Raw genomic sequence first — 57,020 nt, forward strand, 5'->3', positions numbered from 1 at the left:
TCGAAATATCGCACCTTGTTCGTGAATTCGGCGAAAAGTTAGGGCTGGGTAAGAGCCGGTGTCAAGAGTCGTACGTACAGGAGACGCGCCAATGCGTCGCGCATAACGGAAAACACCACGGAAACACGGATTGGTCGAAGGCCGTGGGGCGGCACCTGAGAAGCCGCCCAGGCAGATCCTCCGGGTTCGCTCCTGACACACTGTCGCCCGCGGACATCGGCAAGGCGACGGGACAGGTGGGGCGGGGTGCGCTCGCAGGACACACAGGAACGGCCGGACATCACCGTCGTCATGGCGGCGCGGGCCGGGGACCGGCAGGCTTCGGAACAACTGGTACGGGACTGTCTGCCGTTGGTCTACAACATCGTCGGACGGGCCCTGGACGGGCACAGCGATGTCGACGACGTGGTCCAGGAGACGATGATGCGGGTCCTGGACGGGTTGCCGGGACTGGAGCAACCGGACCGGTTCCGGTCCTGGCTCGTCGCCATCACCGTGCGGCAGATCCGTGACCGGTGGCGCAGAGGGCGCACTGGGCTCACCGTGGAATCCCTGGAGGAGAACGCCTCGGAACCGGTCCCACAGGCCGACTTCTCCGACCTGGCGATTCTCCGGCTCGCGCTGTCGGGCCAGCGGCGCGAAGCGGTGGAGGCGACCCGCTGGCTGGAGGACGAGGAACGCGAGGTGCTCTCGCTGTGGTGGATGGAGAGCGCCGGTGAACTGACCCGCGGCGAGCTCTCGGTGGCCTGCGGCCTCACCCCCCAGCATGCCGCCGTCCGGGTCCAGCGGGTCAAGGAACGGCTGGAGACGGCACGCACCGTCGTACGAGCCGTGACGGCCTCGCCGCGCTGCCCGGACCTGGCCGCCGTACTCACCTCGTGGGACGGACGGCCGTCCGCGCTGTGGCGCAAGCGACTGGCACGCCATGTCCGCGACTGTCCGCAGTGCCTGTTGAGCTCGTCCGATCTGATACCGGCGGAGGGGCTGCTGGCCGGCCTCGCGCTGGTGCCGGCGCCGGTCGGCCTGGCCGGCCTGGTCCTTGCCAGGGCGCTGAGGGCGGACTCGGCCGGGGCGGGCGTCGATGCGGGCACGCGCACGGGCACGGCGAGCGGTGCGAGCCGTACGGCGCGGACGATCGGGAGGCTGGCCGCCAAGCCCGCGGCGGCGGCAGCCGCAGGAGCCGTCACGCTCGCGGCTGCCGGAGTGGCCTGGTACACCGCCGCGGGGCCCCACGAGCCGGCCGCGCGACCCGCCGTCACGGCCCCGCGGTCGCCCGCCGCCTCGTCCGTGGCGCCATCCCCGAGGGCATCCGCCTCACGGACACCGGCACCCACATCGACGCCCACAGCGGCCCCGGCGACGACGGCTGCGGTGCGGTTCCCGGGGCGGCATGTCCTGCGGTCGGTCGACAATCCCGGCTACTACGTGAGCCAGTCCGGCCGACTCGGCGTCCTGGGCCCGGTCGGCACCACCAGCTCCGCGACCACCCGTCAAGCGGCCACCTTCACCTTCGTTCCCGGCCTGGCCGACGCCCGCTGCTACTCGCTCAGGGACGCCACGGGCAGGTATCTGCGCCACTACGCCTTCCGCATTCGGCTGGACACCGACGACCGATCCGCCATCTTCCGGAAGGACGCCACTTTCTGCCCCCGCCCCGGCTCCACGGTCGGTTCGGTCTCCCTCGAGTCGTACAACTACCCCGGTCGCTACCTCCGTCACCGCGACAACCTCCAGATGTGGCTCGACCCTTCCGAGACCACGGCCGCCTACCGGGCCAGCCGCTCCTTCGTCCTTGTGACGCCCTGGACCTGACAGTGTCAACCCCGTCGCGGCACCGGCCCAGACGGGGGCAGCAACGGTTTAAGGCCTGCGAATGTTTCTGATCGCGCATCATGCGCGAAGTATTGACGCCGTTCGCAGGTTCTCCCATCATCCACTTTGCTCGACACTCCGACCTCTGTTCGGAATAGCGAACACGAAAGAACTGCACCGACATCGCCAGTCCGTAAACCCGCTCAAGGATGACGAGGTCCCCATGCACTTGGCAAAGTTCAGCCGCAGACGTCCGTCCGTGGTGCTCGCCGCCGCGGTTGCGGCCCTGGTCTCGTTGGCGGCGCTGCTCGTCGCCGGCCCGGCTCAGGCGGCCGGCAGCGGCGCCTTACGCGGTGTCGGTTCCGGCCGGTGTCTCGATGTGGCGAACGCCGGCCAGGCCGACGGCACGAACGTGCAGATCTGGGACTGCCACGGCGGGACCAACCAGCAGTGGACGCTGACGGACAGCAACCAGCTGACGGTGTACGGCAACAAGTGCCTCGACGTGCCCGGCCACGCCAACACGGCCGGTACCCGGCCGGTGATCTGGTCCTGCAACGGCGGTTCGAACCAGCAGTGGCGGGTGAACTCGGACGGCACGGTCGTCGCCGTGGAGTCCGGGCTGTGCCTGGACGTCTCGGGTGGCGCCACCGCCAACGGCACGGCGGTGCAGCTGTGGAACTGCGTCGGCGGGAGCAACCAGAAGTGGACCGGCCTGTCCGGAGGGGGCGGCACGTGTGCACTTCCGTCGACCTACCGGTGGACGTCGACGGGGGCGCTGGCGCAGCCCGCGAACGGGTGGAACTCGGTGAAGGACTTCACCAACGTGGTGTACAACGGCAAGCACTTGGTCTACGCCTCGAACGTGTCCGGAGGAACGTCGTACGGCTCGATGGCGTTCAGTCCCTTCACGAACTGGTCGGACATGGCGTCGGCCGGCCAGACCGGTATGAGCCAGTCCGCGGTGGCGCCCACGCTGTTCTACTTCGCGCCCAAGAACATCTGGGTGCTGGCCTCCCAGTGGGGTGCCTCGCCCTTCATCTACCGCACGTCGAGCGACCCCACCAACCCCAACGGCTGGTCCGCACCGCAGCCCCTGTTCACCGGCAGCATCCCGGGCGGCGGCCCGCTCGACCAGACCCTGATCGCTGACGACACGACCATGTACATGTTCTTCGCCGGCGACAACGGCAACATCTACCGGGCGAGCATGCCGATCGGGAACTTCCCGGGCAACTTCGGCTCCTCGTATACGACGGTCATGAGCGACACGACGAACAACCTGTTCGAAGCTCCGGAGGTCTACAAGGTCCAGGGCCAGAACCAGTACCTCATGATCGTTGAGGCGATCGGCGCGAGCGGACGCTACTTCCGCTCGTTCACCGCCTCCAGCCTGAACGGTTCGTGGACCCCGCAGGCCGCCACCGAGTCCAACCCCTTCGCGGGCAAGGCCAACAGCGGTGCCACCTGGACCAACGACATCAGCCACGGTGACCTGGTCCGCAACAACCCCGACCAGACCAAGACCATCGACCCCTGCAACCTGCAGCTCCTCTACCAGGGCCTGTCCCCCGCCTCCGTCACCCCGGGCATGCCCTACAACGAGCTGCCCTGGCGACCGGGCGTGCTCACCCTGCAGCGTTGACCAGCGCGATCCAAGCTGATCGTGACGGGGTCCGGTCCGCCGACGCCTAGCCGAGCGGTTAACGGCGTGGGCGGCTCCACCCGCTGACCGATACTCGCCACCTTGAGGAACCCCAGTCGCACGTCGGCCGGGGTTCCTCTCCTTACCGGTGTGCCGTGAATCCGGAGACCGCGAGCAGATCACGCTGCAGGACGGCGGGGTCAGGTCGTCCGGCGGGTGTCGGTGTGCGAGTAGGGCCCCGGCGTCTGCCTCGCAGGAGCGTGTGCGGCCTTCCGCGACGGCCGTAACCGCCAGGGCGGCGACAGTCAGGAGGAACAGCAGGGCCCAGGCCGGGGTGAAGCTGCTGGTGAGGTCGACCAGCAGGCCGAGCGCGGGCGGCACCGTGACTATGGCGATCTGGTTGACGGACATGGCCAGCCCCAGGGCGAAGCCGGTCCTGCCCGGTGGGGCGCTTCGGTGACGTAGGCGACCCACGGGCCGTACCAGCCGAATCCGAAGAAGCCGAGCCAGACGAAGACGCCGGAAGCGACGACCGGTGCCCGTCCTGCCGGTGTCATCAGCACGGCGAGCCCGGCGGTCACGGCGACCATGCAGACCAGCACGATGGCATAGCGCCCCGAACTGCTCCGGTCGCTCCAGGCCGCCAGGCATATCCGCCCCGCGACACCCGCGCCCTGGGATGCCACCAGGACGAGAGCCGCCTGCCCGGCGCCGACCGATGACACCGTGTGGAGGTGGAGCACTGTCAGGATGCCCACGCCGCACTGCACCGAGATCAGGCTGGTCCCCGACAGCATGATCTTCACCGCGGACGGTTCACGGAGCATGCACAGCCGGCCGCGGAGCTGTGCCGCGGGCGAGGCTGACGGTTCCTTGTCCTGCGGGACTGGCAGCGCGGGCGGCCGACGATAGCAGCCCATGAAGAGGCCGGCCCCGAGCAGCGCGACGAAGCCGCCGGTCAGCAGTGTCGCCCGCCAGCCGAACTCCTCGGCGACGAGTGGGAGTACGGCCGAGGCGAGCGCTGCCCCCAGCGGCAGCCCGGCCTGTCGGATACCCATCGCGAAGCCGCGCTGTGACGCGTCGAACCAGGAAGCCACCGATTTGCTCCCACCCGGCTGGACGGTGCTGTATCCCGTGCCGACCACCAGCAGTGCGAGCAGCAGGGCGGTGTATCCCGGCGCCAGGCTCCCCGCGCCCAGAGCCAGCGCGACCACCCCGGCCCCGATCCCGACCACCCAGCGCTCGCTGTGGCGGTCCAGCAGCTCGCCGGCCACCAGCAGCCCGGCCAGCGGCACGAGTTGGGCCGCCGAGACCAGCAGACCCAGCTGCGCCGTGCTCAGGTCCAGGGCACTCTGAAGGTGGACGCCGAGCGCTCCTATGCCGCCGACGAAGAACCCGGCCGCGGCCTGGGTGAAGGTGGCGATGCCCAGCACGATCCAGCGATAGCGCCACGGGTCGCGGTCCGGGGATCCGGCGCGTTCGGCGGTTTGTCGTGTCATGCCGACCACACTGTTGTAAGGGTCTTGTGCGGCTCAACCCTTACGGCGGGGATGCACTGCCGCGCCCGCAGATCTCATGCTGGAGCGCCCGGTGTCAGCGGACGATCCCGGCCGCGCCCAGACCGCACTGAACCCCTGGGAGGGGATCGTCTACGCCGCCGGGGAGCAGGATCGTGCCGATCTGCTGACCTGCATTACCGGGACGCGGAACAGCCGCTCGGTTCCAGGAAGTAGCTGTCGTGTCGGGTCTTGGCTCCAGAGGACCGTGCACCCAGCTCCACCTTGTACAGGCCGAATTCCCCGCCGGTCGACTCGTTGGTGGCGAGGTAGTGGGTAGAGCCGCCGGGAGAGGAGATGTCCGGTGGGCTGTCGGCCGGGCGGAAGGCCGCGTTCACTTCGCCCTTGTTGCCGTGGTAGCGGGCTTCCGGGTACTCGAAGTATTCCGGGTACGACACGGTGCGCTGGACTCAGTGTCCGCGAAATTGTTGGGCGGACACGGCTGTTGATCAGGTCATGACTCAAGGACCAGCACCTGTCCCACTGTCCGACGAAGCCCTCTCCCCATCCCCACCTGACCACCATGCTGTACAGCCGGGACCCTGAGGCCCGCATCGTGCGGTTCTCGACGACGGTCGACCGTGTCAAGGTCGGACACCTGCGGCGCGATCCGCGTGCCTCGCTGCATGTACAGGGCGGCGACGTGTGGTCGTTCGCCGTGGCCGATGGCGAGGCCGAGGTCTCCGAGATCACGAGGGTTCCTGGGGATGCGGTTGGTCGAGAACTGCTCGGAATGATCCCGCAGTACGGAACAGCACTCGACGTCAACGGCTAGGACGAATCGGTCCGTGCTGGTCATAGCCACTCGCTGACGGCTGCGACCGGCACGGTCGCGCGACAGCGGACGGCGAGGTTGTCGTACCCTTGCCGCACCGCGACCACGACGGAAACCGCACCGCGCCGCCGACGCTGTCTGCATCGTTGACCTACGCGCGCCGGGCAGTCAGGCGGCGAGTGAGACGGCGTCGGAAGTACAAGGTGCGCGAGACGACCGGGACGACCGTCGGCGCGATCACCGGCCCCCTGGCCGCTCCCGGCAGTCTGCTGATCGGCGGGTTAGGTTCGACTACGACGGCCGACTTCAGTGGGCCACCAGCGAGTGCGGACCCCACACGGGCTGTTTTGAACCAACGCCAGATCATGGACCAACCGGCACGCGCTGTGATGTCCCTGCCGAGTGGTGGGTGCTCCCCCGCCGTGTGGCTGGAGCTGCCGCTCGCCAGGCCGTCGGGACCGATCGGGGCCTTAAGGTCGAGTCGGCATGGCCGTACGGCATGAACGAAGGTGAGGCTGAAAGCGTGATCCGGGTAGTGGTGGTGGACGACGAGGCACTGGTCCGCTCGGGCTTCGAACTCATTCTGGGCGCGTCCGAGGACATCGAGGTCGTCGCGACCGCGAGCGGCTGCGAGGCCGTGGAGACCGTCCGCCGGGAGCAGCCCGACGTGGTGCTGCTGGACATCCGGATGCCCGATGTCGACGGACTCACCGTCCTGCGCGAACTGCGCACGATGCCGGACGCTCCGGTGGTGGCGATGCTGACGACGTTCGACGCCGACGAGTACATCCTGACCGCGCTGCACTCCGGAGCGGCCGGTTTCCTGCTCAAGGACACCGAGCCCGAGCAACTCGCCCACCTCGTACGGACCCTGGCCGCGGGCGGTGTGGTGCTCTCCCCCAAGGCGTCGCGGACCCTGCTGCACAGCCACCCCGGCAGCGGGGCGGCCGTCGACGAGGATGCGGCACGGGTCCAGCTGTTGACCGCCCGCGAGCGTGACGTCCTCGTCCTGGTGGCGGAAGGGCTGTCGAACACCGACATCGGGGCCCGCATCCACCTGAGTGCCGGCACGGTCAAGGACCACGTCAGCGCGATCCTCACCAAGCTGCGGGTGACCAGCCGGGTGCAGGCCGCGCTGCTGGCGCAGCGGGCGGGACTGCTCGACGAGCGCTCCCGGTCGGGGAGCGGGCACTGAGCCGCGTCCGCGCGCTGTGGGAGCGTGTGCCCGCGCCGGCCGTCGACCTCGTCCTGGTCGTCGCGGCGGCCGTGGACGTGTGGCTGAACCTGTTGGACGACACGCGCCTCGCCGTCGCGCTGGCCGCTCTCGGTTGCGCAGCGTTGGCCTTCCGGCGCCGGTTCCCGCTCGGCGTCTTCCTGCTCACCCTGCCCATCTCGCTGACGCAGCCCGTCGCCGTCGCTCCGCTCGCGGCCCTGTTCACGCTGGCCGAGCGTTCCCGCAACCGCCCTCTCCTCGCGGTGTGTGTCGCAGTGACCGCCGTCGCGAACAGCACTCCGTGGCCCTTGGCCGGCCTCACCGAGGTCGGCCGGACCATGACGCTGCTCACCTTCGTTTACGGCCTTGCCACCGCTTCCGCCCCGGTCCTCATCGGACAGCTTCTCCAGGCGCACCGGGACCTGGCGCGGCGGCTGGTGGAGATCGAGGACGCCAGGGAGCACGAGCGGGCACTGCACGCGCAGGCCGTGCTCGCGCGCGAGCGCGCCCAGTTGGCCCGTGAGATGCACGACGTGGTCTCCCACCAGGTCAGTCTGATCGCCGTACGGGCCGGAGCGTTGCAGGTCGCCGCCAAGGACGCGGATGCCAAGGAGGCTGCCCGCACGATCCGTTCGCTGAGCGTCACGACGCTCGACGAACTGCGCACCATGGTCACGCTGTTGCGCGCCTCCGGCGGCCACGCCACCGAGCTGACTCCTCAGCCCACCCTGGCCGACCTGCGCAAACTGGTCGAATCAAGCGGCACCCACGCTGAGTTGTCGGGTGAGCTGCCGCCCACCGTGGGCTCGCCCGCCCAACGGGCCCTCTACCGCACGGTCCAAGAGGCACTGACCAATGTCCGCAAGCACGCCCCCGGCGCCACGGCCCGCGTCGAGCTGTGGCAGGACGGCGACCACGTCGGAGTGACCGTCACCAACACCCCGCCCACGCGTCCCTCCCTTTCCCTCCCGGGTTCGCAGCAGGGCCTGGTCGGTCTGCGGGAACGGGCCGAGATCCTGCACGGCACACTGGAGGCGGGCCCGACCGCGGAGTGCGGCTACCGGGTGCGGCTGCGGATTCCCCTCTGCGCGGACTGACCGACCCCTCAAGTAGGCAACGGAGGCCGACGCCTTGGCCACCTCTCCGCCCGGCTTGCGACGTTCGTCCAGCTCCCTGTCCTCACCGTGTCCGATTCCGCGCCAGCACAGTGAGAATGCCGGCGCCAGGGTGACAGCCGTGGTTTCCGCCTCGCCCACGTGCTGACCAGGCGAGCACGCCCCAGCCAAGCAGCAGGACGGTGTCGATGCCGAAGGCGAGGTACTCGATGCCTGCGGAGCGCCACCGCCCAAGGCCCGCCCCCAGCATGGTTGTCCGGCCGGGAGTGGGGCGGTGGCCGACCGGACAACCCGGCGTGGGCTGGGTCATCGCGCGGGCGCCAGGAGCTGGGTTGCCGCCAGTCGCGCGTACAGCCCGTCCTCGGCCACGAGTTGCTCGTGCGTGCCGACGGCCCGGACCCGTCCGGCGTCCATGACGACGATCCGGTCGGCGCCGGTCACCGTCGACAGGCGATGGGCCACCACGAGGACGGTGGTCTCGAGGGCCACCTCCACGATGACGTCCCTCAGTGCCAGTTCGTTGACGGCGTCGAGCTGCGAGGTCGCCTCGTCCAAGAGCAGCAGCCGGGGCCTGCGCAGCAGGGTGCGGGCGATGGCGATGCGCTGCCGCTCACCGCCCGACAGCTTCGAACCGCGGTGTCCGACCGGGGTGTCCAGACCGTGCGGCAGGCGCTCGACGAGGGTGTCGAGCCTCGTGCGGGCCAGGACGTCGCGGATGTCGTCGTCCGTAGCGCCGGGCGCGGCGAAGACCAGGTTCTCCCGCAGTGTGCCGGCCAGCACCGGGGCGTCCTGCTCCACGTATCCGATGGCAGACCGAAGCTCGGAAAGGGACCAGTCCCGTACGTCCCTGCCGTCGACGAGGACCCGGCCCTCGCCGGCCTCGTAGAACCGCTCGATGAGGGCGAAGACCGTCGACTTGCCGGCGCCGGAGGGGCCGACGAAGGCCGTCATCCCGGCGCCCGGTACCTCGAAGCTCACCTGCCGTTGGACGTACGGCCGGCCCGGGCGGTAGCGGAAGGACACCTCCTCGAATCGGACCGACGCCGGACCCGGCACCGCTGCACCCTGCCTGGGCAGGGCGTCCTCCGGGCCGGCAGTCGGCTCCACCGCCAGGCGTTCCACCTGCGCGATCCGGGAGATCGCGGCCGCCCCCTCCTGGTACTGGGAGACGGCGTCGACCAGCCTGGACACCGGCTCGATCAGGTAGAAGAGGTAGAGCAGGAAGGCGATGAGGGTGGACACGGGGATCTCCCCCGACGCCACTCGTGCGCCACCGACACCGAGCACCGCGAGGAAGGCCAGTTGTACGGCGAGTTCGTCCGCCGAGCCCGCCACGGCCTCCCACTTCGCGCTCTGCACGCCGTGCCGCCACGCCCGCCGCGCCGCCGCCTCCACGCGGACGGTCTCCCGCTCCTCGGCGCCGGACGCCTTCACCGTACGGAACGCTCCAAGAGCCCGCTCCAGCGCGACGGAGATCTCCCCGACCGCATCCTGCGCCCGCTCGGTGGCCCGCGCGATCTTCGGCATCACCAGCATGACTGCCCCGCCGACCAGCACGACCACACCGAGCGTCACACCCAGCAGCACGACATCCAGGAACGCCATCACACCGACCGCCGCGACGAAGGCGACCGCCCCGGTGGCGGCGGAGACGACCGCCTGGGTGCTGACCGACCGCAGCAACGTGGTGTCCGAGGTGACCCGGGACATCAGATCACCCGGCGGGATCCGCTCCCACTCCGCGATCCGCAGCCGCAGCAAGCGCCCCACGAGGGTGCGCCGCGCGGCCAGGACCACCGACTCGGCCGTCCGTTCCAGCACATACGCGCCGAACGCCTCGACCGCCGTGCCCAGCACCACCAGCACAGTGAGCGCGATCAGGATCCCGGCGATGGTGTCACCCGAGGCCAGCCGGTCCACCAGCGCCTTCGTGGCCAGGGGCTGCAGCAGTCCCCCGGCGGCCCCGAACAGGGCGCACAGCAGGCCGAGCGCGACGGCCCGCCGGTGCGGGTGGACGTACGCGTACAGCGCCTTGAGCGTCTCTCGGGCGGACAGGGAAGTCTCATCCGTCGTCGGGGCGGATGCGGTGTTCACGAAGTTCCTTTCGTCTGCCAGGTCACGGCGTCACAACCCGGTACGCAGGCCGAATTGCGGAGGCAGTCCTCGCGCTCCTTGAGCCGACGCCGTGCGTCATGCCTCCAGCCTGGAAGCCCGTCCGCCTCGCGCCCATCCGGCAACTGTCGGGTCCGCCCCCGCCGAGTGGCTGCACATGACCGCCGTCCGGTCGCACCGGAGTCCGGCCAGGCACAGGAATCCGCCGGTCGGCAGGACGGCACCCGCCGACCGGCGGGGGAACTCCCGAAGCCTGCCGGATGGTCCGCCCCCGGACGTCCACGCGAGGTTCTCCGTATGACACAGACACAGCCGCCGCAGGAGACGTCAGGTCTCCCGGAGAGCTCCCCTCCGCAGCCCCGAACCTCATCCGAGGGCGCCGTGCCGGCCACACCAGGTCCCTCGATGGGACGCCTCGTCGGGGTGGATCTGGCCCGCGCGCTGGCGGTGTTCGGCATGTACGTCGTGCACATCGGTCCCCCGCTGTCCGCCACGACCGGCGTCGCCAGCTGGATCCGGTACCTGGCGGACGGCCACTCGTCGGTCCTGTTCGCCACTCTCGCCGGGTTCTCCCTGATGCTGCTCGCCGGGCGCCGCGAACCGAAGACGGGCCTGGCCGGCCGGCAGGCGAGGGCCCGCATCGCGATCCGCGCCGTGGTCCTGCTGGCACTCGGCACCGCGATGGCCATGGAGTACGGGGGCGTGATCATCCTCGGCTTCTACGGGGTCTACTTCCTCCTGGCCCTGCCGCTGGTGAAACTGCGCGCCAGGACCCTCGCGATCATCGCGGCCGCGGTCGCCGTCGTGACACCGCAGTTGGCGTTCGTCCTGACCAACCTGCTGACCGAGTCGGTCCAGCAGAGCATCAACGCCTACGACCCGCTCCGCCGCCTCAGCGAGGTGGGAGTGCTCGATCTGCTGCTCACCGGCTTCTACCCGGCGCTCACGTGGGTGTCGTTCGTGATCGCGGGTATGGCCCTGGGACGCCTCGACCTGTCCTCCAGCGCTGTCCAGAAGCGTCTGGCCGCGCTCGGCGCCTCGCTCACCGTGGCCGCGTACGGCATGTCTTTGCTGCTCGCCGGCAAGAGCGCGCTGCGGAGCCTCGCGGAAGACGGGCCGTCGTCCGGCGGCTCCGGGTCGATGCCCCCCGATGCAGGGTCGTTGCCCGACATGTCCGCGTCGTTTCTCCTGAAGGCCGGGCCGCACAGCGGTACCACGTTCGACATCATCGGCAGCGTGGGAGTCGCGATCCTCGTGATCGTGGGCGCGACGGTGGCGATGGACCGCCTCCCGCGACTGCGCCGCCTGGCCAAACCGGTCATCGCCGTGGGCACCATGTCCCTGACGGCCTACGTCGGCCACTTCCTCGCACAGTCCGTGCTGTCACTGCCGGCCGGGACCGACACCCAGCAGTCCTGGCTGCCCCTGCTCGGGTTCGTCCTCGGGGCGATCGTGTTCGCCGGGGTCTGGTCCCGCTTCTTCCGCCGCGGACCACTGGAATACCTGCTCAACGCGGCCACCAAGCCCGCCAAGTACATCCGGTGAGGTTCGGGTCGGGGTGGCTCGGATGCATGCGCCATCCCGGCCCGGACGGCCTGCACCGGCCTGGCGCTGACGCACCCGGTCCCTGCTGCACTCGCGCCTTGTCGTTGATGCCCGGCTGGGAGGTGAGTCGGGTGGCCCGGCGCTCAGGCAGGAACGCGATGAGCGTGGACACGGGCATCGCCCCGGACGCGACGCAGGCTCCGCCGACGGCGAGCACCGCGAGGAACGCCGACTCCACGATGAGGTTGTCCGCGGCAAGCACGGCCTCCCCCTTCGCGCTGCGCACGCCATGGCGCCACGCCCTGCGGGACCGCCTCGAAGCGAGCGGTCTCCCGCGCTCGGCGGTCTGCCGATCTTCGGCATCACCAGGGCGACGCCCACGCCGACGACCGCGACCACACCGAGCGTGACGCCCAGCTGGACGGCATTGAGGGACGCCAGTACCAGCGCACGCAACAGGCCAAGCCTCGGGCTCCCTCTCGCCTCGTCCAAGAAGGCCATGGTGCCGGTGACCGCCAAGATCCCACACCGCCGGGGGGGCTCCGACGGCCGGCTCACTGGACCAGTGAGGCCGCCCACGTGGCGAAGAGGTGCACCCCTGCTGCGTAGTACTCAGGACGCACGACGAACAGGACACCGGCGCCCGCCACCAGCGTCAGGCCGAGAGGTTCCAGCAACCTGCCTCTGCCAGGCGTGATGTCACGGCCCGGTACCTCGATATCGGCCGATGCTCCAGGGGCGGTCTCGGGCTCCTTGTCGCGAACACGATGTGTCATGTCTCCAGCCTGGTCGCCGGGCCGCTCTCCGCACATCCGACGACTGTCCGGCCCACCCCCGCCGAGTGGCTGGAGGAGTTCAGCCTGAGGTGACAGCCGTCGGGGCTGTGGGGCTGACGCACCGTAAGTACGGCAGCCCCACGAGTCACGCAGCCCAGCCGGGCACCATCAACTCCGCATGGCGACGACCGGTGCGTCCGGCTCGTCGGCCTCCGGGGAGCCGGGCCCGCCGGCAGCTCGGCCGTGTAGTAGACGTGGTTGCCGTTGGAGACGCTGAACACCATGGCATACACGGCAAGCACGGCGAGCGGCAGGAACCAGGCGATCTGCGGGCCGACGGTGGGGTTGACGAGCATCCCCCGTCCCGTGTTTCCGGAGATACGGCTGGCGGCGGTGGCCGCCACGGCGCCGAACGCGGTGCCGTCGTCGGTGAAGCGGCTGATGCCGTTGTAGCCGAAGACCAGGCTGAAGGGGTTGTTGTTCGACGTAGCGTCGACATATGGGCGGTTGCCCGCGGGAGTCACCCACGCGATCAGCGCCCACGAGCAGGAGACGGCCAGCGTGACCGCACCACTCACAAGGAGGCGCCAAGCCCTCCGCAACGGCGAGCCGCTCGCGGCGAGTTGATGGACCACGGCGAAGACCGGCAGAACGAGCCAGGCCTGCAGCATCTTCGTCTGGAAAGCCAGCCCGACCCAGACGCCACACGTGATCAGCGGGAGCAGCCGCCCGGTTCGGACCGCCTTCTGCAGGGCTCCGGCGGCCGCCACCAGCAGCAGAGTGAGTGCCGTGTCCGGGATGGTGGCCCTGTTCAGCGCCACGGTGATCGGAGTGAAGGTGAGCGTCAGCGCGGCAATCAGTGCGGCGAACGGCCCGGCCCATGCCCGTACGATCCCCGCCAACTGGTGGCCATCGACCGTATCGCCGCGCCGTAGTAGGGGTGAATCGCGGCATGCCCCATGCCCGATGCATACAGCAGTGCGGCGACGCCCAACACCGCGGCCAGCGCCGGGCGTTCCCAGCGTGCCGGACCGCCCGGCCGGTCGGCGCGGCGGTGCGATTCTCGGAGGAGGTCACGGGAGTCGGTGCTCTGGGCGGTGGGTATGGCAGCCATGGTGAAGGTCCCTGGATCAGTGTTCGGGCGGAACGGCAGGTGCGAGGCGGAAGGCTGCGCGGGGCCGCGATCAGCGCACGTGCGCCTGCCGTCCGGCAGTACGCCGCCCGGGAGACCGGCGATACGCGTCGAGAGGGGTTACGGCTTTCTTCTCGTACGGGCGTCCAAGGGTGCCCACCCGCTGCTCAGCGGACGGAACTGGCCAGTTTTGTGGCACCGTTGAGCAGGTACTCCAGCGGTCCGCGGCGGAAGAAGCGGGACCAGACCGCCGCGAACACGGTGGCTCCGACAATGAAGCAGAACAGCAGCACGGCGGAGGCGGACTGCGGCGGGGTGGCCGCTTCGCCGGGCAGGGCGAGGATGACCAGGATGTGGCCCACGTAGAGAGTCAGGGACATGGTGCCGACGGCGATGATCGGCGTTGCCGGTCGACGCAGCCACGACAGTCGGTCCAGGGCCACCGTCAGGCACAGGAGCACCGTGATCGCGATCCCCAGGCTGCCGATGAGGTCGAACGTGGAACCGCTGTGCGGCTCGGCTGCCAGGAGCCCCCATGCGTCGGGGCCACCCAGCCCGCCACCGACCGACGAGTCGAAGGATGCTGATGCCAGGCCGGGATCCTTCATGGCACCTGCCTCCTTCATGGCGGACATCCCGTCCATGATCTTCTGAGCTCCGCCGGTCAACCGCAGCGCCAGCCACGAGACGCCGTACCCGAACGCGATCATCGCGGGACCGACGACGGCCAGCCGCCGCTGGACCGTGCCGGAGGACAGGTCCAGCCGGCCCAGCGCCATGCCGGTGACCACGAACGTCATCCAGGTGATCGCCGGGTAGAGGCCGGTGAGCAGGAGATCGAGCACACCCACACCGCAGAGTCGCGCGATGGGGTCGTACGAGTCGACGCTGTGCACGATCGACTCGGTGAGCAGCGCCCGGATCACGTACGCCAGCTGCGGCGTGACGACCGCGAGCGTGACCGCCGTGATCGCGAGCGTCCTGGTCCGCAGCCGCAGCAGGGGCAGGGCCAACAGGAAGTACACCGCGTAGAAGTTGAGGATCCCGGCGCCGCCGAAATTGGTCATCGCCAACGCGCTGCCCAGCACCAGCAGGGTCACGGCCCGGATCACTATCCGGGCCCTCGCCTGTCGGCCGGCCAGTCCGGTCTTCGGCTCGAATCGGCCCGCGATCAGCATCAACGAGAACCCGGCGAGGGTGGCGAACAACGCCGACGCGCGGCCGCTCGCCAGCTCCAGCAACCAGTCGCCGACACCGCCCCCGGGGGTTGCCATGGGGCCGACGTGCACGGCGAACATCCCGAACACGGCCAGTGCACGGGCGAGGTCCACCGCGACCAGCCGCGCCATCGGCGCAGGGCGCTCGGTCGCCGTGGCGGACTCGGGTGAGGGGGACGGCCGGCGAGGCGTCTTCTGGGCGCTTTCGATCTCGGTCACCGGGACAACCTTGCCGAGGCGGGGGGCGGCCGACCATCCGCCGGGCTTCGGGAGGTGTCCCTCCGGTCGGCCGAGAGCGACCCCGCCGACCGGAGGGGGTCGGTGTCGGCCGTACCCGAACGACTGCCGTCGCCGACCTGGTCGTCATGATGCCGTCGGTGGGCTCACCGCGACCGTGAGCGTTGGGCGCGGTTGTCGGATCCGCCATTCCAACGACCACCTGGGGATCAGGCCGGCAGGCGATGCCCGCTGGACCAGTACTCCCTGCCTCGACCTGGCAGGGCGCCGACACCGGCGGGGCAACCACAGCCGACGCCTCATCAACGCGACGCAGAACGAAGGCGGCGGCCGGCCCGGCCCCTGAGCCGCTTCCACCTGTATAACCGCGTCATCGATACGGTGGAGGTGAAATGAGCAAGGTCGGACGCGGCAACGGACGCGTCCCGGTGCAGTACCACCAGTTCGATGTCAGCGACGAGGACGGGCCGACCGGCCCCGACCTGGACCGCGGCCACAACGGACTGGTCCGGGTCGCCGACGGCGTCATCACGGTCCCAACCGGCATCCACACCGGCGAGGTCGACGTCACCGTGACCCTCCATGAAACCGAACCCGCACCCGACCGCGGCAACTGGCGGGACGTCCTGGAGGTCTCGGCACACTCCGCGTCCGGCGACCTCATGGTCCGCGGCATGATGGACGACCTGGACGAGGAACTCCCCGTCCTGTCCTGCCGGCCCCGGGGGCCGGGGCCGTTTCCGGCAAGTGCTGCGGCCAACCGACGGACTTCGCCGACCGGCTGGAGGTCTCCACTCGCCGAGGTTCCCCTTCCGGGAGACCGCCTTGTCAGCGGTCACCAGCACACCATCATGCGGATCTCCCGCTCACCTCCCCGCGTTTCGGGCCCGTTCCTCCCGCGGGAAGCGGACTCCTGCCCGCGCGCCACCAGCGGCGTGAGGCCAGTGCGGCGAGACCCGCGCCGGCGGTGTTGAGGAGTACGTCGTCCACGGACGAAACCCGGTCCAGCTGCAGGACGTACTGCGCTGTCTCGACGAGGATCGAGCAGCCCGCTCCGAGCGCGAGAACCCGCCGTACCGATGCCGGCGCCGCGAACCGGAGCGGGCCGAGGAAGCCCAACGCCGCGAACACCAGCAGGTTGCCGACGATCTGGCCCGCGTCCATCGTGAGCAGGTCCCGCAGCGGAACCAGGTTCACGATCGCCCCGTCCTCGTCTCCCGGCAGCAGGATCAACCAGACCGGCGGCACTGTCGCGTAGACGATGCCGACCTCGGCGAGCGCCATGCGCCACGCCTCCGGCGCCCTGGCACCGGCTCGCCTCCGCCGGTGGGCCAGAGCCCACGCCGCCGACGCTGCCAACGGCAACGCGGCCGCCGTGAGGAGCACCACCCCGGTGAAGGTGCCGACCCAGCCGTGCCACCCTTCGAGTCGCACCCTGTCACCTCTGCTTCCATCCGGTTGTCATCGGCAGTATCGCCGTCGGCACGTATCGGCGGCGTATCGATCGGCGTTTGACGCCGTACGGCCCGAAGGCGCGGCGGCCGGTGGCCCGCTGCCCCTCTCCGCCCGTTCCGTCAGCGGCAAGCGGGGTGAGCTCGACCGCTTGCGCGTGGTCGCGTCACGTACAGGTGCAGACGGACCTGGCTCGACCGCGCGGCGGCCTGCCGGAGTTCGTCCCAGTGTGGAAGCCACGCAATAGTGATGCCGATGCAGGCGGTCAGAACCGCGAGGACGGATACAGGCCGTAGCCGTGGGCAGGGCCTGGCAAGCCTGCCCTGGGCCCCGTGCCCCTGCCACCACAGTCGGCATGCGGGGTCACACCGGATGACCGCCCGGTCGCAGCCCCACCTCCCGTGTCGGCAGACCGCGCGGCGGGCAGGCATGCGCAGTGGATGCGTGGGTAGGCGGCTTCTCGTCGGCCTGTATCTCCAACGGACAGGCGATCAGACGTCTCGGGAGGGAAGCATCATGGCGGCAGCGAGCACGGCAAGGACAGAGACCCACACGAGGGAGCTGCCGGAGCTCACCGATCCCTCCAAGGTCGCCCCCAAGGACGCCCGCGCTCTGACCAAGCTGTTCTTCGACCAGCTGGCGGTACTGGAGGAGGGCACGCCTGAGTACCAGTACGCCCGGAACACGCTGATCGAGATGAACATGTCCCTGGTGCGTTTCGCCGCGGGGCGGTTCCGCAGCCGTGGGCCGGAGGAGATGGAGGACATCGTCCAGGTCGGCATGATCGGCCTGATCAAGGCGATCGACCGGTTCGAACTCACCCGTGAGGTGGAGTTCACCTCCTTCGCCATCCCCTACATCGTGGGCGAGATCAAGCGGTTCTTCCGCGACACCACCTGGGCCGTCCACGTGCCCCGCCGGCTGCAGGAAGCCCGGGTCCAGCTGGCCCGCGCCACCGAGGAACTCCGCAGCCGCCTGGGCCGGACCCCCACGGTCAAGGAACTGTCCGAACTGATGTGCCTGCCCGACGAAGAGGTCATCGAGGCCCGGCTGGCCGCGAACGCCTACAACTCCACCTCCCTGGACGCCACCATCAACGGCGCGGAGGACGGCGAAAGCGCGCTCGCGGACTTCATCGGCACCGACGACGCGGCACTGGAACTGGTGGAGGACTTCCACGCCCTCGCCCCCATGATCGCCCAACTCGGCGAAAGGGACCGCCAGATCCTCCACATGCGGTTCGTCGAAGAACTCACCCAGGCACAGATCGGCGAACACCTCGGCGTCTCCCAGATGCACGTCTCCCGACTGCTCTCCCGCACCCTCGCCCGACTGCGGGAGGGCATGCTCGCCACCCACTGACACCCACCTGCCGGACACCGCGGCGGTACGGGGGGGTGCTCCATGTCACCTCTCCCCCGTCCGTCGCGCCGATGGCACCCGGAAACGCGAACGTGGGCGGGTCCTCACGGCCTTGCGGCTACTCGCTCTCTCGGGTCGGTGTGGTTTCGTGCTAGCCGGTGATCTCGCCCGGTCGCGTTCGGCGAGTGCGGCGAGTGCGGCGAGTGCGGCGATCACAGGTCCCGGGACGGAGCATGGCCACCGTCTGCCGGCGGTCTGCACGGCCGTCGTCGCCAAGCCGCGCCCGTCCCGAGCGATCGGCTTCGTCCCGGTCGGTTCACTCACCGACGTCCGCCCACAAGTCCGCCCCCACAGGCCGCCGCGGTGTGCAGACTCGGTCGTTCGGGACTTCGCGGCCGCCTCAAAGGGTGCTGTCGTCTCCGTGGCTGCGCACGACCTCCTTGACCTTGGCCACTGCGAACCCCCAGCCCTGTTCGACGGTCGGCTTGGCCGGCACCGCGATCTCGTCCGGGTTGGTGAGCACGTCGAGCAGCACCGGGCCGGGGGTGTCGAAGGCGCGGCGTACGGCCTTCTCCAGCTCGGCCGGGTCGGTCACGCGGATCCCGGGGATGCCCATGGCCGTGGCGACGGCGGCGAAGTCGGGGTTGTCCAGGACGGTGCCGAACTCCGGCAGCCCGGCCTGTTCCTGTTCGAGTTTGACCATGCCCAGACGGCGGTTGTCGAAGACGACGAGCTTCACGGGGAGGCGGTACGTCTTCAGTGTCATGAGGTCACCGAGGAGCATGCTCAGCCCGCCGTCTCCGCAGAAGGCCACGACCTGCCGTTCGCGGTCCAGGCACTGGGCGCCCAGTGCCTGCGGCATCGCGTTGGCCATGGAGCCGAGGTTGTAGGAGCCGATGAGTTGCCGCTCGCCCCGCATTTCGACGGATCGTGAGAGCCACACCGTCGCCATGCCCGTGTCGGAGGTGAAGACGGCGTCGTCGTCGGCCAGCCGGTCCACCACGGCTGCCAGCGCCTCCGGCCGGATGTCGTGGGTCCGGTTGTCGAGCGAGGAACGTACACGGCCCAGCAGGCCCTTGTCGTGCGCCGGATCGGCCAGCCGTGCCTGGCCCTCGCGCCACTGCTCGAAACGCTCACGCGCCTTCTGCAGGTGCGAGCGGTCACGCGCACCGTCCGTCCCGGCGGGAGCGGCGGCGAGGTGGGTGAGGAGGTCGCGCACGGTCGCGCCCGTGTCGCCGACGAGACCTACGTCGACCGGCACGCGCCGCCCGATGTGGGCGGCCTCGGTGTCCACCTGGATGACGGTCTTGCCCTCCGGATACCAGTCGCGGTAGGGGAAGTCGGTCCCGAGGAGCAGCAGGGTGTCCGCGTCCTGCAGCGCCGACGCGGCGGCCGGGTTGCCGATCAGCCCGGTCTGGCCGACCTGGAACGGATTGTTGTCGCCTTCGAAGCCCTCCTTGGCCTTGAGCGTGAGCACCATGGGGGTGGCCAGCCGGTCCGCGAGGGCCAGTACGTCCTCGCGTGCGGCGCGTGCGCCCCGTCCGACGAGCAGGGTGACGCGCTCGGAGCGGTCCAGGAGTCCGGCGGCCCGACGTACGGCGGACTCCTCCGGCCGGCTGAGCGGAGCGTTCAGGGAGAACCGGGCCGGGCGGTCCGACGTCAGTTCGCGTTCGCCCAGGTCGCCGGGCACGGTCAGGACGGCGACGCCCTTGCGGCCCAGGGCGTGGCGCACCGCCGTCTCCAGCATCTGCGGCAGTTGGTCGGGAGAGGTGATGGTCGCGCGGAAGACGGCGACATCGCTGAACAGGGCGTCGTTGTCGACCTCCTGAAAGTAGTCGGTGCCGAGTTCCGCGAGCGGCACCTGCCCGGCGATCGCCAGGACGGGGGTGTGGCTCTTGGCCGCGTCGTACAGCCCGTTGAGCAGGTGCACGGAGCCTGGTCCGACTGTTCCCATGCAGACACCGAGGGTGCCCGAGAGCTGTGACTGGGCGCTCGCGGCGAACGCTGCCGCCTCCTCATGCCGGCAGCCCACCCACTCCAGGTTCTCGGTGGTGCGAATGGCGTCCGTGAGGGGATTGAGCGCGTCTCCCACCACGCCGAACACCTGGTGCACGCCGAGTTCGCTCAGTGCGTCCACGATGACGCGGGCGACGGTACGGGCCACGAGAGTCCTCCAGTCAGACGGTGAATCGGTCGGGATCGGCGGCGTGCCAGTCGGCTGCCCAGGCGGAAGGCGGCTCAGCGAGCAACTGTCCTGGTTCGAGCCATTCGTACAACTCCTCGTAGGAGCGCTCCGTGTAGGGATCGATGCGTCGGCGCAGCATGTGCGGGCGCAGGTCGGCGGGATCGGTGACGCCCATGGACGCCATGAGCTGCAGAGCGCTGGCCACGGTCGCTTCCTGGAAACGCTTCACGCGCGGCGCCTTGTCACGGACGTCGAGGGCGCGGGCGCGTCGGGGGTCCTGGGTCGTCACTCCGGTGGGGCAGGTGTTGGTGTGGCAGCGCTGGGCCTGGATGCAGCCGACCGCGAACATCATCGCCCGCGCGGCGTTGCCGTAGTCGGCGCCCTGTACCAGGCGTTTGACGAGATCGGTGCCGGTCGCGATCTTGCCGCTGGCCCCGATCCGGACACGGTCGCGCAGGCCCGCTCCGACGAGGGCGTAGTGCACGGTGAGCAGGCCCTCGGTGAGCGGGGCTCCCACGTGGTCGGCGAACTCCAGGGGCGCGGCTCCGGTGCCGCCTTCGCCTCCGTCCACGATGATGAAGTCGGGGGCGGTGCCCTCCGCCAGCATGGCCTTGCACACGGCGAGGAACTGTTGGCGCGAGCCCACGCACAGTTTGAATCCGGTCGGCTTGCCGCCGGACAGCTCGCGCATCCGGGCGATGAAGCGCACCAGTTCGCGCGGGGTGGAGAACACCCTGTGGTACGGCGGCGAGATCACCGTCTGCCCCTCGGGCACGTCCCGGACCTTCGCGATCTCGGCATTGACCTTCGCACCGGGCAGGACTCCGCCGATGCCCGGTTTGGCTCCCTGGGAGAGCTTCAGGGACACACACTTGACGTGCTCGTGCGCGGCCTTGTCCGCGAACTCGGCGGGGTCGAAGTCGCCTTCCGGGGTACGGCAGCCGAAGTAGCCGGTGCCGATCTCCCAGACCAGGTCTCCACCCGGCTTCAGGTGGTACTCCGACAGACCGCCTTCGCCGGTGTCGTGGGCGAAACCACCGGCCGCAGCGCCGCCGTTGAGGGCGAGTATCGCGTTGGCCGACAGTGAGCCGAAGCTCATCGCCGACACGTTCAGCAACGCCATGTCGTAAGGACGGCCGCAGTCGGGGCCGCCGATGCGCACCCGCGGCGGTGCCTTCGGCACCGGGCACGGAGCCATCGACGGAACCAGGAACTCGTAACCGGGCTGGTAGACGTCGCGTTCGGTGCCGTACGGCTGCTCGGCGTCGGTGCCCTTGGCCCGCTCGTAGACGATGGTGCGGACATCCCGGTCGAAGGGGCGCCCATCGAAGTTCCGCTCGATGAAGTACTGCTGCAGCTCCGGGCGGATCCGCTCCAGAAAAAAGCGGGCATGCCCCAGAACGGGATAGTTGCGCAGCACCGAATGCCGACGCTGCAACAGGTCCGCCGCACCCAGCAGACCCAGCGGGACGAGCAGTACGGCGGCCGCCCACCACCAGGGTGAGAGACCGACCGCGGCGACAGCCGTCACCATGCCGACGGCCAGAGTGAGGACGACGATCGCAATGCGTTTCACCCCTCGCTCCTTGCCCTGGGTCCGCCGTCCAGTCCTGCGGTTTCGTCAAGAAATCTGCAAGGGATTGCCTGCCGGCACGACGACGGCCCCCGCCCATCGCCAGATGCCCATGAGACTCCGAGTCAGGGCACTGGCGCCCCCACGCGACAGCAGCGGCAGCTGCCGACCTACCGAACCGAGATGCTGTCCGCCCACAGGCCAAGATCGAGAGGTGCGGCTGGTACTAGGTTCACCATGGGATCGGGTACAGGCTTCATGGCACCGTCCTCCTGCGGTGCCCTAGCGTCGTGCCATGACGATTCCAGCCGGACTGAGGCGCACGGTCCTCCGGGCGCGGCGGGACACCGGCTTTCTTGCCGCTGGTGTGCTGCCGCACCTGGCGCTGGTGCCCGTGTGGGCCTGGGCGGCGGCGAGTACCGCCAGGACGGGGAACTGGCTCCTTACGGTTTCCGTGTCGGCCGCCCTGGTCCTGTTCGGCAACAACATCTTCGCCAAGCCTCACCTGCCCGTGGTCGACGCGGACCACCGCCGCGTCCTGGCCGTGCTGCGGTTCCTCGGAGCGTCCCGGGCCTGGCCTTCCCCTCCGTGCTCACGATCTACGGCTGGGAGTACTAGGACACAGTGGTGGCGGGCGGGGTCCACCGTTGGGTGCGTCGCAGGGTGCCGCCGACCCCGAAGTCCTTCTTCAGTTGTTCGGGGACGGCGTAGTGCATGACGCGTCCGCGGGTGAGGGAGGACAGCTCGAAGACGCTGGTGAGGTGGCCGAGGCGGTCCAGCGCCCAGGCTCCGAGGGGAGAGCGGTCCTCGATGGTCTCCAGCACGCCCAGCAGGTGGGGCACGGTCTTGACGACGGTGTCCCATGGGGTACGGGGGACCTGCAGCCAGTCGGCGCACGTGTCGCCGATCAGGTAGCGGATCAGGGCGGAGACGATGGGGTCGAAGAGGGTGCCGGGCACGACCTCCTCGTAGAGGTCGATGAGTTGCCGGGTCAGGTGGGCGCCTTCTTCGGAGGGGCCCATGTGTCGGACCATGTACAGGTCGAGGAACCGCCGGGCCTCTTCCAGGGTCTTGGGGGCGGCGTCCTGGTCGATGCCGAGGATCGCGCCGACCACGCGCCAGGCGTAGAAGTACGCTTCGGCTCCCTCGACGCTCATGTGGATGCCGAGCCGGTGCAGGCTGTCCAGGACCAGGAGGGAGAAGAACATCTGCCCGCCGATCATGTCCTCCTGACAGATCGGCGTCCCCATCGCGGCGGTGTCCCAGCGGTCCTCCCGTTTGAGGTGGTGGCGGATGGAGGCGTGCAGCAGGCGCACTTTCTGGGCGGCGGGGATGAACCGGCTTCCCGCCTCGAAGGCGTCGGGCTGCATGAGGTAGACGGTGAACTGGCCGGTCTCCGCCATCCGCTTGGACGGGTAGCTCAGCCCGTGGGTGGCCGACAGCAGCTTCGCGACGTGCGGGACGACATAGCAGGCGGGCATGGAGGCGAAGGACAGCGCGGTGGAGATGTGCACGTTGTTGTCGATGAAGAACAGGCGGGCCTTCTCCATCTCGCCCCAGTCCACCCAGGCCGGTGGCACGCTGGTGGCCTGGAGGTACTCGCGTGCGACGTCGGGAAGTCCGTCCGGCAGGGGGGCGCCGGCGGTGGAGACGTAGCGCATCAGGGTGTTGAACCTGCCCACTTCCCCGCGCTCGAACAGTTCGGCGACGACGGCGTCGGCGAGGTCGTCACCGGCCTGCCGCAGGGCGTCCATCGAAGCCTCGGTGCCGGTCATGGCGGAACTCCTTGTATAGGCGGGATTCTTGCGAGGCGGGACTCTTGCGAGACGGGAGCGTCCGCCGGGGAGCACGGACTGCGGCGCCCCGATGCGAGGGGTCAGGACCGGCGGACCGCCGCGGTGTGTGCCAGCGCGGTCAGGGCAGCGACAGCGTGCGCGCTAACGTCGAGCTCGTGCAGTGCGCCTAGAGCCGTCTCGACCCGCGCGGTGATCATGTCCTCGATGCGGTCGGGCGTCTTCAGTCGGCGCATCAGCTCCCGGACCGCGTCCAGACCGTCGGTGTCCAGGTCACGTCGGCCGAGCAGGGCGCGCAACTGCTCCCGCTCGCCCTCACCGGCAAGACGCCAGGTCTCCGACAACAGGGCGGTGGGTCGATGGCCTGACACGTCGTCGGCGTTGGCCTTGCCGGTCTGTTCCGGATCGCCGAACAGGCCGAGCAGGTCGTCCCGCAGCTGGAACGCCTCGCCCAGCGGCAGCCCGTAGGCGGAGTAGCCCTCACGTAGCCGCTCTCCGGCCCCGGCCAGCGTGCCGCCGATCAACAGGGGTTGTTCGACCGTGTACTTGGCGGTCTTGTACCGGATCACCTTCAGCGACATCGCGGTGTCCGGATCGATGCCGGTGCGCAGGATCTCCAGGCACTCCCCCGCGATCAGTTCCCGGGCCAGCATCGACCACAGAGGCCGAGCCCGGGCCAGATACGCCGCGGGCAGACCACTGGTGGCGAACATCTGCCCGGCCAGCGACATCAACAGGTCCCCGACCAGCATCGCCAGCGACCGGGCCGCGGAGACCGCACCCGGCCGACGACGAACCGCCCCGCGCAGCGCGACATGCGCCGTGGGCCGGCCGCGCCGCAACGGGCTCTCGTCGATGAGATCGTCGTGCACGACCGCTGCGGCATGCACCAGCTCCATGGAGGCCGCCGCCCGCACCAGCGCGTCACTGTCCGGCTGCCCTGCCGCACGCCAGCCCCAGTAGCAGAACGCCGCCCGCAGCCGTTTGCCGTCCGCGACCGTCGCCTCCAGTTGCCAGGCCACCGGCTCCAGGGCAGGGTCGATCGCCGCCAACTGGTCGGCTTCCCGTGCGACAAAGACGCGCAGCACGTCGTCGACACGGCTCTTGAACGCGGTTGGCTCCCATCGCTCAGTCATCACCAAGGGCCCGCCGGGACAGGGCATGCCGGGCGAGGATCTCCAGGTGGGCCGGGGGGACGGTGGCGTACCGATCCAGCGCGATACGGCCGCGTGCCATCAGGTCCTGCTCGGCTTCCGCGGCCAGATCCGCGACATCCGAGCGGCGCAGCAGCCCCCGCATCGTCCCCAGAGCCGACCCGAGCGTGCTCATCGCCAGATCGGCCACTCCGGCCACCAGCAGCACCGCCTGCTCGTCCAGGCCCTCACGGCCACCCGCTCCCTGCACCACGCCCGTCCCCCTTCCGTCCAGCACGTCCGAGCGGCGCCGGTCACACGCCGTCCGACCCAGAATCGCGCCGCACCGGGGACATGAAGGGAAGAACTCACGATCGAGTGATCACATCGCACACCCGGACGAGATCTGCTGGTGAGCCGCGCACCGGGCTCCATGACGGCCGCTCGCGACGAACAAGCAAGCGGCAGGCAGACGGGTTTGCATCACAGATGCCATCGCGGCGGCAGCAGCGCTGTGGACGGCGTGGCGCCGGTGAAGATCTTCGTGATGGGCGTCGACGAGTGGCGCGACGAGCAGGAGTGGCCGCTGCCCGACACGAGGTGGACCGACTTCCACCTCACCAGCGCCCGCCCCGCCAACCACCCGGCACCATCACGAACCCCATGCGTACGCTCCATGACGGCACGTCACGGCTGATCCGGGCCACACGCCCCGGCCTGGGGTGAGCCATGTCGCATCAGAGCGAGCGGGACTTGCTATGCAACGAGTTGCATAGCACGATCGTCGGCATGGCGCTCGAACACGCGATCCTGGTGTCGCTTCTGGAGAAACCGGCGTCCGGCTATGAGCTGGCCCGGCGTTTCGAGCGGTCCATCGGCTACTTCTGGACCGCGACCCACCAGCAGATCTACCGCGTGCTCAAGCGCATGGAGAACGACGGCTGGGTCGACGCCCGCGACGTCCCGCAGCACGGACGGCCGGACAAGAAGGAGTACTCCGTCGCCGACCTCGGCCGGGCCGCGCTGTCCTCGTGGCTGCACGATCCGATCGAGCCGGAGAGTGTCCGCCACGATCTGGCGGTGAAGATCCGCGGTGCCGCCTTCGACGACCCGGCCGCCCTGATCCAAGAGGTGGAACGTCACCGGCAGGCGCACCGCGACCGGCTGGCGCACTACCTCGCGGGTGAGGAGCGCGACTTCACAGGGCCCGAGGCCAACGCGGCCCCGCCGGACGCGCCGCTCGACGCGGAACGCGAACTCCAGCACGTCGTCCTGCGCGGCGGCATCGCCTACGAGCGGATGATGATCGGCTGGCTGGACGATGTGCTCGCCACGCTGGCCCGCTTCGGCCCGGCCGAGCACTGACCATCGCACAAGTCGCCCATCGCTCGGCTCCCGCCTCCCCCGGTCTCCGGACTTTCTCCCTTTCTCACCTACCGTCCCCCTCAAAGAGGTTCCTCACCATGGCTGACCAACTCCTCTTCAACCCACGCACCTACGACCCCGCGCACTTCGATCCCGAGACGCGCCGCCTGCTGCGTGCCACCGTCGACTGGTTCGAGGAGCGTGGGAAGCGGCAGCTCATCGAGGACTACCGCACGCGCGCCTGGCTCGGTGACTTCCTCGCCTTCGCCGCGAAGGAGAACCTGTTCGCCACCTTCCTGACGCCCTCCTCCGCCGCCGGGGAGGGCGAGGCGGACAAGCGGTGGGACACCGCCCGCATCGCCGCGCTCAACGAGATCCTCGGCTTCTACGGCCTGGACTACTGGTACGCCTGGCAGGTGACCATCCTCGGCCTCGGCCCGGTCTGGCAGAGCGACAACGCCGCCGCCCGTGACCGCGCCGCCCAACTCCTCGCCCAGGGTGAGGTGTTCGCCTTCGGCCTGTCCGAGAAGACGCACGGCGCCGACATCTACTCCACCGACATGCTGCTGGAGCCGGACGGCGAGGGCGGCTTCCGTGCCACCGGCTCCAAGTACTACATAGGCAACGGCAACGCCGCCGGGCTCGTCTCCGTCTTCGGGCGCCGCAGCGACGTCGAGGGCCCCGACGGCTACGTGTTCTTCGCCGCCGACAGCCGTCACCCGGCCTACCACCTGGTGAAGAACGTCGTCGACTCGTCCAAGTTCGTCAGCGAGTTCCGCCTGGAGGACTACCCCGTGCGGGCCGCGGACGTCCTGCACACCGGCCGCGCCGCCTTCGACGCCGCCCTCAACACCGTCAACGTCGGCAAGTTCAACCTGTGCACCGCCTCGATCGGCATCTGCGAACACGCCATGTACGAGGCCGTCACCCACGCCCACAACCGCGTCCTCTACGGCCGTCCCGTCACCGCCTTCCCGCACGTGCGGCGCGAGCTGACCGACGCCTACGTCAGGCTCGTCGGGATGAAGCTGTTCAGCGACCGTGCCGTGGACTACTTCCGCTGCGCCGGTCCCGACGACCGCCGCTACCTGCTCTTCAACCCGATGACGAAGATGAAGGTGACCACGGAGGGCGAGAAGGTCATCGACCTGATGTGGGACGTCATCGCCGCCAAGGGCTTCGAGAAGGACAACTACTTCGCGCAGGCGGCCGTGGAGATCCGCGGACTGCCGAAGCTGGAGGGCACGGTCCACGTCAACCTGGCGCTGATCCTGAAGTTCATGCGCAGCCACCTCCTGGACCCGGCCGACTACCCCGCCGTACCGACCCGCCTCGACGCCGCCGACGACACCTTCCTGTTCCGGCAGGGACCGGCCCGCGGCCTCGGCTCGGTCCGCTTCCACGACTGGCGGCCCGCCTTCGAGTCGTACGCGCACCTGCCCAACGTCGCTCGCCTGCGCGAACAGGCCGACGCCCTGTGCGAGTTCGTCGCCACCGCGGCCCCCGACGCCGAACAGAGCCGCGACCTCGACCTCCTCCTCGCCGTCGGCCAGCTCTTCGCCCTCGTCGTCCACGCACAGCTCGTCCTGGAACAGTCCCGCCTCACCGGCCTCGACGAGGACGTGCTCGACGAGCTCTTCGCCGTCCTCGTACGGGACTTCTCCGCCCACGCCGTAGAACTGCACGGCAAGGACTCGGCGACCCCACAGCAGCAGGAGTGGGCGCTGGGCGCGGTCCGGCGGCCCGTCGTCGACCCGGCACGCACCGAGCGGGTCTGGCAGCGGGTAGAGGCGCTGTCCGGCGCGTACGAGATGGCCCTGTAGGCACGTCACGCCGTACCCCTCACCGGTGGTGGCCGAGCCGCACGGCCCGGCCACCACCTCCCGGATCCCCTGACGCCCTATCCGTACAACCGGTCGAACCGGAACGGTCGCAGTGCTTGCGGGCGGGTGCCGGTGCGGACGTACTCCGCGAGTTCGTGGCCGGCGGCCGGGCCGAGGGTGATACCGAGCATGCCGTGGCCGGTCGCCGCGTAGGCGTTGTCGTGTCCCGGGACGCGGTCGATGACGGGAAGGCCGTCGGGGAGGAAGGGGCGCCCGCCCACCCAGGGATCGCGGATCAGGGTGACCAGGTCGTCGGGGTCGTCGAACCAGTTGCCCAGGTAGTGCCGGCTGGCGAGCGCCACGGCGACGATCCGGCGCCAGTCGAGCCGGTTGTTGCTGCCGCTGAGTTCCATCGTGCCGCCGATGCGCGTGGTGGCGCCGATGGGTGAGGCGACGGCCCGGCGTTCGCCGAAGTAGAGGGTGTGGCGGGGCGCCGGGTCCAGGTCGACCGAGAAGCTGTAGCCCTTGCCCGCCTGGAGCGGCAGCCGTCGGCCGAGGAGGCGGAGCAGGGCCGGGGAACGCATGCCGGCCGCGATGACGACGGCTTGACAGGGGATCTCGCCCTGGCTGGTGCGCAGTGCCGTCACCCGCCCTCCAGCCGTGCGGAATCCGGTGATCCGCGTGTGCTCGTGGACCTTCACCCCCGATGCGGCCAGCGCCTGTCCGAGCCCGCGGGCGAACGCCTCCGGATCGACCACGCCCTCCCCCTCGACGAGATACGCGGCGCGCACCCCGGGGGCAAGCGCGTCGTCCAGCAGGCGCGCCTCGTCGCCGATGGTCACGTCCTCGGGCAGCCGGTAGTGGCCGTCGGCCATGTCCCGTTGGACGGCGAGGTGACGGCGGGCCTCGGCCGCCGACAGAAAGGCGTGCACCATGCCGGGGCGGGTCAGTGTCGTCCGTACGCCCGCCTCGCGCAGCTCGTCGAACCGGTCGAAGGTGTCCCGGTTGAGCTCGGCGATCGCCGTGTACCCGCGCCGGAACGCGGCCGGTGTGCTGCTGCGCCAGAATCGCCACAGCCACCGTACGAACGCCGGGTCCGGCAGGGGCCGTAGATACAACGGCGAGTCGGGGCGGCCCAGCGAGCGCAGCGCGTAGCGCACCACGCCCGGTGCCGGGACGGGCGTGGTCGCCTCCGAGGAGGGCCTTCTCGACGCACTGAGTCACCAGGGCACGGTGGGTCTCCGTCTTGGGGCGGTTCGGTGATCTCGGCGGGGCCGTCGGTCCGCGAGCGGCCGGGACCGTCTCCGTGACCCGCGAACTCAGCGCGTCCCACTGATCGGTGGGAGATGGCCGAGTTCGGCGTCAAGGACCGCGCACTGGACCTCGGCCCCGAGGAGCTGCGGAGTTCCTGGGAGGACTACCTCCCTGCAAGGAAGCAGAGCGTGTCCGCTCGCTCATCCGGGAGGTGCTTGTACACTCCGCGACGCCGCCGAAGAACGTGTGGAACCCGAACCGGGTCGAGATCGCCTGGAAGTGATCAATTCGCCAGAAAGGGCTGTCAGGCTGTACAAGTCACCCAACAATCCTTGGGGGATGCGATGCTGCGGGGAACTCACGCAAGACTCATCTCGGTAGTCACCTTTGTGGCCACTTGGGCACTGACGCTCTGGGCCCTTGTGTACATCCACGACCATGTGCACGATCCAATGCCGGTCGCGATCCGGGGCAGCGCAGCAGCGGCGGCCTTCTTGTGGGACCTCGTCCAGAGGACCAGCGGCTTGATCCTGGTCCCGTTCGCGGTTGCCGCGCCGAAGATCCCCAGGAAAGTCACCTACCTCTCCCTCATCGCTTTCCTGTTCCTTCTGGGCTCCGTCTTCATGAAGTCGAACCCTGTGGTGGGCTGGTGGGCTCTCAGCGTCGCCACTGTCTTGGTGGGCGTTGCCATCACCGTCGTGCTCTTTGCCGCGTTGGCCAAGGACCCGGAGCGGGGCGAGCGCGCTCACGGTGTGTTCAGGACCATGGGCGGGCCGCCCGACACTCCTGGGCCCGGAGCCGAGACGTCGCCCGATTCAGCACCCGCTTCACCGGACGAAGCGCCTGGGACTGCCTGACCGGGAAAGGCGGAGCCGTGGCCAACTGCCGCTCCACTTACCAATCCATTGCCCGACCGGGCCCCGACCGGGCCCCGACCGGGTCGAGGTGCTCCGGCATTAGGCGGTCTCTGTGAACCCCTCGCGCCGTACGAAGTCCTCGGTGGTCTGCCCGAACTCGGCCTCGATGGACCGGCCCCGAGGCAGTTCAATCCCGGACAGCGGGTTGTCATCCGGGGGGTGAAACAGCTCGATGCGCGAGTCCATACGAACCGGTGATTCAGCTCGCGGGCCACCTTGGCCGAAGGAGGGAGATCGCGCTCCGGCACACCAGGGGGCTCCATGATGATCGCTGCCCGCCTGCCGATGGGCCGAGAATGGCTGCGGCGTCCGCCAGGCCCACGCCACGCCCCTTCGGCTGGCGCGGACCTGCCATCAGGGTCACGGGGGTGGTCGGACAGGAGGAGGGTCTTGCGCTCGAACCGGCACAGTCCCCACGAGCGATTCATCATCGCGCCGTACGCGGTCTCCATCGACCGCCCCATTATCCGAATGTGCTCGTTCACGGACAGCTTGGCCTCGTAGCCGGAGACAGTCCATCATCGCCTGCCACAGCGCATCGGCTTCCTCGCCCCTGACGGGTTTGTCTGACTGCCCTATGGACGCGCCGCATCTCGGGCTTGCTGCCGGCACCAACCATGATCTTGGTGAGCTGGTCGAAGATCTGGTTGTTCGCCCGTCGGACAGCCGGAATGCGTGCGTACTGGGCCGCGATCCTCTCCCCGGGGACCTCGCAGTCCGCCATGGGCAGAGGCCATGCACGCTCGGCGACCTTGGTGATCACCCTGGCGACCCGGTCGCTGACAGCCCCGGTCGTCTCGCTGCGGCCGGGGCTGTTCGCGTCTCAGCCCTGCTCGCCGTCCCGGGAGAAGAGAACCTGAGGTTCCCCGATCCAGCGATACGACCAGTCCAGCTCGGCCGTGACCTTCTTGATGCTCCCCTCAGGGAGCTGCTCCGCGGCTGCCGCCAAGGCCGCTTCGACGGCCGCCTTGTAGGCCCCTCTGACCCGGGCCTCGCCCACAGTGGAGTTGGGGGTCTGGAGGTCGAAGTCGAGTGTGATCGTCAGGTGCTTCGGCACGGGGTCCTGCGCCACGGTCCCTCCCCTTGATGGCGTACAGGATCGTCAGTATCGGCTCGGCACCCGATCACCGCCATCGAACGAGCCGAAAACCCTCAAGTGCGTGGTCTCCAAGGCAAGTGTGGTGCGGCACATGCGTTCGACCGCCGTGCGCGCCGCGTCCCGGAAAATCGTCGGCAACCTTTTCGCCGTGGGCGGCCACTGACCAGTGCACCATCGGCCCGAGCTTGCGAACGGACAGGTAATGAACACAACGAGGCAGATCGCGCGGCAGCGCAGGCGCAGACGCAGACTCGTGCTGGGCGCCACGGTGGCCCTGGCCTCCACGGGCGTTCTCGCCTACCTGGTCATGGCGTTGGTCCCCGGCCACAAGGTCGATGCGGGTCCGGCCGCGGCCACCGCCCTCGTCACCGCTCAGCCGAAAGCCGGCGGCACCGCGGGCACCGCATCTGCGAGCGCGACCCCGAGCCCGTCGGCGAGCCCGAGCGCGAGCGGCTCCGCCAGTCCGAAGGCCACGACGACCACCAAGGCGGCGAAGCCGTCGCCCAAGGGCACCCAGAAGTCCTCCCGCGGGTCCACCACGGCCCCGCCGGCAGGACGGATCCGGCCCAACACCTCGTACCAGGGCGTCGCCACGGCCTACGAGGCCGGTGTCGGGGACGGGGCCTGTCTGTTCGGTCCGAGCCCGGACATGATGATCGCGGCGATGAACACCACCGACTACGAGACCTCCAGGGCCTGCGGCGCGTACGTGCTGGTCCACGCGGCCAACGGCAAGTCGATCACGGTACGGATCACCAACGAATGCCCGCTGCCCTGCGCACCCGGGCAGATCGACCTCAGCCAGCAGGCCTTCGCCAAGCTCGCCGACCTCAAGGTCGGCCGGCTCCCCATCACCTGGAGCCTGGTGAGCCCCAGCTCGATCGGCACCATGTCCATCAGGTACAAGACCGGGTCCAGCGTGTACTGGTGCGGCATCCAGGTGATCGGTCACCGCAACCCGGTCGCACGGCTGGAGGTCAGCACCGGGAGCGGCTGGCGGCAGTTGCCCCGCACCAGCTTCAACTACTTCATCTCCGCCGACGGCAGCGGCTGTGGCAAGGCGCTCAGAGTGACCGACATCTACGGGGAACAGCTGACCGTCAGCAGACTGGCAGTGCTGGCGAACGTCGTACAACCCACACGGGTCCAGTTCGCCCAGCACTGATCCCGGCGGTCGTCAAAGGGCGCCTGCGCGAGGTGATGTCTTGAGCGGGCGGCGGCCGCACAGAGTGCTCTGTGCGGCCGCCTGGACCAACCGCCTTTCACACCACCGGTTCGGGCTCGGGTGCGCGCTCGCTGTGTTTCGGTACGGCCTTCTCCAGGCTGGCGCCCTCGACGTCGAGGTCGGGCAGGAGCCGGTCCAGCCAGGCGGGCAGCCACCAGGCGTGCCGTCCGGCGAGCGCGAGGACGGCCGGGACGAGGGTCATGCGGACGAGGAAGGCGTCGATCGCCACGCCGATGGCCAGTGCGAAGGCGATGGGCTTGATCAGGGCATCGTCGAGGGGGAAGAACCCGGCGAAGACGGTGAACATGATCAGGGCGGCCGCCGTGACGACCCGCACGCTGTGCCGGGCGCCCTCGGTCACCGACCGGTCGGCTCGGCCTGTGCGGACCCACTCCTCGCGCATCCCGGCGACGAGGAACACCTCGTAGTCCATGGCGAGTCCGAAGAGGACGCCGATCAGGATGATCGGCAGGAAGCTGACCACGGGACCGGTGTGGGCGAGGCCGAAGGCGTCCGCCAACCAGCCCCACTGGAAGACGGCTACGACCGTGCCGAGTGAGGCGGCCACCGACAGCAGGAATCCGACGGCGGCCTTGAGGGGGATGACCAGCGAGCGGAACACCATGGTCAACAGGATGAGGCTCAGGCCGACGACGATCGCCATGAAGGGCAGCAGGGAGTCGCTGAGCCGGTCGGAGACGTCGATGTTGACGGCGGTGGTACCGGTGACGGCGATCGAGGCTCCGGTGCTCTCGCGCATCTCGGGGGCCGCGGCACGGATGTCGTGGACGAGCCGGCCGGTGCGGACGTCGTCGGGGCCGGTCTCGGGGATGACCTGGACCACGGTCAGCGCGGGGTCGTGCGTCGGCTGGGGCGGCAGCACCGCCTCGACTCCCTTCAGGTTCCGCAGCTTCTGCGCGACTTCGGTCTCCGCCTTCGCGTCAGCCCCCTTGCCGGTCTCGGTCAGCACCATGAGCGGGCCGTTGAAGCCGGGGCCGAACTTGTCGCTCACCACGTCGTACGCCTTGCGCTCGGTGGAACTCACCGGCGCCGAGCCGTTGTCCGGCAGGGCGAGGCTCAGCTCGGCCGCCGGGAGGGCGAGTACGGTGAGGATGCCCACGACGGCCAGAACGGTCAGCAGAGGCTTGGCGACGGTCGTCCTCATCCAGCGGGCACCCAGGGTGGCCTGTGCGGCGGATGAGCCAGGGTCCGCGGCTCGCCGCGCCGCCCTGCTGCCGGGCTTGGGCGCCAACCGGGTGCCGGCGAATCCGGCGAGGGCCGGAAGCAGGGTGATCGCGGCCAGGACGGCGACGAGGACGGCTCCGGCGGCACCGAGGCCCATCGTGGTCAGGAACGGGATGCCGATGACGCCGAGTGCGGCCAGGGCGATGATCACCGTGCTGCCGGCGAAGACGACCGCGCTGCCCGCGGTGCCGTTCGCCAGCGCCATGGAGTCCTGCGGGTCGGCGCCACGGGCGAGTTGCTGACGGTGGCGGGAGAGGATGAACAGGACGTAGTCGAGCCCCACCGCCAGGCCCAGCATCAGGGCGAGCGTCACGGCCGTGGACGAGATGCTGACCGCCGGGGCGAGGGCGAGCAACCCGGTCAGTCCCACCGCCACACCGAGCAGGGCGGGCAGCAGCGACATGCCTGCGGCGAGCAACGAACCGAAGGTGATGACGAGGACGAGGAGGGCGACGCCGACGCCGATGATCTCCGACGGGCCGATGTGGACGCCGTTGCTGCCGTACACGCTGCCGCCCACGAAGGTCCTCAGCCCGCCGGCCTCCGCCGCTTCGGCCGCGCGCTCGACCGCGTCGAGGGACGCGGCGCGCACCTCGGCCCGTTGTACCGAGTACTGCACCTGCACGATCGCCGTGGTCCGGTCGGCCGAGACGGCACCGGAGGCGTCCGGGCCCATGACGGCGCTGACCTGGGGTGCCTTCGTGGTCGCCGCCTCGACGCGGGCGATGGCCGCCGTGTAGCGGGCCTCGGTGACGCGGTGGCCCGCGGGGGCGGTGAAGACGATCTCGGCGGCCGCTCCGGACGCTTCGGGCAGTGTCTTGCCGAGTGTGTCCAGGGCCCGTTGCGACTCGGTCCCCGGCACGGTGAAACGGTCGTCGAGCTTGCCGCCGAAGACGCTGACACAGGCGATGAGCGCGGTCAGGATCACGAGCCATATGCCGAGCACCAGCTTGCGGTGACGGTAGGCACCGCGGCCCAGCCGATGGAGCAGGACAGCCATGGCGAACTCCCAAAGTCGGTGCACGAAGGTTCGAGCACCGACTTTATCAGTCGCTCAAGTCGACTGAACAAGTCACTCGCATGACATACTTCACTCCAGAGAGGTCGTGGTGATCGGCACGGGGCGGGCCGGCCTGACGGCGGCGCGGGAACTCGTCGCGGCGGGCAAGTCCGTGGCCGTCCTGGAGTCCCGCCACCGCTCTTCAGTCGCCCAGCACCCGCCGCAGATACGGGTTGCTGAACCGACGGTCGGGGTCCAGTCGGTCGCGCAGTGCGGTGAACTCGCCGAAGCGCGGGTAGACGTCGGCGAGTTGTCCGGCGTCCCGGGTGTGGAGCTTGCCCCAGTGCGGGCGCCCCTCATGGGCGACGAAGATGCGCTCCGCTCGCGTGAAGTACCGCTGGTACGGCGCACCCCGGTACACATGCACCGCGATGTAGGCGCTGTCGCGCCCCGAAGCGGTGGAAAGCGTGATGTCGTCCGCGGGGGTGGTGCGGACCTCGACGGGGAAGCCGACGCGCAGATCGGAGCGTTCCACCATGGACTTGAGCTCGCGGAGCGTGTCGAGGAGGGCCTCGCGGGGGACGGCGTACTCCATCTCGATCATCCGCACGCGGCGCGGACTGGTGAACACCTTGTAGGGGATGTCGGTGTAGGTCCGGGCCGACAGGCCCCGGCTGGCGAGCCGCGCGATCGTCGGGACGGCCGCGGGCACGGTCCGGCCCAGCGAACTGAGGGCCTGGAAGACGCCGTTGGAGAGGAACTCGTCGTCGAACCATTCCCTGATCCGGCCCAGCGGGGCGGGCGGGCCGCCCGTGCGGTTGTTGCGCAGGATGGTGCAGTTGTCGGTGTGCGGGAACCAGTAGAACTCGAAGTGGTCGTTGGTCGCGTGGAGTTCGTCGAAGGCCGCCGTCACCTCGTCGAACGTCATCGGTTCCTCGCGCGCCGCGAGCAGGAAGAGTGGCTCGACGGCGAAGGTGAGGGCGCTGACGACGCCCAGGGCGCCGAGTCCGATGCGCGCGGCGGCGAACACGTCCGGGTTCTCGGTCTCGGAACACCTGAGCAGTGACCCGTCCGCCGTCACCAGCTCCAGGCCGCGGATCTGGGCCGCGATCGCGCCCGAGGCGCGGCCCGTCCCGTGGGTGCCGGTGCTGGTCGCCCCGGACACGGTCTGTTCCATGATGTCGCCCATGTTCGTGAGCGAGAGGCCTTCCCGGGCCAGCGCCGCGTTCAACGTCTTGAGCCGCGTACCGGCTTCCACGGTGACGGTTCCGGCCTGCCGGTCGATCGCGCGGATCCCGGTGAGGAGGTCGGGGCGGATCAGCACGCCGTCGGTGGCGGCGACAGCGGCGAAGGAGTGACCGCTGCCCACCGCTTTCACCGCGAGGCCGTCCTCGGCCGCCTGCCGCACGACTGCGCGGAGTTCGTCGACCGAGGCGGGCGTGGCGTTCCGGACGGGGCGGGCGGTGACGTTGCCGGCCCAGTTGTGCCAGGCGCCCGGCTTCCGGGGCGCTGTGTCCCGTGGGGCGCCGTAGTGGGTCGTTTCCATGGCCTTTCCTTTCTTCGCAGGTGACGTGGGGCTCGGCGCCCCTATCGGACGGACCGTACGCGGTAGACGAGCAGGACTCCGACGGCCGAGGTCGCGCCCACGAGGGCGAAGAGGACGGGGTAGCCGTGGTCGGAGGTGATGATGAGGCTGGCGATCAGTGGGGCCAGGGCGGGCGGGATCACCGAGCCGATGTTCATGATGCCGAGGTCCTGGGCGCGGCTCTCCGCGTCGGGCAGGACCTGGGTGATCAGGGCCTGGTCGACGGACATGTACGCCCCGAAGCCGGCGCCCATGATCGCCGATGCCACCAGGGTGACGGTGAGGCTGGGGAGGGCCGCCAGGAGGAAGCCCGCCACCGCCTGGAGCAGAGCCGCCAGCGCGACGAAGATCCGCCGTCTGCCCAGCCGGTCGGAGAGCACGCCGACGACGGAGGTGGCCAGGACGCCGGCCACGAGATAGGCGACGGTGCACGCCAGAAGGCTGCCCGTCGGGTCGGGGACCTTCAGGTCGTCGGTCAGGAAGTACAGGGTGTAGCAGACACCGAGCGAGTTCGCCAGGTTGACCAGGAGCCGGCCGCCGAAGGCCCAGGCGAACTCCCGGTTGCGCAGCGCGCTTCCCATCGAGGCGAGCAGCGCGCGCAGACGCAGCGCAGGCTCCGCGCTGTGGGCGGGATCGCGGTAGCGCGCCAGGAACGGCACCGCGCAGATGATCAGCAGGGCCGCGACGACGAGGTAGCCGCCGGACGGGGCGAGCCCGAGGGCGGAGACGAGAGCGATGCCGGCCACGACCCCGAGTGCCTGAGGGCCGTAGATCGCGCTGGAGACCGTGCCGCGCTGGTTGACGGGCACACGGTCGGCGATCATGGCGGTGAGTCCGGCGGTGGCCGCGCTGAGGCCGAGCATGGCGGCCGCCCAGGCGGCGGTCACTCCCGCGACGGTTGTCTGCTGTGCGGTCACGGCCAGCCCCGCGGCCAGGGACAGGGATCCGGCCGTGACCCAGAGTCTTCTGCGGCCGAAGCGGCTGCGGGAGCGGTCGCACAGCGCGCCGCACAGCGGAAGGGCGAGAAGCGCTACGAGTCCGGACACGGCGTTGACGACGGCGAAGTCGTGCACCTTCGCGGACGGGTCGATCGCCTCCAACTGCTCGGGCAGCAGCAGTTGGAGCGGGACGAGACTCGCCATCCAGTAGCCGAACCAGATCAGGCCGAAAAGGGTGGTCCAGCCGCGCGAGACGGGTTCGGTCGGCCCATGGCCGGCGTCCGCCCCTGCGGTGCCGGCCGGCGCGAGGACCGGACGGGGGAACTCTGTGGACATCGGGCCTCCGTGGGGACGGACAGAAGCTTTGGTGGGGGCGCGGTCAGAGGAAGGCGTGGCCTTCGCCGCGGTAGGTGGGGACCTGCTCGACGATCTCGGTGCCCGACACCAGATGGAGGGTGTTGACGCGTTCGCACAGTTCGCCCGCCTTGGCGTGGCGGAACCACACGTGGTCGCCGAGGCGCAGTTGGTGCGCCGCGGCGCCGAAGACCGGCGTCTGGACCTCTCCGGCGCCTTCCCTGGGGTTCATCCGCAGGCCCTGGGGCCAGCTCAGGGTGGGCTGTCGGTCCGGGCCGGGCGGCCCGGAGGCGATCCAGCCGCCGCCGAGCACAGTGGCGATCCTGGCACTCGGGCGTCGTACGACGGACATGACGAAGTAGGCGGCGGGCCGGGGCCGAAAGCGCCGGTAGAAGTCGAACAGCCCCGGCCCGTACAGGCCCGACCCTGCGCCGATCTCGGTGATGACGTGTTCGGCGGCGGTCTGCTCGACGGAGCCCGTGCCACCGCCGTTGACGAACTCCAGGGGGGCGACGGCTTCCACGGCGACGACGGCGGCGGCCCGCCGGTCGGCCAGCTCGTGGGTGGACAGGCGCTGCATGGCGCGGATCGCGGCTCGTTTGAGGGGGGAGCCGGGCTGGTTGTCACCGAGCCCGGCGATATGGCCCTCGTAGGACATGACCCCGGCCAGGTGGAATCCGGCACGGTCCTGGATGGCGCGGGCCAGTGCCGCCGCTTGCCGCGGGGAGTGCACCGGGGAGCGGTAGGGGCCCAGGTGGAGGCGGCCGCCGGCCAGTTCCAGGGAGGCGTCCAGATCGATGCAGACGCGGAGGGCGGGCCGGGAGGTACCCAACACCTCGTCGATGAAGTCCAGTTGCGCGGTGGAGTCGATCATGAGGGTGACGCGGGAGGCCGCTCGCTCGTCCGCGGCGAGTCGCTTCAGCGCGGTGCGGTCGGTGGTCGGGTAGGCGATGACCACGTCGGGATGGTCCTCGGCCAGCCACAGCGCCTCGGGCAGGGTGAAGGCGAGAATGCCCCGGTAGCCCTGCTGCTGGACGGCCCGGTGGATCAGCGCGCGGCTGCGGACCGACTTGCTGGCCAGGCGGACGGTCGCCCGCCCCGCCGTCCGGCGGGCCAGATCCACGGCGTTGGCGTCGAAGGCGTCGAGGTCCACCACGGCGAAGGGCGGATCGAGATGCCCGGTCGCCCTGTTCAGCTGTGCCATACGGATCTCGGTCGGCCCGGCATCGGCGGTGCGGGTCTTTGTCGCGTCCGGCGGGGACGCCGTGGGTGTGTTCATGGGGCCTTCCTTCGTGGATACCCCGGCCTTCAGGCCGGGGAGGAAACGAAGCTCCTGCGGAGCGGGGCAGAGAGGGTCGGTTCGCTGCCGGGACGGCCCGGCGCCCACCGCCCACCGGCCGACACCCGCCGCTCACACGGAAATTGATGGAGTGTGAGGTATGGCGGAGCTAGGGGCGCGAACTCGTCGTGATCGACCGCTTCTTCCCCAGCTCGAAGCTGTGCGGAAGCTGCGGCACGGTCCGCGGGAAACTGCCGCTGAACGTCCGCGAGTGGTCGTGTGCCTGTGGCGCCGTGCATGACCGCGACATGAACGCGGCACGCGACATCCTGGCCGCCCGGCTGGCGGCGTCTGCCTGTGGAGACGGTGTAAGACCTCAACGGGAGTCCTCCCCTACGGGGCGGTCGCCGGTGAAGCAGGAACCCCAGCGGGCGACCGCTGGAATCTCCCGCCTTTAGGCAGGGGAGGAAGTCAAGTACGCACCTCTTCTGGGGAGTTCACATGGCAGGTCGCGGCAGCGGGGGCCGGGTGGAGCGATGGCGTGCGGAATCGGCCGGACAGGCCGCGGACCCTTCTCATCGGTGGGCGTCCGAGTGCGACAGGAGGCGCTCCCGCTGCCGCAGCCCCCTGGCCTCGGCGACGGGGATGACACGGCGCATCAGCCGGGGGAAGACGCCGGCGATCCGCTGGACGCGGCCCGCGAGGGGCGGGAAGACCACCTCGACGGGTTTGGTGGCGATGGCGTCGACGACGGCCCGGGCGATCCGCTGCGGTGCGTAGGACTTCTCCGCGAAGGCGATGGCGCAGGACGGGTCGGCCATCTCCTGCGCGAGCATGCCGGTGCGGGTGGACGGCGGATGGATGAGGGTGAAGTCCAGCGGGCCGTCGCGCTCCTCGATGGCGACGCTGTGGTGGAAGGCCCGTAGACCGAACTTCGAGGCGCAGTAGGTGGCGTACCCGGGCAGCGGCAGGAACGAGGTCATGCTGCAGACGTTGATGATGTGACCACGGCCCCGCGCGGTCATCCGCTCCAGCGCCGTGCAGACGCCGGTGATGGTGCCGAGCAGGTTCACCTCGACGATGTCACGGTGCTGCTGCTCGGGCAGGTCACGCGCGACTCTGGTGTGGGTGATGCCCGCGTTGTTGACGAGTACGTCCACGCCGCCGAAGACGGCTTCCGCCGCCTCGAAGGCCCTGGTCCATCCCGCGGAACTGCGGATGTCCAGCATGCAGGCGGCGGCCCGCGGGCCCAGGCTGCGGGCGCGGCTGACGACAGCCACTTCGTCGACGTCGGTCAGCATCACCCGATGGCCGCGTGCGACGGCGAGCTCCGCGATGGCGGCGCCAATGCCGCCCGCCGCACCGGTCACGAGGACGACCTGCTCCTGCTCGTTCTTCGGGTTCATGAACGCGGACTCCTTCGGTCGCGTGAGGTCGGCTTCGCCGGTCTCCAGGTGGGTCACAGCCGCAGCATCTCGATGCGGCCGGTGTTCAGCGCGGCGGCTCGGACGGGGTCGTCCGTCGGGACGGTGGCGGCGAAGAGGGTGCGCCCGTCGTGCCCGGCCACCAGGCAGCTGAGGGTGTGCTGGCTCGTCGCCACTCGATGGAGGACCCGGCCGCCCTCGGCCACGCGCACGCATTCGCCGCGCAGGGCGTTCGCCACCCAGATCGTCTCGCCGTCGGTGTCCCAGGCGATGCCGTCCGGTGCGACGGGTGACGCGGAACGCTTGGCTATGGCGGGGTGGTCCAGGAGCGCGGAGATCCGGCGGGTGATGCGTCCGGGCAGCCCCGGATGGTTCACCAGGCGCCACAGGAGCGGCGAGATCAGCGCGGCCCAGGGCTGTGGGTCCGCAAGCGTGCCGTCGGCGTGGGCGGGAAGGCGGGTGAGCCGCATCGCCAGCGTCTCGGCCACCACGAGCGCCGTACCGTCGGCCGTGAGGAGCATGCCGTTGGGAAACAGCAGCGGCTCCGACAGCCCGAGCAGGCTCCCGTCCGGGGCGAGGCAAGCGACCGGGGTTCTCGGGGGGCCGGGGGGCGCGTAGAGCTGGGAGTTGGGGTGCTCGCGCACGAAGGCGTGGTAGTCGAACCCGAAGTTCCCGACGTACGCCCGCCCTTGGGGATCGACCAGCATGTCGTTGACAGGACCGCCGACTACATCGCGCAGATCGGCGTGCTCGACCAGCTCGCCGTCCGTTTCCTGCCGGTACACGCGGCCCTCGTCCATGTACACGACCAGCAGGCGGCCGTCGGGAAGCCAGCCGAGCCCACCGGCCCGGCCCGGGACCTTCAGGACCGTCTCCGGCTCCCCGCCGCCGTCCCAGCGATGCACCGTGCCGTGCGCCAGATCGGAGAACCACAGAGCCCCCTCGTGCCAGCGCAGGCATTCCGGAACACCGAGGCCGCTCACTGCGAGCGCTGCCGTTGTTTTCATTCAGCCACTCCTCAGGTGACCGGCTGACGGGGCTCTGCTCCACCGCAACCAGAAGTTGGACGCTTGTACAGGACGCTTGACTTGTACGGGCGACCGTCTCATTCTGAGTGAACTGAAGTCAACGTTCCGGCGGGAGTTTTCGTGGCTGAGATGCAAACCCTCAAAGCAGACGGCGCTCCGACGGGGGCACTGATCGCGGTGGACAATCCGGCCACCGGAGGGGTGGTAGGCCACGTCTCCGACGCGACGGCGCGGGAGGTGGCCGAGGCGATCGCGGGGGCCCGGCGGGCGCAGCCGGGTTGGGCGGCACTGGATGCCCGTTCACGTGCGGAGTTCTTCACGCGCGGCCGCCGGTGGCTCCTCTCGCACCGGGAGGAGATCGCGGACCTGATCGTGGAGGAGAACGGCAAGGCGCGCGAGGACGCGATCGTCGAGATCGTCTACTGCACCGGTGCCTTCGCCCACTGGGCGAAGCAGGCCCGGCGGCTGCTCGCCGAGACGAAGATCCACTCCTGGTCGCCGTTCGTGCTCGGGCGCAGCATGTACACCCGCCGGGTACCGCTCGGGGTGGTCGCAGTGATCGGCCCGTGGAACAACCCGCTGCTCAACTCGTTCGGTGACGCGATCCCGGCCCTGGCCGCCGGCAACGCGGTCGTCCTCAAGCCGTCCGAGCACACGCCGCTGACCGCGCTGCTCATGGAGCGCATGGCCCGCGAGTGCGGCTGGCCCGAGGACGTCTTCCAGGTCGTCACCGGTGCGGGCGCCACCGGCCGGGCGCTGGTGGACACCGCGGACTTCATCATGTTCACCGGATCCACGAGGACCGGCCGGCTGGTCGCGGCGAGGGCCGGCGAGCGGCTCATCCCCTGCTCACTGGAGCTCGGCGGCAAGGACGCCCTCATCGTCCTCGCCGACGCCTCCCTGGAGCGGGCCGTGAACGTCACCCTCCAGGGCGCTCTGTCCAACGGGGGCCAGATGTGCACCTCGGTGGAGCGCGTGTACGTGGAGGAGCCCGTCTACGACGCGTACGTCGACCTCCTGCGCGAACGCTTCCAGCAGGTGACCTCGGGCAAGCCGGCCGGGCTGGGCAGCGTCGACGTGGGCGCCATGACGTTCCCGCCCCAGCTGGCCACCGTCGCGGACCACGTCGACGACGCCGTACAAAAGGTGCGCGCGTCGTCGTGGGAGGCCATGCAGGGCCCGGACCCGGCCGCTTCTTCACCCCCACCCTGCTCGTCGACGTCGACCACACCATGAAGTGCATGCGCGAGGAGACCTTCGGCCCCACACTGCCCGTGATGAAGGTCGCCGACGCCGAGGAGGCCGTCCGCCTGGTCAACGACAGCTCCTACGGGCTGCAGGCCTCCGTCATCGGATCGAACACCAAGCGGGCCCGCCGTCTGGCGGAGCGACTCGAAGCCGGCTGCATCACCGTCAACGACGCCCAGACCAACTACATGGCCCTCGGCCTGCCCATGGGCGGCTGGAAGGACTCCGGCCTCGGTGTACGCCACGGCGCCGAAGGCATCCGCAAGTACACCAAGCTCCAGGCCGTCAGCATCAACCGGTTCCCGCTGCGCAGGGACCTGCACATGATCCCGTACGACCCCTCGGCCTACCGCCTCATCCTCCGCCTGGTGGACCTCAGTACGGCACCCGCCGCCGCCCTCGCGACAAGTAACACGCACCGGCCGGCCATCGGATCACGAGAGGACCCACCGCACCCATGACCGTGACGCCTGCCGCACCCCCGCACGCGCCCGTCGGAACCGTGCCCGAAGGAGTCCACCTGCCGTTGCCTCGGCACGACCTCAGCGTCGAGGAGGAGCGCCAGGTCCGGAAGCAGGAACTCGCCGCCGCCTTCCGCCTCTTCGCACGTCTCGGATTGTCCGAAGGCGTCGCGGGTCGCATCACGGCGCGCGACCCCGAGAACCCCTCCGCCTTCTGGGTCAACCCCTTCGGGATGTCCTTCAGCCGGATACGCGTCTCGGACCTGATCCTCCTGCCGGTCGCCGCCCGAGACAGACCTACTTGTTCGCTCGACTTACTCATTTGACTCAGTCGTTATGATGTGGCCATGGCTCACGTATCCGCGGCGGAGCGCCGCCCCCAGCTGATCAAGGCGGCCATCGACCTCATGACCAGGGAGGGCGTCGCCGCCGGCAGTACCCGTGCCATCGCCGCGGAACTCGGCGTGGCTCAGGCCACGGTGCACTACACCTTCGGCACCAAGGAGGACCTCTACCGCGCCGTCATGGAGCAGCTCACTCAGGAGCTGCTCGCTCAGGTCAAGCGTGGGGCGCCCCCGCACGACGGTTTCGAGGAGACGCTCGTCGCCCTGGCCGGCGCGCTGTGGCGCACCGTGCGTGAGAGGCCGACCAGCCACCAACTGCTCACCGAGCTGTCCATGTTCGCGCTCCGCACGCCCAGCCTCCAGGCGGCTCTCCACAGCCACTATCGCGAGGTGGCGGCTGCGACCACGGAGCTGATCTCCGAGGCCGCCGAGCGTGCCGGCCATCAGCTCGCCCAGCCGGCCGAGACCATCGCCCGGTTCTTCCTCGCCGGGTTCGACGGGCTCACCATGCAGCATCTCTCGCTGCCCGACGAGAAGGCGGAGCAGGACGGCCTGCAAGCCCTGGTCTCGACGGTCATGGCCATGGCGAGTGGCCGACTGGAGCTGGTGCCGGTGCCGGTGCCGGTGACCTGAATCCCCGGCGCGGACGCGACCCCGTCAAGGCGCCGCAGTTGTTGGCCACGACCTCCAAGCCGGTAGCGCCCTGCTCCAGCAGAGCCCGGCTCTGAACCGACGGTGTCTAACTCATCGCGTCCGAGATGGACTTGACGCCGCCGTGCGCCGTGAGGCCGCCGTCGACCGGGATGTCGGCGCCGGTGATGAAGGAGGACTCGTCGGACAGCAGGAAGATGACCAGCGGGGCGACCTCCTCCAGGGTGCCGGTGCGGCCGAGCGGGGTCTCGCGGATGTTCGCCTCGCGGAAGGCGGGCGCGGCGGAGGCGGTCATCTCGGTTTCGATGAAGCCGGGGTGGATCGTGTTGACGCGGATGCCGCGCGGGCCGAGTTCGGTGGCGGCGGCTTTCGACAGGCCGCGCAGCGCCCACTTGCTCGTCGTGTAGGCGACCGGGTAGTGGCCGGTGAGCGCGGCGGTGGAGCCGACGTTGACGATGGACGAGCCGGGCGGCATCAGCGGCGCCAGGTGCTGGATGGCAAGGAGCGGGCCGGTGACGTTGACGGCGTGGACGCGGGCGACGTCGTCCGGGGTCACCTCGCCGAGGCGGGCGCGCCAGGTGATGCCCGCGTTGTTGACCAGGCCGTCCACCTGACCGTACGACTCCCGCAGTTCGGCGGCGAGTTGTGCCCACTGTGCCTCGTCGGTGACGTCGAGGAGCCGGCAACCGGGAGCCTGGGCCACGTCGGTGGCGATGACGCGGGCTCCCTCACGGGCCAGGGCCTCGGCCTCGGCGGCGCCCTGGCCGCGCGCGGCGCCGGTGACGACGACGACCTTGTCCAGGAGTCTCCCGGTGTGCAGGTCGCTCATGGGCGCTCCCGGGTGCGGCGGCGGGCGGTGGGCACAGGCACCGGATTCTCGCCCGGGACCACGGTGTTGGAGACGGTGCCGATGCCCTCCACGGTGAGCGTGACGGTGTCGCCCGGCTTCAGCGGCGGTGGGGACTGCTCGCCCCGGAGACCCCACAGCTCGGCGAGGCAACCGCCGTTGCCGCAGGTGCCCGAGCCGAGCACGTCGCCGGGGCGGACGGCGGTGCCGCGGGAGGCGTAGGCGACCATCTCCTCGAAGGTCCAGCTCATGTTGGACAGCAGGTCCTTGCCGACGACCTCGCCGTTCACCGAGGCGGTCAGCGCCAGGCGCAGAAAGCCGTCGGCGTCGCGGTACGGCTCCAGCTCGTCGGCGGTGACCAGGTACGGCCCCAGCGTGGCGGCTGTGTCCTTGCCCTTGCACGGGCCGAGACGGACCTGCATCTCACGGGACTGGAGGTCGCGCGCTGACCAGTCGTTGAAGACCGTGTAGCCGATGATGCGGTCCTGGGCCTGCTCGGGAGTCAGGTCCCGCCCCTCCCGGCCGATGACGGCGGCGACCTCCAGCTCGAAGTCGAGGACGGCGCTGCCCGGCGGCACCGGGACGTCGTCGTGGGCGCCGATGACCGCGTACGGGTTGGTGAAGTAGAACGTCGGCGCGTCGTACCAGGCCTCGGGCACCCCGCCGACGCCGTCCACGGACCGCCGTACCCCTTCGACGTGTTCCTCGAAGGTGACGAAGTCCCGCACGGTGGGCGGCTGGAGCGGAGGAAGGAGCCGCACCTCGGACACCTGCGGGCCCGGGGGGACGTCGAGGGCGGCGGTGCCGACGTCCAGGAGTGCGTCGAGTCCGGCGCCGGAACCGATCAGCTCCATGAGCGAGCGCGCGCCGGGAACCGGGAGGAGAGTGCCGTCCTCCTCCACGACGGCGACCCGGCGCTGGTCTCGGTGTTCATAGGTGGCGAAACGCATGCACGGCTCCAGGCTCCGACGATCGTGGAAAGCGATGAGGGCCGGGGACGCGGCGTGGGAGTCAGGGCAGTTGACAGGGCCACCGCGTCCCCCGGGGTCGAAGGGATCAGACCGGCGGGGCGACGAACACGCCGCGGTCGACGTCGTTGAAGGACTCCTTGGCGACCAGTTCGTTCATGGGGTTGGCGGTGCCCCACTGGTCGGTGACCTCGGGCTTCGAGAAGTCGTAGACGTGCGGGTGCCAGGTGTCCTCGTCCAGCACCTCCAACTCCGTCGTGTACTCCACCGTGTTGCCGTGCGGGTCGAGGAAGTACGTGAAGGTGTTGTCGCCCGCCACGTGTCGGCCGGGGCCCCAGATCTTCTGGACGCCGGCCCGCATCACCCGGCCGGACCCGCGCATGTACTCGTCCAGGCCGCGCATCTCGAAGGAGACGTGGTGCAGGGAGGTGTGCGGGCCCTTGGCGATGGCCATGGAGTGGTGCTGGTTGCTGATCCGCATGAAGTGCATGACATCGCCGACGTACGGCGAACTGAGCGTGTCGGAGTGGCGGAAGCCGAGGTGCCGCTCGTACCACTCACGGGTCCTGTCCAGGTCCGGCGAGTTCAGCACGACGTGCGACAGCTTGACCGGGATGGACTCCTTCTCCTCGATCCTGCGGTGCTGTCGTACGTCCACGTCGGCCAAGACCTCGATGGTGCGGCCGTCAATGTCGAAGAAGCGGAAGCCGTAGCCGCCTCCGGGCGTGTCCACCTTGCCCGGCTGGGAGATCAACTGGACCCCGCCTGCGAGCAGTCGCCCGGCGAGGGTGTCCACGTCCTCGGCGGAGCCGGCACCGTAGGAGACCAGGTCGAGGCGCTTCTCCTCGGCCTTGCGCAGCCGTACGACGTACTGCTCCGGGCTGCCCTCGGCGGCGAGGAAGGCGATACCGGAGTCCTCGACCACCTTGGTCAGGCCCCAGACACCGGAGTAGAAGTCGAGTTGCTTGTCGTAGTCGGGTACGGCGAGGTCGACGTGCCGCAGATGCGTCAGCAGGTATGTGCTCATAGTGGGGGGGTCCTTCTCTGTGAGGTTCAGGTCAGGCCGAGCAGGGCCGCCGCGTTCCCGCCGCGCACGGCGTGGAAGTCGGCGTCGGGAAGGCGTGCGGCGCGCAGTGCGCCGACGGGGTCCTCGGTGCCCATGTCGAAGGGGAAGTCGGAGCCGAGCAGTACGCGGTCCGCGCCGGCCGCGCCGACCAGTGCCCGCAGGACGTGCGGGTCGTGGACCAGGGAGTCGAAGTACAGGCGCTTGAGGTAGCTGCTGGGCAGGTGGGCGCAGTCCGCGCCCGCGTCGGAGCGGGCGGACCAGGCATGGTCGGAGCGGCCGATGTGGGTGGGCAGATAGCCGCCGCCGTGCGCGGCGATCAGCTTCAGCTCCGGGTGCCGGTCGAGTACCCCGGAGAAGATCAGATGGGAGAGAGCGACGGCGTTCTCGGTGGGCTGGCCGACGGTGTTGGACAGGTACCACTGGTCCAGGCGCTCGTCGAGCGTGCAGCCGAAGGGGTGCAGGAAGAGGATCGCGCCGGTCGCGGCGGCCCGCGCCCAGAAAGGCTCGTACGCCGGGTCGGACAACTCCCGTCCCGGGGCGTGGCTGGAGATCTCGACGCCCAACAGCCCGTGTTCCAGGGCCTGGTCGAGGGCGTGCACGGCCTGCTGCGGATGCTGGAGAGGAACCAGTCCGAGCCCTCGCAGCCGGTCGGGCGCCTCGGCGCAGTGCGCGGCCGTCGCCTCGGCCGCGAGCCGGCAGACCTTCTCGGCCGTCTCCTCGTCCGCCCAGTAGTGGTAGTGCGACGGCGAGGGGCTGACCAACTGCACGTCCACGCCCTGCGCGTCCATCGCGGCCAGCCGCAGGCGCACGTCGGTGGCCCTGGGGAGGACGGTGCGGACCATGGGGCCGCTGACCGCCAGGGACGCGGGGCCATTACGGCGGGCATCCAGCTCCCTGGCCTCGGCCAGTCCGGGAAGCCCGGCCACGAAGGCCTCGACCTCGGGGATCAGGATGTGCGCGTGTACGTCGACGGTCGGGGAAGGCAGCGCGTCGCCGTTCGGGGCAGAGGGGCGGCCGGGCCGGGGGTCTGCCCCGGCGGCGCGCACCGGAGGACGGTCCGTCACGGCAGCTCCCTGAGGGTGGTCATCGTGGCGTCGATCAGGCCGGGAACGTCACCCTGCACCCCGTCGAGCTGCCACTGCCCGATCTGCACGGACGCTTCGACGACCGTCCGGACCCGGTCGATCCGCCGCTCGTAGTAGCGCGTGAACAGCTCCGTGTCCCAGGTCGACCCGTCGGCCAGTAGCAGGCTCAGCACCGAGGCGTCCTCCAGGGCCATCGCCGCGCCCTGGGCCATCGTGGGCGGGCAGCAGTGCGCGGCGTCGCCGACGAGTACGACCCTCCCCCGGTGCCAGGCCCCCTCCACCAGCATCCGGTCGAAGCAGGTGTAGTTCACCTGGGCCGGGTCGGTGATCGACTCCCGGATCTCGTCCCAGGGACCGCCGTACCCCTCGGCGAGGCGGCGCATCTCCCGCGCGTACGACTCGGGCGGGATGGTGGCGCGGTCGCGGCCGGCCTCGACCAGATAGGCGTAGACCGTGTCCTGGCTGGTGGGCGTGTAGCCGGCGATGTAGCAGGGCCCGCCGTGGGAGAGGTCGCTGCGCTCCACGCCGGCCGGGCGGGGTGCCGGGACACGCCAGATCGACATGCCGGTCGGCTCGGGCTTGGCGTCGATGCCGATGGCGGCGCGGGTCGCGGAGTTCAGGCCGTCGGCGGCCACGACGAGCTCGTAGCGGTCCTCGGTGCCGTCGCTGAGGCGGACGGTCACCGCTTGGTCGTCCTGGGTGAGGATCTCGGCGGTGGTGCCGAGGCGGACGGTGGCCCCGGACGCCCGGACGGCGTCGGCGAGGATGCGCTGGAGCACCGGGCGCTGCATGCCCAGGGTGGCGGGCAGGTCGTCTCCGCCGGTTCGCAGGACGTCGCCGACGTGGAGCACGGTGCCGTCCGGGGTCGTCAGGCCCAGGGAGTCGAAGGCGAAGCCGTGCTCGCGGACCTCGTCCCATACGCCGATCTCGCGCAGCACGCGCAGGGCATTGCCCTGCAGGGTGATGCCGGAGCCGCGTACGTTCCAGTCCGGCCTTGCCTCGACGAGGTCGACGTCGATGCCCGCCCGGCGCAGCAGCACGGTCATGGCGTTGCCGGAGGTGCCCCCTCCGACGACCAGGACTCTCCTTCTCCGCGTCGTAGATTCCATGGCCAACTCCTTTGTTGGGCGGGTCACTTGACGGCGACCGGGTTGACAGGGGAGCCGACGGCTCCGGTGATGGGCAGGGGTGCGGCGGTGAGCCAGAACTCGTACACGCCGTCGGCCGCGCAGTCGTCGGCGAGGGGGTCGGGGTCCCACATCTCGCCGATCAGCAGGCCGATGTGGGGGATGGCGACCTGGTGCAGCGGCTGGAAGGCGGCGTCGAACTCGTTCGGCCGCACCTCGAAGCCCCAGGTGTCGGTGGCGATGGCGGCGATCTCGCTCGCGTGCAGCCAGCCGGCGGTGGTGAAGGACAGCCCGGGCGAGTCGCCGCCCGCGTAGTCGCCCCAGCCCTCGCGGCGGGCGCGCGCCAGCCGCCCGGTCCGGACGACGACGAGATCACCGCGTCCTACCGCCACGCCGTGCGCCTGAGCCGTCTCGGCCAGGTGTTCCTCGGTGATCGCGAATCCGTCCGGCAGTTCTCCGCGTTCGTCGCCGATCACCCGGCCGACGTCGAGGAGGACGCCGCGTCCCGCGACGTACGGCGCCATGTGCTCGATGCCGGTGACGAGGTCGCCTTCGGAGGTGACCGTGGTCGCGGCGTCGCGGCCGTTCCACGCCTTGCCGTGGTCGAAGATGTGGCCGAGCCCGTCCCACTGGGTGGAGCACTGCAGCGGCATCGCGATCACGTCGTCGGCGCCGCCGATGCCGTGCGGGAAGCCCTGGTTGCCGAGGGCGGCGTCGGTGCCGGTGTCCAGCATGGTGTGCACCGGGTTGGTGCGGCGCCGCCAGCCCTTCTGCGGGCCGTTCATGTCGAACCGCTGCGACAGCGAGAAGCTCACGCCCCGCCGGACCAGTGCCGCGCCTTCGCGGCGCTTGGCCTCGTCGAGGAAGTTCAGCGTGCCGAGCACGTCGTCCGGGCCCCAACGCCCCCAGTTGGAGTACGCCTTGGCGGCCTCGGCGATCGCGCTCTCGGGGTCGTGGGGGGGCAGAACGCCTGGGGCGTGACGCGTCGCGGCGCCTCGGTCGTGACGGTTCACAGCGCCTCCGCCACACAGCGCGTGCGCTGCGCACCGAGCCCGGTGACGGAGCCCTCCATCACGTCGCCGTCGCGCAGCAACCGGCTCCAGTGGATGCCGTTTCCGGCCGGGCTGCCCGTCAAGACCAGGTCGCCGGGCAGGAGTTGGGAGGTCTGCGAGATGTACGACACCAGCCGCGCGACTCCGAACAGCATGTCCTTGGTGGACTCGTCCTGCATGGTGTCGCCGTTGAGTTTGAGGGTCACCCTCAGATCACCCGGATCGGCGATCGACCCGGCCGGCACGATCCACGGCCCGAGCGGGGTGAAACCGGGCGCGTTCTTGCAGCGCAGCCAGTCGGTGCCGATGGCCTTCATGTCCTGCCGGAAGACCGTGGCCCGGTCGGTGAGGTCGTTGGCGATCGTGTACCCGGCGACGTGATCCAGCGCGTCCTCGACGGGCACCCGCTGGGCGGGCCTGCCGATGACGACGGCCAACTCCAGCTCCCAGTCCGGTTGTTCGGCCCAGGACGGGAGCACTACGTCGTCGTAGGGGCCGGTGATCGCGCTCGGCAGCCCGATGAACACGTACGGCAGGTCCTCGGCGGCCCGGCGGTCCATGACCGCGGCGATCTCCGCTCGCGACTCCTCGGCCGTGCGCGGGTCGTCGGGCGAGCGGTGGGCGACCTCCAGGTCGATCACGTGCTGCCGGTAGTTGGCCCCGGACTGGAAGACCTGGCGGGGCTCAACGGGGGCCTGTACGCGCAGGCCCTCCAGGGGGCGCCAGGCGGCCGTGGTGTCGGCCGCGAGTTCGTGCAGGCGAGGCAGCAGTACGTCCCAGCGTTCGAGGATCTGCCGGGTCGTCAGGGCGGGCTCCGCGAGGGCCGCGCGCAGATCCAGCACGCGTCCCGCGGGAATCACGAGAGCGGGGAAGGACGCCTGGTCCGGGGCGGCGAGGGAGCCGAGGGCGAAGGGTCCGGAGAAAGACGTGGAAGCGGCTGCGGGTTTCACGGGAATGTCCTCCAGATTGCGGTGGGACCAATCTGGGGCCTCACCCATTAATCTGGGAAATAGATTCTTAGGATGTTGATCATCCGCCTGGCAGATGTCGCTGTCGGCGACCCAGCTCTGGAGGCGTCGTGTCCCTCTCCGGCCTCGATCTCAACCTCGTCCTGTCCCTGCGGGCCCTGCTGGAGGAACGCAACGTCACCCGCGCCGGGCAACGCGTCGGGCTGAGCCAGCCGGCCATGAGCGCCGCGCTCGCCCGCCTGCGCCGCCACTTCGACGACGACCTGATCTCACGCGCCGGCAAACAGTACGAACTGACCGCCCTCGGCCGCGCCCTGCTGGACCGCACCGCGACCGCGTGCGACCTGCTGGAACGAGTCTTCACCAGCAGGGCCGACTTCGCTCCCGGCAGCGAGGAGCACGAGTTCACCCTGCTCACCTCCGACTACGCGCTCAGCGTCTTCGGCGCCGAGCTCGCCCAGCGGGTGCACGCCGAGGCCCCGGGCGTACGGCTGCGCTTCCAGCGGACGCCCGGCGACGTCACGGAGGACACCGAAACGCTGCTCAGCACGGCCGACGGACTGTTCATGCCGCACGGTGTCATCAGCGGATTCCCCGCTGTGGAGCTGTTCGCGGACCGCTGGGTCTTCCTCGTCGCCGAGACCAACGACGAGGTCGGCGACCGGCTGACCATGGACGACCTGGCACGCTTGCCCTGGGTCGCCTACCAGCGCACCTACGACGCCCCGGCCGCCCGGCAGTTGAGCATGCTCGGCATCGAACCGCAGGTCGAGGTGTCCGTCGACAGCTTCCAGGCGCTGCCGTTCCTGGTCGCCGGAACCCGGCGGATCGCCCTGGTGCAACAGCGTCTGGCGGAGCTGCTGAGCGGGGTGGCCGCCGTACGCCGTATGGAAGCGCCGTACGGGGCGGTCCCTCTCCAGGAGGCGCTGTGGTGGCATCCGGTGCACACCCACGACGCGGCCCACATCTGGCTGCGCGAGACCGCGGCCCGGGTGGGAGCGGAACTGGCGCCGTCCGAACCCCGGCCTCCCGCCGCCGTCCCGTCGAGCTAGCGGCGACGCCTGCAGCCCCTCCATCCAGGCTCTGGATGATCCGCATCTTCGATATCGATCGGATGAGGGCTAGGCATGACCTGTTCCTTGGCCCATAGTCGTCTCAGCCCGGCGCAGGAGCCGCCCCCTCACACTCCGCCGGGTCCGCGCAGGCGCCCGGCGAGCCCATCCGCCGCGACGCCCGGCAGCCATCGGCACCCCGCTCCGAGGCCGCCACGGGTGCCGGACGGTCCGTGCACAACGGCCGCACCAGCCCGATCCCCTCCCGAGACGCCACGTGGAGTTCCCGCATGCCTGCACCCGTGTCCCCGCTCCCCTCCCCGCCGTCCGACGCGGCCGCGGACGCCCCGCCCGAGCAGATCGTGTCCGGCCCCGGCCACCGGCTTCGTCTGACGCTCCTGATGGCCGGTGCCTGTCTGCCCATCCTGGGCGCCGTGCTCATCGCCCCCGTGCTGCCGCAGATGCAGGACCACTTCGCCGACGTGCCGGGCGCGGACGCGCTCGTCCCCATGGCGCTGACCATCCCCGCCCTGTCGCTGGCGCTGCTGGCCCCCTTCGCCGGCGTCCTCGTCGACCGGCTCGGCCGCAAACGTCTGCTGGTCGTCGCGACCGTGGTGTACGCGATCCTCGGCACCGCTCCCCTGTGGCTGGACTCCCTCGTCGCCATCGTCGCCAGCCGTGCACTCGTCGGCGTCGCGGAAGCCGCGATCATGACCTGCTGCACCACACTGCTCGGCGACTACTACTCCGGCCGGCAACGCGACCGCTACCTCGCGATGCAGACGATGTGCGCCGCGATCTCCGCGACGGCCTTCTTCGTCCTGGGCGGCGCGGCCGGATCCGCCGGCTGGCGCATGCCGTTCTGGGCCTACGCCGTGAGCCTGCTGCTCGCGCCCGCCATGGCCGCCTTCCTGCCCCGGCCCCGACCGCACGGCCTCGCGGACGCCCCCTTCCCCAGCACCCCGGAGCCGGTCGCCGCACGGCCCTTCCCCTGGCGTCCGCTGGCAGGCACCTGCGCGCTGACCGTCTTCGGCGCCGTCCTCTTCTACACCGTCCAGGTGGAGATGGCCTATCTCCTGGACGACATGGGCGTGAGCAACACCGCGGTCATCGGGCTGGCCAGCGCCGGTTCCAGCGCCGCGATCGTGATCGGCGCCGTCGTCTTCACCCGGTCCGGCCGCAGCCCGCGGGACTGGCTGTCCATCGCCTTCGCCCTGTGCACCCTCGGCTTCGCGGTGATCTGGCTCGCTCCCGATCCCGTCGTGCTGACCGTCGGTGCCGTGATCAACTGCCTGGGCGGCGGCATCATGCTGCCAAGCCTGCTCACCCTCGCCATGTCCCTGCTCGACTTCGAGGACCGCGGCCGCGGCACCGGCCTGTGGACCGGCTCCTTCTTCCTCGGCCAGTTCATCTGCCCGCTCGTGGTCCTCGCCCTCGCCTCCGCCCTCGGCACCCGGGCCGACGCCCTGGGCGTACTCGCCCTCGCCGGAGCCGCAGCCACCGCCGCACTCGGTCTCGCCGCCCGGCGACGCCGTACGCAATCCGCCCCGGAACCGGTGCGGCAGTTGGCGGGCTGAGCCGAGGCGGCGCCGGAGCAAGGCGAAGACCACGCGCCTGTCGGGATCGGCGTCGCGGACGTCTCCGTGACGCCGATCGCCCGCGGTCCGAGTGCCCCACCCGTCCCACCGTCCCATGGGAGAGACATGCTGAACCTGATGGCGGCGATCCGCCGCAAGCCGGGCATGACGCACCAGGCGTTCCTGCGCTACCTCCACGAGGTGCACGGAGCGCTGGCCGCCGCGAACCCGCTTCAGATCCGGCGCTACATACAGAACCACGTGTTCGACGCGTCCTTCGGCAGCGCGGAAGACCCGGCGTACCTCGCCGAGTTCGGCCGGGACTCCGTCACCGAGCTGCAGTTCGACAGCATGGAGGCGCTGGCCGCCACGATGTCCGACCCGTACTCGCGCGAGGTCGTCGGCCCCGACGGCGCCCACTTCAACGACCTGCCCAGCGCCCTGGCCCTGCTGACCCGCCCCGCGGTGCTCATGCCCCCGCCGACGTCGGCCGGGGAAGCGGGCCGCGTGAAGGTACTGCACTTCCTCCACGTGTCGGAAGGGCTGCTCCCGAACGACTTCACCGGGCGGTGGCGGGCCGCCCATGAGGAGGTCATCACCGAAGGGGCGCCCCATGCGAAGGCGTTGCGCGGATGCGTCCAGCACGGGCAGACCCCCGGGGCCGAGAAAGCGCTGAGCCACTTCGGCGGCGGAGGCGAGCCCGCGTACGCGGGAGTCGGCGCCCTGTACTTCGACTCCCCGGACGAGGCTCTGACCCACTTCCCTTCCTACGAGCGTTCGCTGCGGGAATGCTCCGCACAGGCCGGCGGCTTCTACGACCCGTCCCGCTCGTTCGTCCTCTACAGCCGCGAGGTGACCGTCTTCTGCGCCGACGGCCGTTCCGCGGGCCACCGGCCGGCCGGCTTGCGGTAGGGCTTACCCGAGGCGTGACACGCCTGGTAGCACGATGGCTCATGGCGGAGTCGCGCTGGGAAGATCCACGTGACCGAACACCGCCACGCCGCACTCGGGGGACCTCCCATGCGCAGCTCTCGTCTCGTTGTCACTTCTCTGGTCGGGGTTCTCCTCTCCGGTCTCGCCGTCTCGGCACCGGCCGCGGCCTCAGCCGCGCACGCCGCGCCGGCGCTGCCTGTGCCATCGAACCCGGCGAAGGGCCAGACACTCAGGCTGCCCGCACCACGCGGCCACCACGCCACCGGCGAGTCGGCGTTCCGGCTCGTCGACGACAAGCGCTCGGATCCGTGGGTGCCGGGCCGGTCTCCCCGCGAGCTGATGATCAGCGTCTTCTACCCGGCAGTGCACACGGGCGGTCGCCCGTTCACGCACCAGTTTCCGAAGGCGGTGGCCGCGGCGGTCGGTCCGGCGGTCGAGCAGAACAACGAGCTGCCCGCCGGTCTGGTGAACTGGGCCGCGACCAGGACGCACTCCGTACGGGACGCCGCGCCGGCGCCCGGCCGCTTCCCCGTCGTCCTGTACTCCCCCGGCGCCGGTGACTCACGGGACTGGAACGTGTCGCTGGCCGAGGACCTCGCGTCGCGCGGCTTCGTGGTGGTCACGGTCGACCACACCGGGGAGGCGCCGGCGGTTCAGTTCCCGGACGGCCACGTGACCGGGAACGGGCCGATGCTGACGGCCTGGGCCGAGGCGTTCCAGAACGGCACCACACTGGCGTTCTTCACGAAGCTGATGGCCGCGCGCACGGCCGACACCGAGCTCGTACTGGACCGGCTGTCGAGCCTGCCGCCCCGGCTGACCCGTGTGATGAACCTGCGCCGGGTGGGCATGTTCGGGCAATCCGGCGGTGGGTTCACGGCGGCGAGCACGATGTACGGCGATCCGCGGATCAAGGCCGGTATCAACATGGACGGCACCTTGGAGTACAACTCCGAACCCTCCGGCACCAACCTGAGCGAGGTCGCCCTGCACGGGTTGGACCAGCCGTTCCTGCTGATGGGCAACAGCTCTGCGGCCGACGGGAGCGACGTGCGCCGCGAGCCGTCCTGGGCTTCGTTCTGGAGTCACCAGCGCGGCTGGAAGGCCGACGTCACGCTGAACGACTGCGTGCACGCGTCCTTCACCGACGCCAAGGCACTGCTGCCGCAGCTGGCCGGCCGGGTACCGGACGCGACGCTGGCCGCGGCGGTCGGGACTGTCGACTCCCACCGGGCGGTGGCCGCGAACCGGGCACTGGTGGCCTCGTTCTTCGACCGCTTCCTGAAGGACCGCGACGACCACCTGCTGGACGGCGGTGCGTCGCCGTACCCGATCACGTTCGTACGCTAGGTGATTGATCTCGAGCGTTGTACGGCATGCAGCACTGAAAGTCGTGGTCGGCCGCGCCTCCCGTCAGTCGGGTTCATGGGTCATGAGTCCCACTGGTCGCAGTACTCGATGTGCATCTCGCGCGCGTTGCCGAGAACGCCGTCGTTCGAGTGGAGTTCGGTGCAGAAGTGCGGATAGCTCGGGTGGACCGGGACGTATCCAGGACCGTTTCGGGCGACATCGAAGAAGTGCCGGGCGGTGTCCCTGAACAGCTTCGCGCTGCCGGTCATGAACAGGGTCTCGGCGCGGAGATGCTGGTGAAACAGGTCCCGGTTCTCCCGGTAGTGCCGTGCCTCGTGATCCGCCACGGCTTCGTCGGTGTGCCCTGGACCGGGCAGCGTGACGGTCCGCGGATGCCCCGGGCCGAGCCGTCCTCGTACTTCCTTCCAGTGCGAGGGGGCGAACTGGAGCGAGTGGTGCAGCAGCACGAGATCAAGCTGCCGTGTGCCGTCTTCCGGCAGCTCGCGGGAGGGCCCACGGTTCCCCCGTATCGGCAGGTGGACCAGCGAGCGTGGTGACGAGGCAGCGAGCTTCCACAGCCCGCCGATTCGCTGGGCGGCCTCCTGGTCGAGGTAGGTGTCCAGGTGCCGGTCGTGATCGATGAGCACTGCGTGGACCAAGGGCCGGGCGGGTCGGATGACCTTGAACTCCGTGGCTCCGAGCCTTGCTTCGTGGATGGTGATGGGGAGCTTCATTTGTTCTCCGGGACAGGGTGGCTGACATCAGCGGGGCGAAACGGGGCGGCGACGAGAGGCGTCGGCAGAGGCAGTTGGCAAGCTTGCGGCTGTAGATGTCACTCCCGTCCCTCCGCCACGGCCGCTCGATGTCGCCGCGGTTTTTCCTCAATTGGCACGGCTGGCACGCACTGCGACCCGGCTGCACCCCGGCCCGGGGCGCCGAAATCGTACGACAGCTCGATGGGCGGGCCGCTGCTGTGGCGGATGTGCGGCTGGAATGGCGGATCCGTGCTGCCTGGCGAGGCGGGGACTGACCCGGCTACCTGCCCGGGCTGTGCCTGCTCCGCCCGGAACCGATGATCCTGCGACGGATCCCGAAACCTCCACCGCGGCTCGGTTGATCCAC

Annotated in this window: 47 protein-coding genes and 5 pseudogenes; 22 read left to right on the forward strand and 30 right to left on the reverse strand. The window is 70.1% G+C overall.

Translation table 11 applies throughout. The features are described from left to right. Positions 1-246 precede the first annotated feature (246 nt). Both H293_RS0123855 and H293_RS0123860 read left to right on the forward strand, forming a co-directional pair. On the forward strand, positions 247-1,812 hold the full coding sequence (locus H293_RS0123855; protein ID WP_020120359.1) for a sigma-70 family RNA polymerase sigma factor: 1,566 nt from the start codon (positions 247-249) through the stop codon (positions 1,810-1,812). A 223-nt stretch (positions 1,813-2,035) separates the two neighbouring features. Continuing rightward, on the forward strand, positions 2,036-3,457 hold the full coding sequence (locus H293_RS0123860) for a non-reducing end alpha-L-arabinofuranosidase family hydrolase (protein WP_020120360.1): 1,422 nt from the start codon (positions 2,036-2,038) through the stop codon (positions 3,455-3,457). 386 nt (positions 3,458-3,843) lie between these two features. Here H293_RS0123860 and H293_RS52835 read toward each other — a convergent pair whose 3' ends face one another. Further along, positions 3,844-4,956, reverse strand: a complete 1,113-nt coding sequence (locus H293_RS52835; protein ID WP_259294520.1) for an MFS transporter — start codon at positions 4,954-4,956, stop codon at positions 3,844-3,846. Between the two features lie 245 nt (positions 4,957-5,201). After that, positions 5,202-5,411, reverse strand: a pseudogene (locus H293_RS49945) (cupin domain-containing protein); the annotation flags it as partial. A gap of 125 nt (positions 5,412-5,536) precedes the next feature. Between H293_RS49945 and H293_RS49950 the strand changes: the two are divergent. The 3 genes from H293_RS49950 to H293_RS0123885 all read left to right on the forward strand — a co-directional run bounded on the left by H293_RS49950 (position 5,537) and on the right by H293_RS0123885 (position 8,098). Then, a complete protein-coding gene (locus tag H293_RS49950; protein WP_020120362.1) occupies positions 5,537-5,788 on the forward strand; it encodes a pyridoxamine 5'-phosphate oxidase family protein in 252 nt (83 codons plus the stop codon). A 499-nt stretch (positions 5,789-6,287) separates the two neighbouring features. Then, the gene (locus H293_RS0123880; protein ID WP_028808131.1) at positions 6,288-6,983 is read left to right on the forward strand and encodes a response regulator; all 696 of its coding nucleotides are present in this window, start codon (positions 6,288-6,290) and stop codon (positions 6,981-6,983) included. A gap of 26 nt (positions 6,984-7,009) precedes the next feature. Then, positions 7,010-8,098, forward strand: a complete 1,089-nt coding sequence (locus H293_RS0123885; RefSeq protein WP_020120364.1) for a sensor histidine kinase — start codon at positions 7,010-7,012, stop codon at positions 8,096-8,098. A gap of 324 nt (positions 8,099-8,422) precedes the next feature. Here the strand turns inward: H293_RS0123885 and H293_RS0123890 are convergent, their stop codons facing one another. Then, entirely contained in the window at positions 8,423-10,210 is a 1,788-nt protein-coding gene (locus tag H293_RS0123890) for an ABC transporter ATP-binding protein (RefSeq protein WP_020120365.1), read from the reverse strand. Between the two features lie 423 nt (positions 10,211-10,633). Between H293_RS0123890 and H293_RS0123895 the strand changes: the two genes are divergently transcribed. Continuing rightward, positions 10,634-11,773 (forward strand): DUF418 domain-containing protein, encoded by a 1,140-nt coding sequence (locus H293_RS0123895; protein ID WP_020120366.1) that lies wholly within the window; start codon positions 10,634-10,636, stop codon positions 11,771-11,773. A 554-nt stretch (positions 11,774-12,327) separates the two neighbouring features. Here the strand turns inward: H293_RS0123895 and H293_RS58470 are convergent. The 5 genes from H293_RS58470 to H293_RS0123920 all read right to left on the reverse strand — a co-directional run bounded on the left by H293_RS58470 (position 12,328) and on the right by H293_RS0123920 (position 16,569). Further along, entirely contained in the window at positions 12,328-12,549 is a 222-nt protein-coding gene (locus tag H293_RS58470) for a hypothetical protein (RefSeq protein ID WP_158694434.1), read from the reverse strand. After that, the gene (locus H293_RS60240) at positions 12,546-13,451 is read right to left on the reverse strand and encodes an ArnT family glycosyltransferase (protein ID WP_020120368.1); all 906 of its coding nucleotides are present in this window, start codon (positions 13,449-13,451) and stop codon (positions 12,546-12,548) included. The genes H293_RS58470 and H293_RS60240 overlap by 4 nt, the downstream gene beginning before the upstream one ends. Continuing rightward, positions 13,406-13,663 (reverse strand): hypothetical protein, encoded by a 258-nt coding sequence (locus tag H293_RS60245; protein ID WP_259294521.1) that lies wholly within the window; start codon positions 13,661-13,663, stop codon positions 13,406-13,408. Before H293_RS60245 ends, H293_RS60240 begins: the two co-directional genes overlap by 46 nt. A gap of 185 nt (positions 13,664-13,848) precedes the next feature. Further along, positions 13,849-15,117, reverse strand: a complete 1,269-nt coding sequence (locus tag H293_RS0123910; RefSeq protein WP_020120369.1) for a DUF418 domain-containing protein — start codon at positions 15,115-15,117, stop codon at positions 13,849-13,851. 867 nt (positions 15,118-15,984) lie between these two features. Further along, positions 15,985-16,569: a VanZ family protein gene (locus H293_RS0123920; RefSeq protein WP_020120371.1), complete on the reverse strand. Its 585-nt coding sequence runs from the start codon at positions 16,567-16,569 to the stop codon at positions 15,985-15,987. 534 nt (positions 16,570-17,103) lie between these two features. On the opposite strand from H293_RS0123920, the gene H293_RS0123925 reads away from it, so the two are divergent. Continuing rightward, a complete protein-coding gene (locus H293_RS0123925) occupies positions 17,104-17,949 on the forward strand; it encodes an RNA polymerase sigma factor SigF (protein WP_020120372.1) in 846 nt (281 codons plus the stop codon). A 400-nt stretch (positions 17,950-18,349) separates the two neighbouring features. Here H293_RS0123925 and H293_RS0123930 read toward each other — a convergent pair whose 3' ends face one another. Beyond that, a complete protein-coding gene (locus tag H293_RS0123930) occupies positions 18,350-20,113 on the reverse strand; it encodes a thiamine pyrophosphate-dependent enzyme (protein ID WP_020120373.1) in 1,764 nt (587 codons plus the stop codon). 13 nt (positions 20,114-20,126) lie between these two features. After that, a complete protein-coding gene (locus H293_RS0123935) occupies positions 20,127-21,710 on the reverse strand; it encodes an FMN-binding glutamate synthase family protein (RefSeq protein ID WP_020120374.1) in 1,584 nt (527 codons plus the stop codon). Between the two features lie 478 nt (positions 21,711-22,188). Between H293_RS0123935 and H293_RS60250 the strand changes: the two are divergent. Further along, positions 22,189-22,281, forward strand: a pseudogene (locus tag H293_RS60250) (DNA-binding response regulator); the annotation flags it as partial. A 40-nt stretch (positions 22,282-22,321) separates the two neighbouring features. On the opposite strand, the gene H293_RS0123940 reads toward H293_RS60250, so the two are convergent. The 3 genes from H293_RS0123940 to H293_RS0123950 all read right to left on the reverse strand — a co-directional run bounded on the left by H293_RS0123940 (position 22,322) and on the right by H293_RS0123950 (position 24,907). Continuing rightward, a complete protein-coding gene (locus H293_RS0123940) occupies positions 22,322-23,482 on the reverse strand; it encodes an oxygenase MpaB family protein (protein WP_020120375.1) in 1,161 nt (386 codons plus the stop codon). A gap of 101 nt (positions 23,483-23,583) precedes the next feature. After that, the gene (locus tag H293_RS0123945) at positions 23,584-24,636 is read right to left on the reverse strand and encodes a polyprenyl synthetase family protein (protein ID WP_033415643.1); all 1,053 of its coding nucleotides are present in this window, start codon (positions 24,634-24,636) and stop codon (positions 23,584-23,586) included. After that, positions 24,629-24,907 (reverse strand): hypothetical protein, encoded by a 279-nt coding sequence (locus tag H293_RS0123950; protein WP_020120377.1) that lies wholly within the window; start codon positions 24,905-24,907, stop codon positions 24,629-24,631. The genes H293_RS0123945 and H293_RS0123950 overlap by 8 nt, the downstream gene beginning before the upstream one ends. Before the next feature lie 258 nt (positions 24,908-25,165). Between H293_RS0123950 and H293_RS0123955 the strand changes: the two genes are divergently transcribed. From H293_RS0123955 to H293_RS0123965, 3 genes are all read left to right on the forward strand, one after another. After that, positions 25,166-25,330 (forward strand): hypothetical protein, encoded by a 165-nt coding sequence (locus H293_RS0123955; RefSeq protein WP_199790191.1) that lies wholly within the window; start codon positions 25,166-25,168, stop codon positions 25,328-25,330. Positions 25,331-25,422: 92 nt separating this feature from the next. Beyond that, a complete protein-coding gene (locus H293_RS0123960) occupies positions 25,423-25,998 on the forward strand; it encodes a PadR family transcriptional regulator (RefSeq protein ID WP_020120379.1) in 576 nt (191 codons plus the stop codon). A gap of 98 nt (positions 25,999-26,096) precedes the next feature. Further along, positions 26,097-27,821 carry an acyl-CoA dehydrogenase family protein gene (locus H293_RS0123965; RefSeq protein ID WP_020120380.1) on the forward strand — a complete coding sequence of 575 codons (1,725 nt, stop codon included), beginning with the start codon at positions 26,097-26,099 and terminating at the stop codon, positions 27,819-27,821. 77 nt (positions 27,822-27,898) lie between these two features. On the opposite strand, the gene H293_RS0123970 is transcribed toward H293_RS0123965, so the two are convergent. Next, positions 27,899-28,984 (reverse strand): NAD(P)/FAD-dependent oxidoreductase, encoded by a 1,086-nt coding sequence (locus tag H293_RS0123970; RefSeq protein ID WP_020120381.1) that lies wholly within the window; start codon positions 28,982-28,984, stop codon positions 27,899-27,901. 513 nt (positions 28,985-29,497) lie between these two features. Between H293_RS0123970 and H293_RS57365 the strand changes: the two genes are divergently transcribed. Beyond that, complete coding sequence (locus tag H293_RS57365; RefSeq protein WP_158694435.1) at positions 29,498-29,932, forward strand: hypothetical protein; 435 nt, start codon at positions 29,498-29,500, stop codon at positions 29,930-29,932. A 99-nt stretch (positions 29,933-30,031) separates the two neighbouring features. On the opposite strand, the gene H293_RS58475 is transcribed toward H293_RS57365, so the two are convergent. Together H293_RS58475 and H293_RS49960 are read right to left on the reverse strand one after the other, a co-directional pair. Next, positions 30,032-30,178: a hypothetical protein gene (locus H293_RS58475; protein WP_020120383.1), complete on the reverse strand. Its 147-nt coding sequence runs from the start codon at positions 30,176-30,178 to the stop codon at positions 30,032-30,034. Between the two features lie 637 nt (positions 30,179-30,815). Further along, positions 30,816-31,064: a hypothetical protein gene (locus tag H293_RS49960; protein ID WP_020120385.1), complete on the reverse strand. Its 249-nt coding sequence runs from the start codon at positions 31,062-31,064 to the stop codon at positions 30,816-30,818. 229 nt (positions 31,065-31,293) lie between these two features. Here H293_RS49960 and H293_RS0123995 point away from each other — a divergent pair, with 229 nt between their 5' ends. Next, complete coding sequence (locus tag H293_RS0123995; RefSeq protein WP_020120386.1) at positions 31,294-32,256, forward strand: expansin EXLX1 family cellulose-binding protein; 963 nt, start codon at positions 31,294-31,296, stop codon at positions 32,254-32,256. Positions 32,257-32,353: 97 nt separating this feature from the next. Here H293_RS0123995 and H293_RS0124000 read toward each other — a convergent pair whose 3' ends face one another. After that, complete coding sequence (locus H293_RS0124000) at positions 32,354-34,561, reverse strand: MMPL family transporter (RefSeq protein ID WP_020120387.1); 2,208 nt, start codon at positions 34,559-34,561, stop codon at positions 32,354-32,356. 109 nt (positions 34,562-34,670) lie between these two features. Between H293_RS0124000 and H293_RS57370 the strand changes: the two are divergent. Continuing rightward, positions 34,671-34,751, forward strand: a pseudogene (locus tag H293_RS57370) (NAD(P)-binding protein); the annotation flags it as partial. A gap of 12 nt (positions 34,752-34,763) precedes the next feature. Here the strand turns inward: H293_RS57370 and H293_RS0124005 are convergent. Genes H293_RS0124005 through H293_RS0124015 form a run of 3 tightly spaced genes read right to left on the reverse strand, consistent with a single transcriptional unit; the run spans position 34,764 to position 38,717 of the window. After that, complete coding sequence (locus tag H293_RS0124005; protein WP_020120388.1) at positions 34,764-36,107, reverse strand: D-arabinono-1,4-lactone oxidase; 1,344 nt, start codon at positions 36,105-36,107, stop codon at positions 34,764-34,766. A gap of 41 nt (positions 36,108-36,148) precedes the next feature. Further along, positions 36,149-37,420, reverse strand: a complete 1,272-nt coding sequence (locus H293_RS0124010) for an MFS transporter (RefSeq protein WP_020120389.1) — start codon at positions 37,418-37,420, stop codon at positions 36,149-36,151. A gap of 43 nt (positions 37,421-37,463) precedes the next feature. After that, entirely contained in the window at positions 37,464-38,717 is a 1,254-nt protein-coding gene (locus tag H293_RS0124015) for an amino acid deaminase/aldolase (RefSeq protein ID WP_020120390.1), read from the reverse strand. A gap of 173 nt (positions 38,718-38,890) precedes the next feature. Here H293_RS0124015 and H293_RS55115 point away from each other — a divergent pair. Continuing rightward, positions 38,891-39,175, forward strand: a pseudogene (locus H293_RS55115) (zinc ribbon domain-containing protein); the annotation flags it as partial. A 117-nt stretch (positions 39,176-39,292) separates the two neighbouring features. On the opposite strand, the gene H293_RS0124020 reads toward H293_RS55115, so the two are convergent. Both H293_RS0124020 and H293_RS0124025 read right to left on the reverse strand, forming a co-directional pair. Then, complete coding sequence (locus tag H293_RS0124020; protein WP_033415645.1) at positions 39,293-40,123, reverse strand: SDR family NAD(P)-dependent oxidoreductase; 831 nt, start codon at positions 40,121-40,123, stop codon at positions 39,293-39,295. A 53-nt stretch (positions 40,124-40,176) separates the two neighbouring features. After that, entirely contained in the window at positions 40,177-41,148 is a 972-nt protein-coding gene (locus tag H293_RS0124025; RefSeq protein ID WP_028808134.1) for an SMP-30/gluconolactonase/LRE family protein, read from the reverse strand. Between the two features lie 150 nt (positions 41,149-41,298). Here H293_RS0124025 and H293_RS52845 point away from each other — a divergent pair. The 3 genes and pseudogenes from H293_RS52845 to H293_RS0124040 all read left to right on the forward strand — a co-directional run bounded on the left by H293_RS52845 (position 41,299) and on the right by H293_RS0124040 (position 43,855). Further along, positions 41,299-42,878, forward strand: a pseudogene (locus H293_RS52845) (aldehyde dehydrogenase family protein). Further along, positions 42,875-43,204, forward strand: a complete 330-nt coding sequence (locus tag H293_RS0124035) for a class II aldolase/adducin family protein (RefSeq protein WP_397895349.1) — start codon at positions 42,875-42,877, stop codon at positions 43,202-43,204. The pseudogene H293_RS52845 and the gene H293_RS0124035 overlap by 4 nt, the downstream one beginning before the upstream one ends. A gap of 21 nt (positions 43,205-43,225) precedes the next feature. Further along, positions 43,226-43,855, forward strand: a complete 630-nt coding sequence (locus H293_RS0124040) for a TetR/AcrR family transcriptional regulator (RefSeq protein WP_020120394.1) — start codon at positions 43,226-43,228, stop codon at positions 43,853-43,855. Between the two features lie 106 nt (positions 43,856-43,961). Here H293_RS0124040 and H293_RS0124045 read toward each other — a convergent pair whose 3' ends face one another. The 7 genes from H293_RS0124045 to H293_RS0124075 form a co-directional block, all read right to left on the reverse strand. Beyond that, positions 43,962-44,702: an SDR family NAD(P)-dependent oxidoreductase gene (locus tag H293_RS0124045; RefSeq protein ID WP_020120395.1), complete on the reverse strand. Its 741-nt coding sequence runs from the start codon at positions 44,700-44,702 to the stop codon at positions 43,962-43,964. Continuing rightward, on the reverse strand, positions 44,699-45,670 hold the full coding sequence (locus H293_RS0124050) for a fumarylacetoacetate hydrolase family protein (RefSeq protein WP_020120396.1): 972 nt from the start codon (positions 45,668-45,670) through the stop codon (positions 44,699-44,701). Before H293_RS0124050 ends, H293_RS0124045 begins: the two co-directional genes overlap by 4 nt. Before the next feature lie 106 nt (positions 45,671-45,776). Continuing rightward, positions 45,777-46,715, reverse strand: coding sequence for a VOC family protein (locus H293_RS0124055; protein ID WP_020120397.1), 939 nt, complete (start codon positions 46,713-46,715; stop codon positions 45,777-45,779). A gap of 26 nt (positions 46,716-46,741) precedes the next feature. After that, the gene (locus H293_RS0124060; RefSeq protein ID WP_199790193.1) at positions 46,742-47,740 is read right to left on the reverse strand and encodes an amidohydrolase family protein; all 999 of its coding nucleotides are present in this window, start codon (positions 47,738-47,740) and stop codon (positions 46,742-46,744) included. A 74-nt stretch (positions 47,741-47,814) separates the two neighbouring features. Then, positions 47,815-48,948, reverse strand: a complete 1,134-nt coding sequence (locus tag H293_RS0124065; protein WP_028808136.1) for an FAD-dependent oxidoreductase — start codon at positions 48,946-48,948, stop codon at positions 47,815-47,817. A 23-nt stretch (positions 48,949-48,971) separates the two neighbouring features. Then, positions 48,972-49,931, reverse strand: a complete 960-nt coding sequence (locus H293_RS0124070) for a cyclase family protein (protein ID WP_033415646.1) — start codon at positions 49,929-49,931, stop codon at positions 48,972-48,974. A 44-nt stretch (positions 49,932-49,975) separates the two neighbouring features. Next, positions 49,976-50,968 (reverse strand): fumarylacetoacetate hydrolase family protein, encoded by a 993-nt coding sequence (locus tag H293_RS0124075; RefSeq protein ID WP_020120401.1) that lies wholly within the window; start codon positions 50,966-50,968, stop codon positions 49,976-49,978. A 128-nt stretch (positions 50,969-51,096) separates the two neighbouring features. Between H293_RS0124075 and H293_RS0124080 the strand changes: the two genes are divergently transcribed. The 4 genes from H293_RS0124080 (at position 51,097) to H293_RS0124095 (ending at position 55,898) form a co-directional block, all read left to right on the forward strand. Further along, positions 51,097-52,038, forward strand: coding sequence for a LysR family transcriptional regulator (locus H293_RS0124080; protein WP_020120402.1), 942 nt, complete (start codon positions 51,097-51,099; stop codon positions 52,036-52,038). 290 nt (positions 52,039-52,328) lie between these two features. Continuing rightward, a complete protein-coding gene (locus H293_RS0124085; protein WP_033415634.1) occupies positions 52,329-53,615 on the forward strand; it encodes an MFS transporter in 1,287 nt (428 codons plus the stop codon). A 126-nt stretch (positions 53,616-53,741) separates the two neighbouring features. Then, positions 53,742-54,527: an EthD domain-containing protein gene (locus H293_RS0124090; protein ID WP_020120404.1), complete on the forward strand. Its 786-nt coding sequence runs from the start codon at positions 53,742-53,744 to the stop codon at positions 54,525-54,527. Positions 54,528-54,635: 108 nt separating this feature from the next. Beyond that, on the forward strand, positions 54,636-55,898 hold the full coding sequence (locus tag H293_RS0124095) for an alpha/beta hydrolase family protein (RefSeq protein WP_020120405.1): 1,263 nt from the start codon (positions 54,636-54,638) through the stop codon (positions 55,896-55,898). A gap of 80 nt (positions 55,899-55,978) precedes the next feature. On the opposite strand, the gene H293_RS0124100 is transcribed toward H293_RS0124095, so the two are convergent. Further along, on the reverse strand, positions 55,979-56,632 hold the full coding sequence (locus tag H293_RS0124100) for a hypothetical protein (protein WP_020120406.1): 654 nt from the start codon (positions 56,630-56,632) through the stop codon (positions 55,979-55,981). Positions 56,633-57,020: the final 388 nt, after the last annotated feature.

Origin of the sequence: Streptomyces canus 299MFChir4.1 (assembly GCF_000383615.1) — a bacterium.
Classification (GTDB): Bacteria; Actinomycetota; Actinomycetes; order Streptomycetales; family Streptomycetaceae; genus Streptomyces; species Streptomyces canus_C.

Excerpts from the sequence above, each read along its gene's own strand:
- H293_RS0124040 (WP_020120394.1), top strand. The coding sequence starts at position 43,226 with ATGGCTCACGTATCCGCGGCGGAGCGCCGCCCCCAGCTGATCAAGGCG.
- H293_RS0124085 (WP_033415634.1), top strand. The coding sequence starts at position 52,329 with ATGCCTGCACCCGTGTCCCCGCTCCCCTCCCCGCCGTCCGACGCGGCC.
- H293_RS0123925 (WP_020120372.1), top strand. The coding sequence starts at position 17,104 with ATGGCGGCAGCGAGCACGGCAAGGACAGAGACCCACACGAGGGAGCTG.
- H293_RS0124035 (WP_397895349.1), top strand. The coding sequence starts at position 42,875 with ATGACCGTGACGCCTGCCGCACCCCCGCACGCGCCCGTCGGAACCGTG.
- H293_RS58475 (WP_020120383.1), bottom strand. The coding sequence starts at position 30,178 with ATGGACTCGCGCATCGAGCTGTTTCACCCCCCGGATGACAACCCGCTG.
- H293_RS49950 (WP_020120362.1), top strand. The coding sequence starts at position 5,537 with ATGCTGTACAGCCGGGACCCTGAGGCCCGCATCGTGCGGTTCTCGACG.
- H293_RS0123995 (WP_020120386.1), top strand. The coding sequence starts at position 31,294 with ATGAACACAACGAGGCAGATCGCGCGGCAGCGCAGGCGCAGACGCAGA.
- H293_RS0124095 (WP_020120405.1), top strand. The coding sequence starts at position 54,636 with ATGCGCAGCTCTCGTCTCGTTGTCACTTCTCTGGTCGGGGTTCTCCTC.
- H293_RS0124010 (WP_020120389.1), bottom strand. The coding sequence starts at position 37,420 with ATGTCCACAGAGTTCCCCCGTCCGGTCCTCGCGCCGGCCGGCACCGCA.
- H293_RS0124020 (WP_033415645.1), bottom strand. The coding sequence starts at position 40,123 with ATGAACCCGAAGAACGAGCAGGAGCAGGTCGTCCTCGTGACCGGTGCG.
- H293_RS52835 (WP_259294520.1), bottom strand. The coding sequence starts at position 4,956 with ATGACACGACAAACCGCCGAACGCGCCGGATCCCCGGACCGCGACCCG.
- H293_RS0123895 (WP_020120366.1), top strand. The coding sequence starts at position 10,634 with ATGGGACGCCTCGTCGGGGTGGATCTGGCCCGCGCGCTGGCGGTGTTC.
- H293_RS0124025 (WP_028808134.1), bottom strand. The coding sequence starts at position 41,148 with ATGAAAACAACGGCAGCGCTCGCAGTGAGCGGCCTCGGTGTTCCGGAA.
- H293_RS0124065 (WP_028808136.1), bottom strand. The coding sequence starts at position 48,948 with ATGGAATCTACGACGCGGAGAAGGAGAGTCCTGGTCGTCGGAGGGGGC.
- H293_RS0124000 (WP_020120387.1), bottom strand. The coding sequence starts at position 34,561 with ATGGCTGTCCTGCTCCATCGGCTGGGCCGCGGTGCCTACCGTCACCGC.
- H293_RS0123960 (WP_020120379.1), top strand. The coding sequence starts at position 25,423 with ATGGCGCTCGAACACGCGATCCTGGTGTCGCTTCTGGAGAAACCGGCG.
- H293_RS0124100 (WP_020120406.1), bottom strand. The coding sequence starts at position 56,632 with ATGAAGCTCCCCATCACCATCCACGAAGCAAGGCTCGGAGCCACGGAG.
- H293_RS0124055 (WP_020120397.1), bottom strand. The coding sequence starts at position 46,715 with ATGAGCACATACCTGCTGACGCATCTGCGGCACGTCGACCTCGCCGTA.
- H293_RS0123860 (WP_020120360.1), top strand. The coding sequence starts at position 2,036 with ATGCACTTGGCAAAGTTCAGCCGCAGACGTCCGTCCGTGGTGCTCGCC.
- H293_RS0124045 (WP_020120395.1), bottom strand. The coding sequence starts at position 44,702 with ATGAGCGACCTGCACACCGGGAGACTCCTGGACAAGGTCGTCGTCGTC.
- H293_RS60245 (WP_259294521.1), bottom strand. The coding sequence starts at position 13,663 with ATGGCTGCCATACCCACCGCCCAGAGCACCGACTCCCGTGACCTCCTC.
- H293_RS0123945 (WP_033415643.1), bottom strand. The coding sequence starts at position 24,636 with ATGACTGAGCGATGGGAGCCAACCGCGTTCAAGAGCCGTGTCGACGAC.
- H293_RS0124050 (WP_020120396.1), bottom strand. The coding sequence starts at position 45,670 with ATGCGTTTCGCCACCTATGAACACCGAGACCAGCGCCGGGTCGCCGTC.
- H293_RS0124005 (WP_020120388.1), bottom strand. The coding sequence starts at position 36,107 with ATGGAAACGACCCACTACGGCGCCCCACGGGACACAGCGCCCCGGAAG.
- H293_RS0124090 (WP_020120404.1), top strand. The coding sequence starts at position 53,742 with ATGCTGAACCTGATGGCGGCGATCCGCCGCAAGCCGGGCATGACGCAC.
- H293_RS0123880 (WP_028808131.1), top strand. The coding sequence starts at position 6,288 with ATGAACGAAGGTGAGGCTGAAAGCGTGATCCGGGTAGTGGTGGTGGAC.
- H293_RS0123940 (WP_020120375.1), bottom strand. The coding sequence starts at position 23,482 with ATGACCGGCACCGAGGCTTCGATGGACGCCCTGCGGCAGGCCGGTGAC.
- H293_RS58470 (WP_158694434.1), bottom strand. The coding sequence starts at position 12,549 with ATGACACATCGTGTTCGCGACAAGGAGCCCGAGACCGCCCCTGGAGCA.
- H293_RS0123965 (WP_020120380.1), top strand. The coding sequence starts at position 26,097 with ATGGCTGACCAACTCCTCTTCAACCCACGCACCTACGACCCCGCGCAC.
- H293_RS0124015 (WP_020120390.1), bottom strand. The coding sequence starts at position 38,717 with ATGAACACACCCACGGCGTCCCCGCCGGACGCGACAAAGACCCGCACC.